This is a genomic window from Nocardiopsis alba DSM 43377 (genome assembly GCF_000341225.1).
In the GTDB taxonomy this organism is placed as follows: domain Bacteria; phylum Actinomycetota; class Actinomycetes; order Streptosporangiales; family Streptosporangiaceae; genus Nocardiopsis; species Nocardiopsis alba.
Genome location: NZ_ANAC01000010.1, coordinates 1 through 57,671, shown reverse-complemented (window position 1 = coordinate 57,671; position 57,671 = coordinate 1). Strand labels below are relative to the sequence as shown.

Sequence of the window (57,671 nt, the reverse complement as noted above, 5' to 3'; positions counted from 1 at the left end):
ACCGACCCTGACGGTGTCCGACCCCGAACGCGCCCTGCTCGGCGAGGCCGTGGCCACCGCGTTGGAACACGCCCACCTGCTCGTACTGCGTCCCCGTGAGGCCGGACCGGACGACCTGCGCGCCCTGGCCGCCGCCGGATGGACCACCACCGACATCGTCACCCTCTCCCAGCTCGTCTCCTTCCTGGCCTTCCAGATCCGGCTGGTCCACGGGCTGGAGGCCCTCTCCACGCGAACGGAGGACGCCCGATCGTGAACGCCGTACCCGAGAACACCGTCGCGACCGCTCCCGACCTCGTCACCGAGCACCCCGACTCCCGTCGGCCCGAGCACTTCACCCGCTCGACCGTGGGCTGGCTGCCCTGGCTCGCGCCCCTGACCGAGGACGAACTGACCCCGCGCCACCGAGAGGCCCTGGTCGAGGAATCCAGGGCCCGGATGCCCTACTTCGCGCTGCTGGTCCGCGACCCGGACGCCCTGGAGGCGCGGACCCGCACCGACTTCGACATCTTCCACAACACCGAGGGCGGACTGCCCCGGGCCGAACGCGAGCTCGCCGCGGCCGCGGTGTCCCGGTTCAACGGCTGCGTGTTCTGCGCCTCCGTGCACGCGCGCCTGGCCGCCCGCTTCTCCTCCCGGGGCGAGGACGTCGACCGCCTGCTGGCCGAGGGCGTGGACACCGACACCGGCGACCGGCTCTGGAACGCCGTGGTCCGCGCGGCGGTCGCCCTGTCCCGGACCCCCGTGGAGTTCGGCCCCGAGCACGTGGACGAGCTGCGGGCCCACGGGCTGTCCGACATCGAGATCGGCGACGTGATCAACAGCGCGTCCTTCTTCAACTGGGCCAACCGGCTCATGCTCTCCTTGGGGGAGCCCGTACATCCGCACGACCGGCCCGGCCGTACGGCCTCGGGCCGTGCGACCCCGGAGGGAGACCGATGAGCATCCCCGCCACCCTCGACCACCTGGTCTACGCCGTCCCGGACCTGGAGACCGCCCTACCGGCCTTCGCGGACCTCTCGGGGGTCGCTCCGGTCCGGGGCGGAAGCCACCCGGTCGGTTCGGCCAACGCCCTGATCGCCCTCACCGTGGACGGACGGCGGGTGCCCCACTACCTGGAGATCGTCGGCCCCGACCCGGAGCGGGCCGACCCCGGTCCGGTGCCGGTGTTCGGCCTGGCCACGCTGGACCACCCCCACCTGGCCACGTTCGCGGTCCGGGTCGAAGGCGACCTGGAGGCCGCGGTGGAACGCGCCCGAGCGGTCGGGCACGACCCGGGAGACGTCGAACCATGGTCCCGGACCACCCCCGAAGGGTCGGTCCTGCGCTGGCTGCTGGCCAAACGGGAGGCCGACCACTACCCGGCCCCGGTCCCCTTCCTCATCGACTGGGGCGACACCCCGCAGCCGGGGCTGGGGGACCTGCCCGCCCTGGAGTTGGTGTCCCTGCGCGCCGAGCATCCCGACCCCGACTCCCTGTCCCCGGTCCTGTCCGCCCTCGGAGTGGACCTGGAGGTCGTCCGAGGGGACGCCCCTTCGCTGGAGGCGGTCCTGCGCGGCCCCGAAGGAGAGTTCGTCCTGCGCTGATCCGGGCCCGGTGGGGGTTCGAGGGACCCGGGCCGTCCCAAGGCGAAGGCCCGGGTTCTCCATCTCTTCCCAGACACGGTTTTCTCCCACGGAGCACCGGGTAACTGTGTCCCCACATCCCCCACCGACGCACTCGACCCGAACAGGGGAGTACATGGGACGGACCCATCGACGCGCACGCGCCGCAGGGGAGCACCGATGCGAGGTCTGAGGACGACCCTGACCCTGGCCGGAGCCCGGTGGTTGTGGAGACGCCACCGCCGCTCACGGGAGTCGACACCGGTGTCCGCGGGTCGGAGCGGGGCGGAGCTCCTCGCCTGGGGAGCGGCCGCGGCCGCCCTCGGGGCCGGTGCCTCCGCCCTGTCCGAACGCCGTCGCGCCCGACGGATGAACGGCCGGGTCGTGCTCGTCACCGGAGGGTCGCGCGGCCTCGGTCTCCAGCTGGCCCGGGAGTTCGGGGCCGGTGGGGCCTCGGTGGTGATCTGCGCCCGAGGACGGGAGGATCTGGACCGGGCGGTCGCCGAGCTCACCGGCCGCGGTGTGGAGGCCCTCGGCGTGGTCTGCGACGTCACCGACCCGGAGGCGGTCGACTCCCTGCTCGACGACGCGGTCGAGCGTTTCGGCCGGTTGGACGTGGTGGTCAACAGCGCCGGGATCATGCGGGTCGGCCCCCAGAGGACCCTGCCCGACGACGCCTTCGTCCAGGCCATGGACGTCATGTTCTGGGGCCCCTTCCACCTGTCCCGCGCCGCGATGGAGAGGATGCGCGGACGAGGCGGCACCATCGTCAACATCACCTCCATCGGCGCCTACCTGTCGGTGCCGCACCTGCTGCCGTACTCGGCCGCCAAGCACGCCTGGGCGGCGCTGTCCGAGGGCATGGCCGCCGAGTCCGGGGGGAGCGGGGTCCGTGTGGTCACCGTCGTTCCGGGGCTGATGCGCACCGGTTCGCACCGCGGGGTGGTCTTCAGTGGAAACCCCGAACGCGAGTACGCGTGGTTCGCGCTGGCCGCTGGCGCCCCGCTGCTCAGTGTGAGCGCCGAACGCGCCGCCCGGCGCATCGTGGCCGCCGCCGCGAGCGGACGCGGCTTCCTGGTGATCTCGCCGATCGCCAGGATCGGCCTGGCCGTCCACGGAGTGGCCCCGGGCCTCACCCAGGCGGGTATGCGTCTTGTAGGGCGACTGTTGCCGGGCGCCCCCGAACGCGTGGAGGAACGTTCCGGATCCGAGGCCGCCGACAGCCGGATCGGACGTCTGGTCGGTGTCGTCGCCGCGCTCAACGAGAGGGCCGGCAGGCGGATGAACCAGAGCTCGCGGGCGGAGGAACGTCGGCGGGACGTCGACAGTGGAAAGGACGGGTGATGGCGCGAGGCCCGATACGAGGGGCGAGAGTACGCGCGACGACCGGTATCGAGAGGAGGTGATCCGCATGAGCGCCCTCCATCCGGATCTGAGACAGCCCGATCCCATGCCTCCGGATCCGTTCCCGCCGGCTCCGATGCCGCCGGGGCCGGTCCCTCCGGAGCCGAGTCCGCTGCCGGACCCCGAGCCAGGCCCTCCAGGCCCGGTCCCCGACCCTCCGGGGCCCGAACCCGAGCCGGAGCCCGCCTGACCGGACGGGGCCGATGAGGGGCACGCGCCTTCCCGGGCGGGCCCCGGGAGGGCGCGTGCCCGGTATGATCACGTTGGGTCACGCCTCTTGACGTTTGTGCTACCAAGTCGTAACTTCTACGGGAAACACTCCTTCCGGATCCCCCCGCCCCCTGCGCGCGGCCGGCCCGCGCTCCCGTTGGAGGTCACCCTTGGCGCGTCTTCGCACGACCACCCCCGCCCGCCACCCGTACCGGACCCTCTCCCTCACAGCGGTGGGAGCGCTCCTGCTCGGCGCGGCCGCGTTCTTCCCGGCCTCCGGCCAGGAACTCGAACCGGTCTCGTCCACCTCCCCGGACACCACCGCCATCGACGGACACGGACGGCTCTCCGTCTGCGGCATCAAGCTCTGCGACGAGAACGGTGAACAGGTCCAGCTCACCGGGATGAGCACCCACGGCATCCAGTGGTACGACCACTGCCTCACCGACGGTTCCCTGGACGCCCTGGCCGACGACTGGAGGGCCGACGTCCTTCGGGTGTCCATGTACATCCAGGAGGGCGGCTACGAGACCGACCCCCGGGGCTTCACCGACCGCGTCCACGAGCTCATCGAGGAGGGTACCGAGCGCGGCCTCTACGTGATCGTCGACTGGCACATGCTCACGCCGGGCGACCCGAACCACAACACCGGGCGGGCCAAGGAGTTCTTCCAGGAGATCGCCTCGGTCCACGCGGACAAGGACAACCTGCTCTACGAGATCGCCAACGAGCCCAACGGGGTCTCCTGGAACTCGATCAAGGGCTACGCCGAGGAGGTCATCCCGGTCATCCGGGCCGAGGACCCCGACTCCCTCGTGCTGGTCGGCACCCGTGCCTGGTCCTCGCTGGGGGTGTCGGAGGGCTCCGACCACTCCGAGATCGTCGCCGACCCGGTGGACGCGGACAACATCATGTACGTGTACCACTTCTACGCGGCCTCCCACGACACGGTGCACTACGACACCTTCGAGCGGGCCGTGCGGGAGCTTCCGCTGTTCGTCACCGAGTTCGGCACCCAGGAGCACACCGGTGACGGGCCTGACGACTTCTCCTCCGCTCAGCGTTACCTCGACCTGATGGAGCGGGAGAAGATCAGCTGGGTGAACTGGAACTTCTCGGACGACTTCCGCTCCGGCGCGGTCTTCGAGACGGGCACCTGTAACGCGGGCGGCCCCTGGGCCGGTACCGACTCCCTCAAGCCCGCGGGGGAGTGGATCCGTGAGCGGATCCGGACCAGCGGCCTCTCCGGCTGACCTCGGACACACGAAGACGGGCCCCGGACGCGTGCGTCCGGGGCCCGTCCACATCCGTCACTCGGTCGAGATGACCAGCTCGCCGGCGTCGTCCACGTCGACCACGACCCGGTCGCCCGAGGCGATCTGCCGATCCAGCACCATCCTGGACAGCCGATTGCCCACGTTGCGCTGGATGGTACGCGCCAGCGGACGGGCGCCGAACTCGGGCTGGTAACCGCGGCGGGAGATCCAGCGGACCGCCTCGTCGGTGAAACGGATCGATATGTCCTGGGCCGCCATCCGCTCCTCGGTCCGCTCCAGCATGAGGCGGGCGATCTGGTCGATCTGCTCCTCGCCGAGCTGCTGGAAGACGATGACCTCGTCGATCCGGTTGATGAACTCGGGGCGGAACTCCTCCCTGAGCCGGCGCATCACCCGTCGTTCGGTGTCGGCGTCCATCTGCCCGTCGGCGGTGAAGCCCATCGGACCGCCCCCGGTGATCGCCTCCGAACCCAGGTTGCTCGTCATGATCACCACGGTGTTGCGGAAGTCGACCGTGCGACCCTGGCCGTCGGTCAGACGTCCGTCGTCCAACAGCTGCAACAGCAGGTTGAACACGTCCGGGTGGGCCTTCTCGATCTCGTCCAGGAGCAGCACCGAGTACGGGTGGCGACGGACCGCCTCGGTGAGCTGACCGGCCTCCTCGTATCCCACGAACCCGGGCGGCGCGCCGGTCAGCCGGCTGGCGGTGTGCCGCTCCTGGAACTCGCTCATGTCGAGCCGGACCATGGAGTCCTCCGAACCGAACAGCGCCTCGGCCAGGGCCCGCGCCGACTCGGTCTTGCCCACGCCGGTCGGGCCCAGGAACAGGAAGCTGCCCACGGGGCGGTCCGGGTCGCCGAGCCCGGCCCGGTTGCGGCGGATCGCCTCCGAGACGGCTGTGACCGCCTCGTCCTGGCCGATGACCCGGTCGTGCAGCACCTCCTCCAGGTTGACGAGCCGGTCGCGTTCGGCCTGGGTCAGCTGCGATACCGGGATGCCGGTGCCGCGAGAGACGACCTCGGCGATGTCATCGGGACCGACCTCCGGGACGGCCGAGCCGGTCCCGCGCGCCTGGTGGACACTGCTCCTGGTCTCGTTGATCTCGTCGCGCAGTCGAGAGGCCTTCTCGTAGTCCTCGTCCTGGACCGCGCGGTCCTTCTCGCCCTCCAGGTCCTTGAGCCGCTTCTCCATCTCGCGCAGGGTGGAGCTGGAGGTCTTCAAACGGAGGCGGACGCGGGCTCCGGCCTGGTCCACGAGGTCGATGGCCTTGTCCGGCAGGAATCGGTCGGTGATGTAGCGGTCGGACATCTCGGCGGCGGCCACGAGGCTCTCGTCCCCGAACCGCACCTGGTGGTGCGCCTCGTAACGGTCGCGCAGCCCGCGCAGGATGTCGACGGTGTCCTCCACCGACGGTTCGGGCACCTGGACCGGTTGGAACCGGCGCTCCAGGGCGGCGTCCTTCTCGATGTTCTTGCGGTACTCGTCCACGGTGGTGGCGCCGATGATGTGCAGCTCGCCCCGGGCCAGGGCGGGCTTGAGCATGTTGCCCGCGCTGGTCGATCCCTCCGAGGCTCCGGCGCCGACGATGGTGTGGATCTCGTCGATGAAGATGAGCAGGTTCTCGGACTGGGCGCGGATCTCCTCGACGATCTTGTTCAGCCGTTCCTCGAAGTCGCCCCGGTAGCGGGTGCCCGCCACGATCCCGGAGACGTCGAGCTGGACCAGCCGCCGTCCACGCAGGGTCTCGGGAACGTCGTCGTCGAAGATGCGTTGGGCGATGCCCTCCACGATCGCGGTCTTGCCCACGCCCGGGTCGCCGATGAGCACCGGGTTGTTTTTGCGCCGGCGGGCCAGGACCTCGATGCACTGTTCGACCTCGTCGTCGCGGCCGACCACCGGGTCCAGCCGACCCTCCCGGGCCAGGGCGGTCATGTCGGTCCCGAATTCGTCCAGGGAGGGTGTCTGCGAGGGTTCTCCCTCGACCTGACCTCCTCCGGAGGCGGGACCGGTCGCCTTCTGCAACGACTCGGGGGTGATCCCCTGATCGCGCAGCAGTTGGCCGACCGGGTGGTCGGGGTTGATCGCGAGCGCGAACAGGATGTGCTCGGGCATGATGCCGGAGCTGCCGGTGGCGCGGGCGATCTGGAGGGAATCGAGAAGGGCCCGTTTGGCCGAGGGGGTCAACCGGGCGGAGCCGCGCACCGCCCGCGGCGCCTGGGCGACCGCCTGGTCGATGACGTCCTCCAAGGGCTTGGCGTCGGCGTCGGTGCGTTCCACCAGTTCGCGGACGGGCGGGTAGCGCAGGAGCGCCCAGAGCAGATGGACCGAGTCGATGTCGGCCCCACCGCTCTGGAGCGCGCGTCGCGCCGCGGCGTCCGCGATCTGTCGGGCCTCGGGGCTCATCAGCTTGGACAGGTCGACGCGGCGGACGGGTCCGCGGGCGCCGAGGAACCGGGCCAGGAACTCGTCGAAGGAACCCGGGTCGCCGCCCGGCCCCTCGGGGTGGTCGTTCGTCATCTCGATTCGTCCCCCGTGCGTGTGTTGACAGTCCTTTGTAGTGGCTCGATAACCCTACGTGAGAAAGTGCATATCGGTCGGTAGCGACCATGGGTGCGGGCTCGAGTGGAGTCCGTGCCCCCCACACTCCCCGGCGGCGCCGTCGTTCACACGTGGCGGGGGCTCGCTCGTGTGCGTCGTCGATCGAGGACTTCGAGACGGGGGCTCCAGGGGGCGGGGGTGAGGGGGCTCATGGTGCGAGAGGCGCTGCGGTTTCGGGGATCCGCTGGCCCTTCTCCGGGGGTGGTGCTAGCCTCGTGGTGATTCCCTACTTTTTTGGTCTGTTTTATCGGTAGGAGTACGTCTTGAGCACCGACATCACCAACGAGGACTCCTGGTCCTTCGAGACCCGGCAGATCCACTCCGGGGCCGCGCCCGACCCCGCCACCAACGCGCGGGCCACCCCCATCTACCAGACGACCTCCTACGTCTTCCGGGACACCCAGCACGGCGCGGACCTCTTCGGTCTCGCCGAGCCCGGCAACATCTATACCCGGATCATGAACCCGACTCAAGACGTCCTCGAACAGCGTCTCGCCGCGCTCGAGGGCGGCGTCGCCGCGGTCGCCTTCGCCTCGGGCTCGGCCGCCATCACCGCCGCGATCCTCAACCTGGTCGGGGCCGGCGACCACCTCGTGTCGAGCCCACTGCTCTACGGCGGCACCTACAACCTCTTCCACCACACCCTGCCCAAGCTGGGCATCGAGGTCTCCTTCGTCGAGGACCAGAACGACCCGGAGGCGTGGCGCGCCGCGTCCCGCCCCGAGACCAGGCTGTTCTTCGGTGAGACCCTCGCCAACCCCGGTGGCAACGTGCTGGACGTACGCGCGATCGCGGACACCGCGCACGAGGTCGGGGTCCCGCTCGTGGTCGACAACACCGTCCCCACCCCCTACCTCCTCCGGCCCATCGAGTACGGGGCCGACATCGTCGTGCACTCGGCCACCAAGTACCTCGGCGGCCACGGCACCACCGTCGCCGGCGCGGTCGTGGACGCCGGGACCTTCGACTTCGGAGCCCACGGGGACCGCTTCCCCGGCTTCGTCGAGCCCGACCCCAGCTACCACGGCCTCAAGTACTGGGAGGCCCTCGGCCCCGGCGCCTACGCCGCCAAGCTCCGCGTCCAACTGCTGCGCGACACCGGCGCCGCCATCGCCCCGCTCAACTCCTTCCTCATCCTGCAAGGCGTCGAGACGCTCTCCCTGCGGATCGAACGTCACGTCGACAACACCCAGGCCCTCGCCGAGTGGCTGGAGTCCCGGGACGAGGTGGAACGCGTCCACTACGCCGGGCTGCCCTCCAGCCCCCACCACGAGCTGGCCCGCTCCTACCTGCCGCGCGGCGCCGGAGCCGTGCTCTCCTTCGAACTGCACGGCGGAGTGGAGGCCGGACGCGCCTTCGTCGACGGCACAGAACTGTTCAGCCAGCTCGTCAACATCGGCGACGTGCGCAGTCTGATCGTCCACCCGGCCAGCACCACCCACAGCCAGCTCACCCCGGAGGAGCAGGTCACGGCCGGGGTCGCTCCGGGGCTGGTCCGCCTGTCGGTCGGCCTCGAACACATCGACGACCTCAAGGCCGACCTCGAACTCGGCTTCCGCGCGGCCAAGGCGTACCAATGACCCAGGGCTCCGCCCCTCCCACCGACCGGCTTCCGTACGGGGGCTGGCGGGAGGGAGACCCCGTGGCCGCGCGCCGCTGGGTCGCCCTCGAACACCCCCTGGAGCTGGAGTCGGGGCGGCACCTTCCGGGTGTCCGCCTGGCCTACCAGACCTGGGGTCGCCTCGATCGGGAGGGCTCCAACGCCGTCCTGGTCCTGCACGCCCTCACCGGGGACGCCCACCTGACCGGACCGGCCGCCCCCGGGCAGGCCGGACCCGGCTGGTGGGAGGGGGTCGTCGGCCCCGGCCTCGCTCTGGACACCGACCGGTACTTCGTGGTGGCGCCCAACGTGCTCGGCGGCTGCCAGGGAAGCACCGGTCCCTCCTCGAAGGGGCCCGACGGCAGTCCCTGGGGAAGCCGATTCCCACGCCTCACCCTGAGGGACACGGTCCGGGCCGAGACGACCCTGGCCGACGCCCTCGGAGTGCGCTCCTGGGCCGCGGTCATCGGCGGATCCATGGGAGGGATGCGCGCCCTGGAATGGTCGCTCATCCACCCCGATCGGGTCCGCCGGGCCCTGGTCATGGCCTGCCCGGCGGCCACGAGCGCCTGGCAGATCGCCTGGGCCGCACCGCAGTTGCACGCGATCCGCTCCGACCCGCACTGGCTCGACGGCGATTACCACGACACCGGCCGCGTGCCCTCCGAAGGGCTGGGCGTGGCCCGCCGGATCGCCCACATCACCTATCGGGGCTCACGGGAACTGGACGAACGCTTCGGTCGCCTGCCCCAGGAAGGGGAGGACCTCGATGACCGGGGGCGGTACGCGGTGGAGTCCTACCTCGACCATCAGGCCGGCAAGCTCGTCCGCCGGTTCGACGCCGCCAGCTATGTCCTGCTCACCGAGGCGATGAACGCCCATGACGTGGGCCGTGGTCGCGGCGGCGTGGCGGCGGCGCTCAAGGCCATGCCGGAACGGACGATCGTCGCCGGGGTGGACACCGATCACCTCTACCCGCTCCACCAGCAGGAGGAGATCGCCCGCCACCTGCCGGTCCCCGGGCGGGTCCGGGTGATCGAGTCGGCCCAGGGCCACGACGGCTTCCTCACCGCCACGGATCAGGTGTCCGCGCTGGTGGAGGAGCTGCTGGCCCGCTGAACCGGGTGCGGCCCCGAACGGAGCCGCACCCGGCCCGGCCGGTGATCGGGAGGAGGCCGCCGTGAGACGGTCGGTCTCCTCCCGGGTCGACCTCGTCTCGGTCGGGGCCGCCGGCGCTCGGAACCGCTCCGGGTTCCGGGTGCCGGAGAGCACCGAGGTCACCCCCGGACGCTCCACCGGCCAGGCCGGCGCCACCGTCGCCGGTTCCACCGGCCGCTCGGCGGGCCAACGGCCGATTCGGCCGTATCGACGACGTCGCCGCCGAACCGGCGACGTCGGATCTCGTTCCTCTCGGCGCCCTCTCCGAGCGGTGATCGTTCCGTCCCCCGAACCGGACGGGGTCGTCCGTCGTGCATCGGGCAGGGCGGATCAGACGCCGTGGAGGGCCCGCCGGTACTCGGCGTAGCGTTCGCGCAGTCCGTTCCCGGCCTCGGGAGAGTGGGCGGCCTCCTCGGCGGGGGCGCCCAGAGTCCACTCGGGGGGCAGCGGGTCGCCGGACAGGGCCCAGGCGGCCTGGCGGGCGGCGCCCAGCGCGACGTATTCGGCGGCGGGCGGGGTCGCGACCGGCATGCCCAGGACGAGGGGGGCGATGGCGCGGACCGCGGCGGAACGGGCGCCGCCGCCGACCAGGAGGACGCGCTCGGCCCGCACACCCTGCGCGGTCAGGGCGACCAGTCCGTCGGCGAGACCGCACAGCATGCCCTCCACCGCGGCTCGGGCGATGTTGCCCGGGGTCATGTTGTCCCGGCGGAGCCCGTGCAGGGAGCCACTGGCCTCGGGAAGGACGGGGGTGCGCTCTCCGTCGAGGTAGGGGAGCAGGACCACGCCCTCCGCGCCTGGACGCGCTCCCAGGGCGAGGTGGTCGAGGCCGGCCAGGTCCGTGCCCAGCATCGACGCGGCCGAACCGAGGACACGGGCCGCGTTGAGGGTGCACACCAGGGGCAGATGGCCGCCGGTGGCGTCGGCGTATCCGCACACCGCTCCGGTGGCGTCGTGGGTGGGCCGGTCGTGGGCGGCGAACACGGTGCCGCTGGTGCCGAGCGAGACCACCACGTCGCCGGTGCGCAGGCCCAGCCCGAGGGCGGCGCCCATGTTGTCCCCGGTGCCGGGTGCGATCAGGGCCCCTTCGGGGGTGTGCCCGACCGCCTCGGAGGGGGCGGCGACCCGGGGCACCTCCAGCTCTCGCCCGAAGGCGTGGACCAGCAGGTCGGTGCGGTAGGCGTTCTCGGAGGGCGACCAGTAGCCGGTGCCGGAGGCGTCGCCCCGGTCGGTGGTCGGAGCCTGGCGCGCTCCTCCCAGACGCCAGGTGAGCCAGTCGTGGGGGAGCATGACGCCGCGCGCCCTGGAGGCGAGTTCGGGTTCGTGCTCGGAGAACCAGCGCAGTTTGGTGATCGTGAAGCCGGCCACGGGTACGTTGCCGATGGCGTCGGCCCAGACCCCGGGGCCGCCGAGCTCCTCGACCAGGTCGTCGGCGGCTCGGGCCGAACGTCCGTCGTTCCAGAGCAGGGCGGGGCGGACGACCTCTCCCTCGTCGTCGATCACGACCATGCCGTGCTGCTGTCCCGCGACGGAGACGGCCGCCACGTCGTCGAGTAGTCCGGAGGAGGCCTGGGACAGGGCCGTCCACCAGTGGCGGGGGTCGGTCTCGGTGCCGTCGGGGTGTGGGGCGCGGCCCTCGCGCACCACCTCTCCGGTCGCGCTGTCGCAGACCACGACCTTGCAGGACTGTGTCGAACTGTCGATTCCGGCGACGAGTGCCATGTTCGCTCCGTAGGGGTGAGAAAGGGGACGGGCCGTGGGGCGGCCGGGTCATTCTCGCACCCCGCGGGGCTCGATCACCCCATGGGGGTGAGCGGGAATCGTCTTGCCCTCGCGTCATGCCTTCAATAAACTTGAGCCACTGAAGCTCAAGTCGAGAGGGGTGGTCCGATGCGTGTCACGGACGTGTTCGAGGGGATCGACGAGACCCTGACCGGCGGGCTCTCCGTCGGCCCCGTGACCAGGGTCGACAGCGGGCGTCGCGGCGGTCTCCTGGAGGTCCGGGTGGAGCTGGCCCCGGGGGTGGACCCGGGCGGGATCCTCGTCCTGGTGGACGGCGACTCCCTGGCCCTGGTGAGGTCCGGTGACCGCGCGGTCCTGCGTCGCATCCCCTTGGAGGTCCCTGTCGGGCGTCCCGTGCTCGGCCGTGTCCCGGGCGGACTGTCGATCTCCGCCCCTTTGGCCTCTCCCGTCCCGGTACCGATCATCCCCGGGCTGCGCCGACCCTCTCGGGCGGGCAGGGCACGAGCAGCCCTGGCCCGTTTCGGAGCACGGCTGCGGGCCCTCTTCGGTGGGCAGAGCCGATCCCCGAGACCTTCGTGACGCTCGGCCGTCGGAGGTGATGAGGGCGCCCCCGGACCAGGGGCGCCCCCCTCCCGGGCGAAGGGAGGTTCGTGCCGCCGGTTCAGGCCGACGAGGTCACCGAGCCGAAGGTCCCCCGGTGGTGGACCAGCGGGGGAGCCGTCTCCGACACGACCCCGGCGTGGGTCACGCGCCCCACGACCAGAACGTGGTCGCCGATCGCGCGGGTCTCGTACCACTCGCACACCAGGTGGGCCGTGGCGCCCTCCAACAGCGGGACCCCGGCCGGGCCGGGACGCCACGAGGTGGGGGCGGTGAAGCGGTCCACCCCCTTGGCGGCGAACCGGGCGGCCGTCCCCGCCTGATCGGCGGCGAGCAGGTGCACCCCGAACACGGGGGCGCGGCGCAGGTCCGGCCAGGTGGTCGACGACTCGGCGATGTAGAAGGACACCAACGGCGGGTCCAGACTCACGCTGGTGAACGAGGTGGCGGTCAACCCCACCGGGCGTCCCTCGACGTCCGCGGTGATGACGACGACGCCCGCCGGATGGTTGCGCATGACGGCCCTCAGGCGATCGGCCTCGAAGGTCGCGCCGGTACGGGTGGTGGTCTCCGCGACGCTCAACGGATTCTCCCTGAGGGATCGGGCAGTGGTGGGACGGTGGTGGAGCGCGGGTTCAGGGCCGCGCGCAGCGCGGGAGCGGACCTCTCGGCCCAGGGGCGGAGGACCTCCTCCAGCCCGGGGGAGTCCGTTCCCTCGGTGGTCACGGTGTCCTGGAGCAGGGCCAGGCCGGAGGTGGGGACCGAGGCGCCCAGCTCCAAGAGCAGCGGCCTCAGATGCACGTCCACGGCGAGGGTGTGCGCGGGCGACCCCATGACCAGGACCGGGACGGCGGTCACCCCTCCCAGGCCCCCGGAGGGCAGAAGGTCGAGGAAGACCTTCAACAGACCGGTGTAGGTGGCCTTGTAGGTGGGGCTGGCCACGACCAACAGTTCGGAGGCGCGGATCCGCTCCAGAGCCGCCTGCACGTCCAGGGGCGGTCCAGGCGTGAGCAGCAGGGGTTGCAGGTCGGACAGTTCCAGGAGGTCGCCTCGCCCCGGTTCCGTGGACAGTCCGGCGGCACGGGCCGCGTGGCGGGCCGTGGCCAGGGCGGCGGTGGCGGTCCGGGAGTTCGGTCGGGGGTTACCGACCAGAACGGTGGTGGTCATGGTGACGGACTCCGATTCTCAGGACGGGGCGCCGGCGGCGGCGAAGGGGACGGCGGGGTACGAGGGCGCGGCCGGTCCGTCGGGGTGACGCCACAGTCCCCGCTCGGCCAGGATCGGGAGGACGCCCTCACCGAACCAGTACGCCTCCTCCAGATGCGGGTAGCCCGACAGCACGAACTCGTCGATCCCGACCCGGTGGTATCGCTCGATCAGGTCGGCCACCTGGGTGTGACTGCCGACCAAGGCGGTGCCCGCGCCGCCGCGCACCAGGCCCACACCGGCCCACAGGTTCGGATGGATCTCCAGGTCGGCGGGGTCTCCGCCGTGCAGGTCCAGCATGCGGCGCTGCCCTTCGGACTCGCTGCGGCGCAGGTTCCTCTGGACCTCGGCGATGGTCTCGGGCGAGATTCCGTCGAGGAGCCGCCGTGCCTGGTCCCAGGCCTCCTTCTCGGTGTCGCGGCTGATCACGTGCAGCCGGATCCCGTAGCCCGGGTTCCGGCCGTGGGCGGTGGCCGCCGAGCGGACCCGTTCGATCTTGTCGGCCACCGCGGCCGGGGGCTCTCCCCAGGTCAGGTAGGTGTCGACCCGGGCGGCCGCCACCTCCAGGGCGATGGGGGAGGACCCGCCGAAGTACACGGGTGGTCGCGGGTGGGGCGGACGGTGCAGGGTCGCCCCCTCCACGGTGACGTGCTCTCCGGCGAAGTCCACGGTCCCGCCCTCCCACAGAGCGTCGACCACGCGCAGGAACTCGTCGGTGCGCCGGTAGCGGGCCTCCTTGTCCAGGAAGTCGCCGTGCGCCCGCTGTTCGGCCGACTCGCCTCCGGTCACCACGTTGAGCAGCAGCCGGCCGCCGCTCAACCTCTGGTAGGTGCCCGCCATCTGCGCGGCCAGGGTCGGTGTGATCAGCCCGGGGCGGAAGGCGACCAGGAACTTGAGGCGACGCGTGTGCGCGACCAGCATGGCGGTGGTCAGCCAGGCGTCCTCGCACCAGGCCCCGGTCGGGGTGAGCACCCCTTCGAAGCCCAGGTTCTCGGCGGCCCGGGCGATCTGGGCCAGGTATTCGACGGACGGTTCGCGCGTGCGCCGGGCGGCGGCGGAGACGACGTCCGCGCCGTGTCCGCCGCCGATGACGCCTCGGCCGTCCCCCTGGGTGGGGAGGAACCAGTGGAAGGTCAGGGGCATGGGTGTGCTCGGCCCTTCGGTTCAGATCTGGCCGTGCCGCGGTGGGCGGCGACGGTTGAGGGAGTACTCGCCGATGTGCTGGACCTTCCAGCGCACCGGGTCGTGGACGGTGTGGGTACGGGTGTCGCGCCAGTGGCGGTGGAGGCCGGCGGCGTCGGCCGTGGCCCGGGTGCCCGCCACCTCGAACAGGGCGGAGGAGACGTCGACCGCGGCCCGGCCGCCGACGACCTTGGCGGCCGCCACGGCGATCGAGGCCTCGGCGGTGGCGGTCTCGGCCGCTCGGGGGTCCTCGTCCACCGGTGTCGTGTCGGCGACGTCCACTCGGGCGGCCGCCGTCTCCAGCAGGGCCTCGGCCGAGCGGACCAGTACCTCCAGCTCACCGAAGCGGTGCACCAGGAGCGGGTCCTCGGTCGCGTGGTCCACCCCGCTCTCGAACCAGGGGCGGCTCTTGGTACGGACGAACTCCGCGGCCTCCTCCAGGGCTCCGCGCGCCGCGCCGACGTCGATGGCGGTGTGCAGGAGTTGGGCGTGGGCCCCGTAGGTGGTGGGTCCTTCGAAGGTCCGGTAGTGCTCCAGGACGAACTCCGGCGCGACCCGGACCCCGGACAGGTGGACGGTGCCGCTGGCGGTGGTGCGTTGGCCCATGCCGGCCCAGTCGTCCTCGATCCGGACCCGGGGGTCGTCGGCGCGCACGAACGCGATGTGCGGTCGGGGGCCCTCGGGGGTGGGCGCCGGGGCGACCACCGCCAGCCAGTCGGCGAACAGGGAGCCGGTGGCGTAGTACTTGGTGCCGTCGACGATGTGGTGGTCGCCGTCGGGTTCGATCCGGGTGGTGTGGGTGTGCGCGGTCCTGCCCGAACGCTCGGCCTGGGCGTTGGAGACCAGGGAACCGGCGAGGACGTCGCCGTACACGCGCTCGCGGGCCGGTCGTCCTCCGCGCAGACGCAGCGCGTTCAGGAAGGAGAAGTGCGGTTGCAGGATCTGGGCCAGGCTCAGGTCGACCGTGCCGAACAGGCGCAGGACCTCGGCGACGACGCTCGCGGGCGCCTCGAGGCCGCCCAGTTCCCTGGGGACGGTGATGCCGAGCAGCCCGGAGCGGGAGATCTCACGGACGGGCCCATGGGGCAGGACACGGTCCCGGTCGCGTTCGGCGGCCCCCTCGGAGAGGGAGGGCAGCAGGGAGCGTGCGACATCGAGCACCTCGCCGATGGAGGCGATGGTCCGCGGGGGGACGGTGTCGGTGGTCGGGGCGGGCGCCGGTCCGGGGAGCGTCTCGGACAAGGAAGGAACCTCCTGAACTGGTGCGCGGCCGCCCTGGGGCGCCGATCCTGAATTCCTACTGGAATTGCATGAAATCAGAGCGGGGGTCGGTCGTGCGGATCGTCCACGACGACCATCGGTGCGGCGAGGCCGAGTGGATCGGGTGGTCTCACCCGACAGGGCGTACCTGCCCGTCCCGTGTCCTTCGTACGCCACCGATTCGTGTGCTCGTGCCGGTGAGATGGGAGGTGAGAGAGGTTTTCCCGTGTTCTGTGCCGATCGGTGGTGCCGGAATCGAGCCCGCCGTCCGAGCGTGGCGACCGGCCGGGTGACGTGTTCCGGGCATCGGATGCGGCCTTTCTTGGGTGATGCCGAGGATGGTCGTCCGGGCCGAGGTCCTGAGCTGCTCCGCGCATGGCAGCGGCCTCGACCCGGAACGGGATCCGCCTCGCCCGTCCCGTCCGGTGAGGAGGTTCGGACGGGGTGTGCGAGAGCGGTCCGGGCCGACCGGCTCCGCGATTCCGGTCGGCGTGACTCCACTGTGCGTCCTGTAATCATAGTTTGTCAACCAATAAAGTAGGGAATCTTTGCCGTGGGCGTCTCGCTCCAGGTGGGGAGGTGGCGCGCCGCGCCGAACAACTACCAACTAAACCTGTAGGAAATGTGGTTTACTGCTGCGCATGGCAGGCAGCGCGATACCACGTCTCCGGTTCCGGAGCAGGTCGCTCACCTTCGACGAGCACTGTCGGTGGCCGCACGAGGATCCATCGACACCACCGGCAAGGCGAGAAGGAACATGACCGTCAACGACATCGACACCTCCCCTCTCTCGGAAACGGCACCGGCCGCACCGACCCCGCTCACCCTGGACCGCCTGGCCGGGTTGACCGCCGAGATCGCGGAGGAGGTCCGGCAGGGGCTTCACGAGATCCACTTCGACGCGGAGGAACGCTGGTCGGTCCGGCTGCGCGCGGACGACTACACCGACGTCTGGCTCATCTCCTGGACCCCCGACCAGTCCACCCGCCTGCACGATCACGCGGGTTCGCTCGGAGCTCTCACCGTCGTCACGGGCGAGCTGGTCGAACACCACTGGGACGGCGGACTCCGCGAACGCACCCTGGCCGAGGGCGAGGGAGGGCGCTTCCCTCTGGGGCACGTGCACGATGTCGTCAACACCTCGACCGCGCCGGCCGTGAGCGTGCACGCCTACTCGCCCCCGCTGACCGCCATGCACTACTACGAGGTCACCGACGGGGGCACGCTCCGTCGCACCGGGAGCATCCTCACCACCGACCCCGAGCCCGACGTCCCCACGCTGGAGGCCGCCCCCACAGCCCCGGCGGAGTCGGAGGAGGGAGGTCGATGAGCGCGATCGACCGACTCCTGGCCCGCGAACGATCCGCTCTGCGGCGCCTGGAACCGAAGGAGGCACGGCGCGCCGTGGACCGGGGAGCCCTTCTGGTCGACATCCGCCCGGTGACCGACCGCGAGGCCGAGGGCGAGATCCCCGGCGCCCTGGTCATCGACCGCAACGTCCTGGAATGGCGGCTGGATCCCACCGGCCCCGACCGGATCCCCGAGGCGGACTCGACCGATCGGCACATCGTGCTCTTCTGCAACGAGGGCTACGCCTCCAGCCTGGCCGCCGTCGGCCTCCACCGTCTGGGGCTGCCCCGGGCCACCGACCTGGTCGGCGGCTTCCGGGCGTGGAAGGCCGACGGCCTTCCGGTCACCCCACCGCACTCCCGACCATCCCCCCGAGCCGGGCGTTCTCGCGCCCGGAGAACGAGAAGGACATGAGCGAGACACCCTCCACCCCAACGCCCGAGTCCCCACCCGCACGTCGAGGCTTCCGGATCGGTGAGGACTGGGCGGCCACCCTCACCGGCCTCGTCCTACTCGGACTGGCCTTGGCCGGAGTCATCCCGGCGGGGCTGATCCCATGAGCGTCGAACGTCCCTCCGTCGAGAGCGTCGACGCCTCCGATTCCACACCCTCCTCCCCGCCCGAGCGGCGGAACCCCCTCGCCCTCTGGTCATGGACGGCGGTGGGCCTGGCGGTCGTCCTGGGGCTCGCCGCCACCACCCGTTTCCTGGAGTCCCGCGTCCCCGAACTGGCGGAGGGCACCGCCCTGGCCGGGTTCGCCGACGCGGTCGAGTACCCCGTGTACGCGATCGTCCTGGGGCTGCTCGGCAACCTGATCCTGTCCCTGCTCGGGCTGCGCGATCGGTTGGCGCCGGCGTTCCGGACCGAGTTCCTCATCAAGACCGGTCTGGTCCTGCTCGGCTCGACCGTCCTGTTCGACGTGATCGTCCGCGCCGCGGGTCCGGCGGTCCTTCAGGCGCTGGCCCTGGTCACCTCGGTGTTCCTGTTCACCTGGTGGCTCGGGGGCAGGGTCGGTCTGGACGACCGGCTCCGGGCGCTCCTGGCCTCCTCGGTGTCGATCTGCGGGGTCAGTGCCGCGATCGCCGCGGCCGGGGCGGTGCAGGCCAGGCGGGAGCAGCTCGCCTACACCGCCGGTCTGGTCATCCTGTTCGCGGTCCCCTCGATCTTCCTGCTGCCCTGGCTGGTCGAGGTGTTCGGGCTCAGTGGGGCCCAGGCCGGGGCCTGGATCGGCGGCAACATCGACACCACGGCGGCGGTGGCCGCCTCCGGGGCGATCGTGGGGGAGGAGGCGCTCCAGATCGCCTCCATCGTCAAGTCCACCCAGAACGTCCTGATGGGGGTGGTGGCCGTGCTGCTCACCGCCTACTTCGCCGTCAAGGTCGCTCCGGAAGGGCGGGCGAACCGTCCCGGGGTCCGTGCCCTGTGGGACCGTTTCCCCAAGTTCGTGCTGGGCTTCCTGATCGCCTCGGTGGTGGCCACCCTGTGGGCCGACAACGCCCCCGGGGACGCCCAGGCGGGGCTGGACACCGCCAAGGCGCTGCGCGACTGGTTCCTCATCGCCGCCTTCACCAGCATCGGCCTGGAGTTCAAGGCCGGTTCGTTGCGCGAGGCGGGCTGGAGGCCGATCGGCGTCTTCGCGGCCGCGACGGTCTTCAACCTGGTGGTGGGCCTGCTGCTGGCGGTCGTGCTCTTCCGGGGAGTGACGCTCTGAGACGGGGTCGGGGCCCGCGCTCGGATCGACGCGGGCCCTCGCACGGCCGACGAGAAGGGGCCGGCCGCCACGGGCGCTCGTGGCGGCCGGCCCCGGTCAGTTCTCTCGGGGCGGGTTCGGTGGTTGCGGCCCGCGGTAGATGTAGCCCACCTTCCGGACCGTGACGATGTGCTCTCCGGCGGCCCCGAGTTTGCGCCGCAGTCGGTGGATGTGCACGTCGATGGTGCGCGAATGGAGATCACGGCCCGAGCCCCAGATCCGCTCCAGGAGTTCGGCGCGGGTGACCGCCCGTCCGGGGGAGGCGGTCAGGCGGTCCAGGAGCTCGTACTCCTGGTAGGTCAGTTCGACCTCGGCGCCCCGGGCCCAGACCCTCCGGGCGCCCCGGTCCAGGAACAGGGGGCAGGCCTCCACCTCGGGCGGGACCGGGCGGTCGCGGGGGTGGGGTTCGTCCACGATGACCCCGTAGACCAGCATGTAGCGCCCGCTCTCGGGGAGGGGCAGGACGCCGAGGAGGGAGTGCTCCGACTCGTGAGGGCCGTCACCGGAGGCGGGGGCGACGGTCAGAGGTGCTCGCGGTGCGGCGGGACGACGGTCGGCTCCGGGGGAGGCGGTGTGTGCGCTGAGCATGGTCCCATGATGCGCCGGATTGTATGTAATATCTACCGGATTAGTTGGTAATCTGTTCTCTGTGGGGAACGCCACGCTCAAGACGGTCGAAAGGGAAATTTCCTACCAATAAGGTCGGCTAGTCTCTGAGCAGCGCTTCAGCGTTCCCCGCGGCACGCGGGTGCGTCGCGGCCGGCCACCGTCGGCCTCGGGCGCCGTCCGCGATCCTCCGTCCCACGATCACCAAGGAGTGCCCATGCGCACGACCTCCACCCTCATCGGTGCGGCCGCCCTCGTCTTCGCCGTCGCCGCCTGCGGTGCCCCCAGTGAGCAGGCCTCCGAGGCCTCCGAGGACGGTCAGGGTCCGCTTCGCGTCGGCGTCAGCCCGGTCCCGCACGGCGACATCCTCGCCTTCATCGACGAGAACCTCGCCGAGGAGGCCGGCCTGGAGCTGGACATCGTGGAGATCGCCGACTACAACACGCCCAACGCCCAGTTGGTCGACGGCGACCTCGACGCCAACTACTTCCAGCACCGCTCGTTCCTGAACGAGTGGGTCGAGAACGGCCCCGACGCCGACCTCGAGTACCTCACCGACGTGCACATCGAGCGTCTGGGTCTGTACTCCGAGCAGGTCGACGACGTCGCCGAACTGCCCGACGGCGCCGAGATCGCGGTCCCCAACGACCCCGCCAACCTGAACCGCGCGCTGGGCATCCTGGAGGCCGAGGGTCTGATCACCGTCGACCCCGACGCCGGTGAGACCGCCACCGAGAAGGACATCACCGACAACCCGCGCGACCTGGAGATCCGACCCCTGGAGGCGGCCCAGATCCCGCGTTCGATCGCCGACACCGACGCCGCGATCGTCAACGGCAACTACGCCATCGAGGCGGGGCTGACCGACGAGGCCGAGGTCCTGGCCTGGGAGCCCGAGGGCGACGACTACGTCGAGAAGTACGCCAACGGCCTCGTGGTCCTGGCGGAGAACAGCGACGACGAGCGCATCCGGATCCTGGCCGACCTGCTCCACGACGAGCGGGTCCTGGACTACATCCAGGAGACCTGGCAGGGAGTCGTCCTGGCCGTCGACGCCGATGGCGAGCCCATCGAGTGATCCTCGGGCGTCGTGGTCCCGTCCACGACGTCCTTCGAAAGGGGCGGCGGGGTCCTCGACCCCGCCGCCCCTTCGCGTGCCCGGGCCAGGTGGTCCGGGCCTTCGTGTTTTCGGAGGGGGCATGGGAGTGGCGCAGGTCACGGTGGGTGGGTTCATCCGATCTTCCACAAAACCTACTCATTAAGTAGAGTTTTCCTGTCAGGCTCCGACCTTCGAAGGACCCCCATGCGTATGCGTACCCCTGTGCTCTCGTCCGTCGCCGCCGCGGCGGCCATCGGTCTGCTCGCCTCCGGATGCGGAGGGGCCGACGACGGCGGAGGGGTGGGCGGGGTCGACACCCTCACCCTCGGCTACTTCCCGAACATCACCCACGCGCCGGCCCTGGTCGGGGTGGAGGAGGGCTATCTCGCGGACGCCCTCGGCGACGTGGAGCTGTCCACCCAGACCTTCAACGCCGGTCCGGACGCCATCAACGCGCTCTTCTCCGGGGAGATCGACGCGACCTTCATCGGCCCCAACCCGGCCGTCAACGGCTGGTCCCAATCGGGGGGCACGGCCCTGCGGGTCATCGCCGGCTCCACCTCGGGCGGGGCCGGTCTGGTCGTGCGCGAGGGGATCGACGGGATCGAGGACCTGCCGGGCGCCACCCTGTCCACGCCCCAGCTCGGCAACACCCAGGACGTGGCGTTGCGCTGGTTCGCCGAGGAGCAGGGGTGGGAGGTCGACACCGAGGGCGGCGGCGATCTGTCGATCGTCCCCCAGGGCAACGCCGAGATCGTCGACGCCTTCGTCCTCGGTGAGATCGATGGGGCCTGGGTCCCCGAACCGCACCTGAGCCGTCTGGTCGACGAGGCCGGCGGAAAGGTCCTCGTGGACGAGGCCGACCTGTGGCCCGAGACCGACGGTGCCTTCGTGACCACCCACCTGATCGTCAACGCGGACTTCCTGGAGGACAACCCGGAGATCGTGGAGGATCTGCTGCGCGGTCACATCGAGACGGTCGACCGCGTCAACGAGGACCCTGAGGAGGCTCAGAGGGCGACCATCGCCCACCTGGGGGCGCTCACCGGTAGCGAGCCCGACCCCGAGGTGGTCGCCTCGGCCTTCGACAACGTCACCTTCACCGTCGACCCGATCGCCGCCTCCCTGCGGGGCGGGGCCGAGCACGCCGAGGCGGTCGGCCTGCTCGACCCGGTCGACCTGGAGGGGATCTACGCGCTCGACCCGCTCAACGGTCTCCTCTCCGAGGCCGGTCGGGACGAGGTCGAGGGGTTCTAGGGGGCGGGGGTCCGGTCGGGCGGGGTGTATCCCCCCTTATCGGACCTTTTCAGTGGGGAATTGTCGTGGCGGTGCTTCCACAAAACCTACTTCTTAAGTAGAGTTTTCCCGTCCCACCACAGACACCCCCGATAAGGACCCCTGACATGCGTGTCTCCCCACCCCCGCCGAGAACCCTCGTGGCCGCCGCCCTGGCTCTGAGCCTGGCCGCCACCGGCTGCGCGGGAGAGGGGAACGGGGTGGACGCCGACGGCTCCTCCCTCACCCTCGGCTACTTCCCGAACATCACCCACGCGCCGGCGCTGATCGGTGTCGAGGACGGCCTCTACGAAGAGGCCCTCGGAGACGTCGACTTCGATACCAGGACCTTCCACAACGGTCCCGACGCGGTCAACGCGCTCTTCTCCGGGGAGATCGACGCGGCCTTCCTCGGTCCCAACCCGGCCGTCAACGGCTGGTCCCAGTCCGGAGGGGAGGCCCTGCACATCATCGCCGGTGCCGCCGCCCAGGGGAGCGGACTCGTGGTCCGGGACGACATCGAGACCATCGACGATCTGCCCGGCCACACCTTCTCCACCCCGATGCTCGGAGGCACCCAGGACGTGGCGTTGCGCTGGTTCGCCCGGGAACAGGGGTGGGAGGTCGACACCGCCGGTGGGGGCGACCTGTCGATCATCCCCCAGGACAACCCCGACACCGTCGACGCCTTCGAACTCGGCGAGATCGACGGGGCCTGGATCCCCGAACCGCACCTGAGCCGGATCCTCGCCCAGGACGACGCCCACCTGCTCATCGACGAGCCCGACCTGTGGGAGGAGACGGACGGCATGTACGTCACCACCCTCCTCGTGGTCAACGCCGACTACCTGGAGAACAACCCCGAGACCGTGGCGGACCTGCTGCGCGGCCATGTCGAATCCGTCGACCGCATCGACGACGCTCCGGAGGGGGCGGCCGAGACCACCCGTCTCCACCTGGAGGACCTCACCGGCGGCACGCTCGACCCCGAGATCACCGCCACGGCCTTCGACAACGTCGCGTTCACCGTCGACCCCATCGTCCCCTCACTGCTCACCCAGGCCGAGCAGGCGGAGGCGATCGGTCTTCTGGACCCCGTCGACCTCACCGGAATCTACGCACTCGACCCGCTCAACGACGTCCTGGCCGAGGCCGGACGCGAGCCGGTCGTCGGGTTGGAAGGGTAAGGGCACCATGAGCACCATCACCGAGAGCCCCACCGGCACCAACGCCGTGCGGATCGACGACATCACCAAGGTGTTCGGACGCGGCGCGGGTGCCGTCACCGCCATCGACGGCATGTCCATCGAGATCCGCACCGGCGAGTTCCTCGCCATCCTGGGCGCCTCCGGATGCGGCAAGAGCACCCTCCTCTCGCTCGTGGCCGGGCTGGAACAGCCCACCGGCGGCAGCGTGGAGGTCGGCGACCACCGGGTCGCCATGATGTTCCAGGAGGCCGCGCTCTTCCCCTGGCTCACCGTGGGGGCCAACATCGAGGTCCCCATGAAGGTCAACAAGGTGCCCAGGGCCGAACGCGCGCGTCGTGTGGCCGAACTCCTGGACCTGGTGCGCCTGACCGGTTTCGAACGCAAGCGCCCCCACGAGCTCTCCGGCGGCATGCGTCAGCGGGTCGCCCTGGCCCGGGCCTTGGCCCAGGACGCCGACGTCCTGCTCATGGACGAGCCCTTCGGCGCCCTGGACGCCATGACCCGCGACATCCTCCACGACGAGCTGGAGCGGATCTGGCGGGAGCGGTCGCTGACCGTCATGTTCGTCACCCACAACGTGCGCGAGGCGGTGCGTCTGGGCGACCGGGTGGTCCTGCTGTCCAGTCGACCCGGCCGGGTCATCGCCGAGTTCGAGGTGGAGGGCGAGCGTCCGCGCCGTATCGACTCGGTCCAGATCGCCGAGCAGGCCGCCACCATCACCGACCGACTCCGCGAGGAGGTCTCCCGTCATGCCTGAGACGTCGACGAAGGACAGCGCCGTCCAAGGCCTGGACGCCCTCGAACTCCAGCCCCGGCGCGGTACCGCCGAGCGCGGCCCGGCCGAGGTGGCGCGGGGGATCTGGGCGGCCACCTGGCCCAAGCTCGCGGCCGTGGCCCTGGTGCTCCTGGCCTGGCAGGCCGTGGTGTGGAGCGGCTGGCGCTCCGAATGGGTCTTCCCCGGGCCGGACCGGGTCCTGCCCACGCTCTTCCACGAGATCACCACCCCCGAGTTCTGGGAGGCCGTGCGGGTCACCATGCGGCGGGCCTTCATCGGCTTCGCCCTGGCCCTGGCGGTGGGCGTGGTCATCGGGTTGGCGGTCTCGCAGTTCAAACCGCTGCGGGTGGCCATCGGGTCGTTGATCACCGGCCTACAGACCATGCCGTCGATCGTGTGGTTCCCGTTCGCGATGCTGCTGTACGGCATCAGCGAGTCGGCCATCATGTTCGTGATCGTCCTGGGCGCGGCCCCCTCGATCGCGGGCGGTCTGACCTCGGGGATCGACTACGTCTCCCCGTCGCTGTTGCGGGCCGGCCAGGTGATGGGGCTGCGCGGAGTGCAGCGCTACCGCCTGCTGATCATCCCGGCGGCGCTGCCGATGTTCGTCACCGGACTCAAACAGGGCTGGGCGTTCGCCTGGCGTTCCCTGATGGCCGGTGAGCTGCTGGTCATCATCAATCAGCAGAACTCGATCGGTTGGGCGTTGAGCCAGGCGCGCCAGCTCAACGACGCCGAGCGGCTTCTCAGCTACATCATCATCGTGTTGGCGATCGGCATCGTGATCGACGTGTTCTTCAACTGGGCCGACCGCTCCCTGCGCCGCAGGTGGGGCATCACCCGCTAGAAGAGGGGTGACGGGGTCGTGGCGCAGGGGCCCACGACCCCGTTCCCCTGTCCGGCCGAGGCCGTCGCTGCCGGTGGGCCGCCCCTGAGGACACGAGGCCCTCCACCGACACGGACGCGTCGGTGGAGGGCCTCGCGGTGTCCGACCTAGCCGTAGACGACCTGGTACAGACGCACGATCTCCTCGGCGGTGGGCACCCGGGGGTTGTTCCCCGGAGAGCCCGAGGCCAAGGCCTGTTCCGCCATCGTCGGGGCCGCCTCCCACCATTCGTCGGCGTCGATCCCGTACCCGTACGGGGTGGGCACGTCCAACTCCTCGTTGAGCAGTCGCAGTTCCCACACCAGGGCCCTGGTGGCCTCGCCGACACCACTGTCGTGAGCCGCCATCCCCATCGCCCGGGCGCAGTCGGCGTAGCGCTCGGGGGCGGAGGGCACCGAGAACTCGGTGACCGCCGGCAGGAGCATGGCGTTGGACAGCCCGTGCGCCACCTTGAACCGGGCGCCGATCGGCCTGCTCATCCCGTGGACCAGGGCGACGCTGGAGTTGGAGAAGGCCAACCCCGCCTGGGTGGCGCCGGCCATGACGGCCTCCCTGGCCACCCGGTCGTCCGGGTCGGCGTAGGCCGATCGCAGGTGGGCGAAGAGGAGGCGCATCGCCTCGCGGGCCAGGCCGTCCGAGATCGGGTTGGCCCGCCTGCTCACGTACGCCTCGATCGCGTGGGTGAGGGCGTCGATCCCCGTATCGGCGGTCAACCTGGGCGGCATGCCCAGGGTGAGTTCGAAGTCCACCAACGCCGCGCGCGGGAGCAGGGCGGCGCCCGCGCACAGCATCTTCTCGTCCGTCTCCGTGTCGATGATGATGCTGTAGCGGGTCGACTCCGACCCGCTACCGGCCGTGGTCGGAACCGCCACCACCGGTAGAGCCGGGGTGTCGGTGACCACGGGGGCCTTGTAGTCGCGCATCCGGCCTCCGTGCGCTCCCACCAGGGCGATGGCCTTGGCGGTGTCGATGGGGCTGCCTCCGCCCACACCCACCAGACAGTCGAAGTCGCCCTCCCGCAATACGCGCACCCCGTGCTCCACCACCTCCGTGGTGGGGTCGGGCACGGTCTCGGAGAAGACTCCGGGGGAGAGCCCCGAATCGCGTAGCTCTCGCAGGATGCCGTGGAAGAAGGGCTGCTCGGCGACGAAGGGGTCGGTCACGACGAGGGGGCGGGACAGGTCGAAGGACTTCAGGACCTCGGCCAGTTCGGCCGAGGCCCCGGCACCCACGCGCATCACGCGGGGCAGAGCGATGGAAGCGGTCACGTCGATACCTCCGGGGGTCGGGAGTTCGGTACCGGTCCCCGTCCGGGACGTTCGGAGGGGCGGCCGCCGGGACCGGGGACCTCGAACGGCACGCTCGGTGATCGTCTACGTACCCCCTCGTCGGCCCTGACACCTCCGGATCCTGTCCGGTTCCGGACCGTGATGGAGGTGGACGGCCGAGGGGCCGGCCGCCCCACGGCGACCGGCCCCTCGACGGGTTCGATTCAGCTGCGCACCAGCGGCGTGTCCACCAGGTGCTCGGCCACGAACCAGGCCTCCAGCTCGTTGGTCCGGATCACGTCCGAGACCAGGACGTCGTTGGTGCCGTCGTCGCCCATCTCCTGGACGCGGGCCGCGGCGTCGTGGCTGTCCTCCAGGATGGTCTCGTGCGCCTCCAGCAGACGGGAGAGCATGGCCGGGACCTCCTCGACACCGTTGGGCGGCCTCGGGATGGCGGTGATCTCCGCGACGTGTCTGGGGTCGCCCACCGCGACACCGCCCAGCGTCTGGACGCGTTCGGCGATCGTGTCGATGAGGGCGAGCTGCTCGTCGGCGTGCTTGTCCATGAGCAGATGCAGCTGGTAGAAGGTCTGGCCGCGCATCAGCCAGTGGTGCTTCTTGTAGAGGTCGTGCAGGATACGGGTGTCGCACAGCACCTGGTTGAGCCGCTGACACGAGTACATCCGCGCGTCGTAGGACAGACCGATCGGGAACTGGCGTACCGTCCCGAACTGCTGGATCTCCTCACCCCTCTGGTGGAGCCACGGCTGGCTGCTGCGGGGCTTCGGAGTCTGCTTCGCGCGCTGATCGGCGGTCGTCACGGCTGGATTCCCCCTCTGAAATCGGCGTGGAGCGGGCGCCAAGGTGCTCCGCCTGTCAGTCTCGAACACCGACCGTTGTCGCAAGAGAAAACCCACCCCATACCGGGGCAAGGCTTTGCCCTGGAGGCGGAACGCGGGGCGAGGGCCGCACTCGAAGGAAGGGTGTTCGCCCAGAGCGAACAGAGGTGCGTGAGGGGTGGGGGAGAGCCCTTCCCGCCGGAGCGCGGGGAGGCCGAGGGCGATGGTCGATGAGGGTCAACAGGGTGAAAAGCCCGCACAACAGCGGCGCAGCCTCAAGTCCGGACCCGCTCCGACATGGCAGTATGCGCACAGCGGTCACCAAGGCCGCACCAGGGGGAAGACGAGACGAAAGCGACGGGCCGGTCGGGTCCGGCGGGGGAAGAGGACGATGACGGTTCCCGACATCACACTGAACAACGGGCTCCGGATGCCGCAACTGGGCTTCGGCGTGTGGAAGGTGCCCGAGGAGTCCGTGACCGAGGTCGTCCTGGAGGCGTTCGCCGCCGGCTACCGCAGCATCGACACCGCGGCCGCCTACGGCAACGAGAAGGGGGTGGGCGAGGCCCTGCGCCGTTCGGGGCTGGAACGCGGCGACATGTTCGTCACCACCAAGCTCGCCAACCCCGATCAGGGTTACGACTCGACCCTGCGCGCCTTCGACGCCTCACTGGAACGGCTCGGTCTGGAGGTCATCGACCTCTACCTCGTGCACTGGCCGCTGCCCCGGCGCGATCTGTACGTCTCCACCTGGAAGGCGCTGGAACGCCTGTACGCCGAAGGACGCGCACGCGCCATCGGTGTCTGCAACTTCCAGCCCACGCATCTGGAGCGGGTCATGGAGGAGGGCGGGATCGCCCCCATGGTCAACCAGATCGAGATGCATCCCCGACTCGCGCAGAAGGACATGCGCGAGTTCGACGCCGCGCACAACATCGTGACCGAGGCGTGGAGCCCCTTGGGGCAGGGGCGACTCCTGGACGAGGACGTGATCGTCGAGATCGCCGAGGAGCACGAGAAGACCCCGGCACAGGTCATACTGCGCTGGCACATGCAGCTCGGCAACGTGGCCATCCCCAAGTCGGTGACCCCGGAGCGCATCCGGACCAACTTCGAGATCTTCGACTTCGAGCTCTCGGACGAGGAGATGGGCCGGATCGACGGACTCGACGAGGGGCACCGCTTCGGGCCCGATCCCGACACCTTCGACGAGTGAGCCGGGACGGCACGGAGGCCAGAGGCTAGCGGAGCTCGCGGAACCTGCGGGCGCCGGTGAGCATGGCCTCGGTGCCGTTGCGGCGGGTACGGGCGACGTACACCGCGCCGCCGATGAAGATCGAGAGGAAGATCCCGACCACGACGGTCAGGGCCAGGACGGACAGCACGAAAGAGAACATGCGCTCATCGTAGCCGCACACCTGATGATCCCCCTCCAGGGGCACCGAGGTGAGCGCCCATCGACAGGGAAGGGCCGCTGATGGACCGCACTCCGCATGAGATCGTCAATCCGCTCAGTCTCTCCGACCCCATCGGTTACTCGCACGCGCTCGTGGTCACCCCCGGGCGCACGGTGTACATAGGAGGCCAGACCTCGCGCCGTATGGACGGTGTGCTCACCGGTGACTCCTTGGTCCAACAGTTCGACCAGGCACTGGCCAACATGGTGGAGGCGCTGCGGGCGGCCAAGGCCGAACCGACGCACGTGGTGAGCATGCGCGTGTACACGACCTCCATCGGCGTCTACCGGATCAACCTCAACACCCTGGGGTCGATCTACCGGCGCCATATGGGCCGCTACTACCCGCCGATGTCGGTCGTGGGGGTCACCGAACTGCTGACCTCGGGCGCCCAGGTCGAGCTGGAATGCCTCGCCGTCGTCCCGGACGTCTACATCGAAGAGGCGCCGGAGGAGGCGTCACGAGAGTCGGTGGAGGAGGTCGAGGCCACCTTCACCGGAGAGGTCTCCGATCGGGATCGGGACTGAGAGGCTCCGCCGAGGTTCCTTCGTCACGCGGCCGCCGGGACTCCCCGGCGGCCGCGTCGCGTGTGCGACCGGGGTGACCCGAGCGGACCAGCCACACCGCGGCCAGGCACACGCCCGACCCCGCCAGGGTGCCCGCGCTCACCGGATCGCCGAACATCAGCCAGGTCCACAGCATCGTGGTGGGAGGGGTGAGATAGAGCAGCGCCGACACGCGGGCGACGCCGCTGCGCGCCAGGTTGATCCAGTACAGCCCGTAGCCGCCCAGGGTCGACAGCACCACCACCCAGGCCACCGCGCCCCAGAAGCCCGGATCCGCCGGAGGGGCGAGGGTGCCGGTGACCGTCGCCAGGCCGACGAACAGCACCGCGCTCACCGAGCACTGCACCGCCAAGGCCTCGATCAGACCACCGCCGGGCCGGGTCCGCCGTTCCGTCAGGGTGGCGGCGACCAGGGAGAGCATCGCCCCCAGCGGCAACAGGTACGCCCACCAGGGGGCCGCGCCCGCGCCGACCAGGTCGGACCCCACCACCAGGGCCACCCCGCCCAGGCCCACGACCAGCCCCACGGCCTGACGTCGTCGGACCGCTTCGCCCAAGAGGGGCACGGCCAGGGCGGTGGCCACCATCGGTTGCAGGGCCGCGACCAGGGCACTGGTCCCGGCGGAGACCCCGTGCTCGGCGGCGGCCACCACGCCGTACAGGTAGCCGGCCTGGGCGAGTAGCCCCACCGTCCCGTGCAGGGCCAGGTCACGGCGGTCCATTCGAACACCCCGCCACAGGCACCAGGCGACGAGGAGCGCGGCCACGACGAGGAAGCGCCAGGCCAGCAGCGTGGTCGTGGGGGCGTGCCGGGTTCCGAGCTCGGCGCCGACGAAACCCGAGCTCCACATCACCACCAATCCCACGGCCAGAAGAGGGGCGAGCGGGTCGCGGAGGCGGCGCGGAACGCGGCGCGCGGTGTCGATGGGTTCCATGCCGCCGAGGTAAACACACCGGTCGGTATACTCACAATGTAGTCGTCCGTTCCAACGAGGGAGTCGATATGCGCACCACCGAACGGAACCCGCTCACCCCCGCCGCCCGCAGGGTCCTGGCGGTGGCTTCGGAGCTCTTCTACACCCGGGGCATCAACACGGTCGGTATGGAACTGGTGGCCGAGGAGGCCGGGGTCACCAAGAAGACCATCTACGACCGCTTCGGCTCCAAACAGCGTCTCGTGGTGGCCTACCTGCGCGGCCGCGACGAACGCTGGAACGATTTCCTCACCTCACGGGTGGAGGCGCACGAGGACCCCGTGGCCCGGATCCTCGCCACCTTCGACGCGTTGGGGGAGTGGATGGACCGGGAGAACGAACGCGGCTGCGCCATGGTCAACGCCTACGCCGAACTCTCCGACCCCGAGCACCCCGGCCGGACCGTGGCCGAGGAACAGAAGGTCCGTCTCCGCGAGCTGTACCGGGAGCTGGCGGCGGAGACCGGGGCCACCGACCCCGGGGCCCTGGGCGACACCCTCGCCATGCTCCACGAGGGGGCCGTGGTCGGTCGCAACGTCACCGGGATCGCCGACGCCGCGGCCACCGCTCGGAACGCGGCCGGAGCCCTGCTCCGCGCGCACGGCGTGGACGCCTAGGTTCCCGACCTACCGGTACCCCAGGCGGGAGAGTTCGTTACGGGCCACCTCGTGCACGTCGCCGTGGTCGCTCCGGGACAGCCGCTCCCGCCAGGAGCCCACACCCCAGGCCCGTTCGGTCAGCAGCTCGCTGGCCGAGACCCGGGCCCCGGTGAACCTGCGCAGCTCGCCGGCGGCCTTCACCTCTCCGCCGTGCACGTCCTCGTACCGCAGGGTCAGCAGCTGCTCGGGGCCCAGCTCCCGACGCAACCGCGCCGACATGCGCACCGCGCCCCGCCAGCGCATCGCGCACTTGGTCGCGGTCGAGCCGTCCGTGAAGCGCTCCAGGTCGGCCTCCTCGTCCAGGCCGAAGAAGTGGTTGGGGAACTCGTGCTCCAGCTTCATGAAGCTGGGCTTGAGCCAGGCCAGCGATCGCTCGTCCTCCATCATGTCCGCGACGACGTCCCGGCCGTCCCGGATGACCTGGACGAACAGGGCGTCGGGGAAGGCCGCGTGCAGCGCGCTCGCGGAGTAGAGGAGGTCGGGGCTGGCGTCGCCGTAGCGGACCGCCTCGGCGCTGTGCTCGCACGGCTCGGCGGAGGCGTTGGCCGGGATCCGGGCCCCCGGGCCCGGACACCTCGGACAGGTCAGGGGGGTCAGATGCCAGGTCTCGGCGTAGGCCTCGCGGAACAGACTCGCCGTTCCGGCGACCTTCTCCGAGGCCAGTGAGGGGCGCCTGGCCACGGCGTAGACGGTGTTGAGCACCCCCGGGGAACCCGCGCCCAGATGGAAACCTGGCGCGCGGGACAGGGCGCGGGCGATCACCGGGACCCCGGAGTGGGGAGCGCCCAGAACGAAGACGGGGCGCTGCACCTTGGTCCCGTTGACCACGAGGATGTAGGACGGCTGCTGCTTCATGATTCCGTCGATTTTCGCACCCTTCGCACCACTCGCGTGCATTGGCCGGTCGTTGTGGTGCCATGCCCCACACGTTCCCCGAGGTTACGGGTATCCGGGAGCATCCGGTTCGCAGCTCGCGGGCGGGCCGTGAGAAGCGGTCCCGACGTCGCTGTAACAATGAGGTATGGCCTCGAAGACCGACGACACCGTGCCCTTCACCGACCCCGAGGGGTTCGAGCACGCCGCCGAACTGTTGGCGTCCGCGCGGCGCATCACCGTCCTGACCGGCGCGGGCGTGTCCACCGACTCCGGTATCCCCGACTACCGAGGGCCCCAGGGGCTGTGGACCACCGACCCGGGCGCGCAGGCGATGTCGGACATCGACAGTTACATGGGCGACATCGACGTCCGTCGCGAGGTCTGGCTGGCCCGCCGCGCCCACCGGGTCTGGGAGGCCGAACCCAACGCCGCCCACCGCGCCCTGGCCGAACTGGCCGGCTCGGGCCGCCTGCACGCCCTCATCACCCAGAACATCGACGGTCTGCACCAGCGGGCCGGGGTCCCCGAGGACGAGGTCATCGAGGTCCACGGCACCATGCTGCGGGTCATGTGCATGTCGTGCGGGCTGCGCACCCCCAGCGCCGTCGTGCTCGACCGACTCGACGACGAGTCCGACCCCCGCTGCGTGTCCTGCGGGGGCATTCAGAAGTCGGACACCATCTCCTTCGGCCAGCGCCTGGACCCCGAGGTCATCGAACGCGCAGCCCGGGCCGCCCGCGAGTGCGACGTCTTCGTCGCCATCGGCACCTCCCTGACCGTCCACCCCGTGGCCGGGCTGTGCGACGTCGCCATGATGGCGCGGGCCCCGCTGGTCATCGTCAACGCCGAGCCCACGCCCTACGACGACTACGCCGGGGCGGTCCTGCACGACCCCATCGGCGAGGTCGTGCCCGCCCTGGTCGCCCGGATCCTCGACCGCTGACCCGGGCGGACCCCTCAGGGACCGGCCGACCCGAACGGCGATTCCGGAAGAGACGGGTAGCGGAACGGCACGGAGGGGTCGGAGTCCGGAGGAGAGAGCTCGGGGTCGTCGGAGTCCTCGCCGAGGAAGGCGAGGATCTCGTGACGCAGCCGGGCGAAGGACTCGGCGATCTCGGGTGAGGGGAACGAGGTCCTCGACAAGGTGCGCACCGTCCGTTGCGTCAGGGAGGCCAGCTCGCTCCTGTACCTCATGTCCGCGTGGGAGGGCCAGGACCGCAGATCCTCGTAGGCCTGCCGTAGAACGGTGAGGGTGGCGTTGTCCGCCACGCGCCGTTTCTCGACACTCGGGTCCAGTACGACCTGTTCCCGAACCTTTTCCCTGAGCAGGCGCCGATAACAGGAGAGCCGTTCGTCGACCTGCTGCACCGTGAGGGTGTCGAGGGGCTCCAACCGGAGTCTGAGGATGTCGTGGGCCAGGATCCAGGACCTCTCCCCGTCCTCGTCCCGGTCCACGTACCAGGTGCCCAGATCGTCGGAGACGTGCCTCAGGTACGGGGAGAGGATCAGGGCCAGCCGGGAGGCGGTGCCGTTGGCGCGCAGCGCGGTCGACCGCAACAGCCGCGCCGCCACCGTGCCGGTGGGGATCTCGACCTCGTAGGGGTTCTCGATCCCGGGGGCGGCGTCGACGTCGCCGCGGAGCTCGAAGCCGGTGCACTCGCCCAGGTTGACCGGCCCGCCCCGCTCCCGGTCGAGCACCGTCACGGGGTTCTCGTTCTCCCAGAAGCCCAGATGGCGTACGCGCGCCGTGTCCAGGATGCCGAACCATTGCGAGGTGGGCAGCGAACGCCAGAGCGACACGGTCCTCCGCCAGGCGTGCCAGGGGTCGGTGGATTCGGGATAGAGCTCCCGGAACGGGATCGGTTCCTCCGCGAGCAGGATCGCCAGGGTGAGCAGATTGGCCGTGTAGCAGGCCTCCCTCGTGGACAGGGACAGCCGTTGGGGTTCGTAGTCGAGGAAGGATCGGTTGGGCGCGGGGAAAGGTGCCTCACGGAAGAGGTCCAAGAGCAGCTCGCGCAGGTCGTGGCCGAGTTCGGGGTCCTCGGACACACGAAGCTCCAGCCGCTCCTCCAGGAAGGAGACCACCTTGTCCCGCCCCGCGAAGGCGGCGAAGGAGGACAGGGCGTAGAGCTCGCCGTCGTCCAGCGGGGCGGACCTGCCCCGGCGGCGTGAGGCGTGCCGACGGTCCTCGGCCAGCTCCTCCAGAGCGGTGATGACCATGCGCGCCACCAGGTACTCGCCGAAGGTGGCGTGCAGGAACTCGAAGGCGCTGCTCGTCCCGTCCGCGGTGCGGGCACGGTCTTCGTGCACGAAGAAGAAGCGGCCCAGCACCCGGTGGGCGGGGGCGATCTCCCCGTGCAGGTCGGTGTGGTCGGGACGTTCGACCGCCTCGGGCATCAGTACGGCCAGGTCGCGGTCCAGTTCCTCGGCGTGCACGCTCTGCCGGCCCCGGGCGAACATCGCCATCGAGACGACCTCCAGCCGGCGCAGCTCGTCCTCCACGGCCTGCTCACGGGCCCGACCGCCGAGCCGTGAGTGGTGCTTGGTCACCTCGCGGGAGGCGAACATCCGCAGCAGGCGTTCGTACAGCTCCCCGTGCGAGAGGTGTTCCGAGGCCCGGCGCAACGCGTTGTCGTGGGCGTCGTAGATCAACAGCATCAGCAGGAGCAGCGGCTGTTCGGCCAGATCGCGGTAGCGCAGCACCGTATCGGCTTCGAGGGGGAGCAGACCGCGTTCGGTGAAGGCCGCCTCGTTGGTCCGGTTCCACAGGTCGAGCATCCGCTCGATCTGGACCTCGTCGAAGGGCTCCAACCGGATCACCTGGGTGCCGAGGGGGAACCGGGTCCGGTCGGCCACCAGGGTGCGGCTGGTGACGATGACGACCACCGGCCGGCCGAGGGCCTCCTGACGCTGCTGGAACTCCTGCACCCGCTCCAGGTAGTCGGAGCGGTCCACCCCGGAGGCCTGGAGGAGCTCGTCGAACCCGTCCAGGATGATCACCGGCAGCGCCCCCTCGGTGTCGTCGGCCAGCTCCCGCCAGGAGACGGAGGTGTGCAGATCGGCGCGCAGCCCCTCCTCGATCTGGATGTGCAGCGGCGCGTTGGGGCCGACCGAGCGCAACTCCACCCGGATCGGCAGGAAGTCCTCCGACGGGAGCTGCGCGGCGAGCATCTCGGTGAACTTGGACTTGCCCGCCCCCGGGTGTCCCAGGATGACCAGGGGAACCTCGGTGGAACGAGGATGGGTGATGAGAGCGGCCACCAGGGACTGGAGGTCGCCTTGGACCGGTCGATGTCGCCACTGGTCATCGTGGGTGAAAGAGCTTTTCCCCGTGGCCGTGGCGAGCCGCCCCTGGGGCGGAATATAGGCCTCCCGGAGCGAGGGGAGACGTAACCCGTGCGGTATCTCGGCCGATCTCAGGACGGGACGATCGAGGACGGCTCGGTAGGAGACGGAGAGTTCCCGACGTCGACGGGGGACTGCACGCCCCGAACCGACCCGGGCCAGTTGTGCGTGCAGATCGGACAGGCCGGTACCGATCTCCCGGCGGGTCCGTGCGTGCTCGTCCCTGGACAGCCACATCCCGAACTCGGGGATCTCGGCGCCCAACCGGAGCAGGTTCTCCTCGAAACGGGGGGACACCAGACGCTTCAGCGATCTGCGCAGGTCGTCCATCAGCGCATGTTCCGCGGTGATTCCATGACGTTCGGCGACTTCGAGACCGCAGACGAAGGCGACGAAGGCCTCCGGGAAACCGGTTTGCAGGAAAGGCCAGGGGATACTCGTCCGCCGGTTCGGACACGTATCGGCGAACAACGGGACAGAGCCGTAGGCCGAGATCAGGCGTTGGTCCAGCAGTGTGTACTGCTCCTCGGCGGTGATCTTCAGGTCGTCCAGGCCGAAGGGCATCCCGACTTCCTCGAAGGCCTCCGCCGCGGCCTCGAAGAAGGAGATGATCACCAGGACCTGGTAGGCCGCTTCGATCTTCTCGGTGCGGGAGAGCCGACTCTCCCCCTTGAGCTTGCCGCGCATCCCCTCCAACGCCTTGCGGCCCTTGCCGACCAGGGCACCGCGGAGCCCGAACAGGTCGGGCACGCCCACCAGGCCCAGGCCTCCGTCGGCGACCTTCTCGGCCAGGTCCAGGACCTCGGAGTCGTTCTCTCCGAGGATGCGCAGCGCGTCTTCGTAACGGAGTGGCTTGGCCATGACGGGGCCTTTCCGGGTTCGGGGGGTGGAACGCGGCGGACCCGGTACCGGGGGAGGTACCGAGTCCGTGGGCTGGTCGGGGTTCGAGGGTGGGGCCGAGGAAGGCCCCTTGAGGATGAGAGTGCCTAGGGGAGCTGCCAGTTCACCGGTTCGGCGCCCTGTTCGACCAACAGCTCGTTGGTCCTGCTGAACGGCCGGGAGCCGAAGAAGCCGTTACGGGCCGAGAGCGGGCTCGGGTGGGCCGACTCCACGCACGGGACACCGGGCATCATCGGACGCAGGTTGCGGGCGTCGCGTCCCCACAGGATCGCCACGAGCGGCCCGCCGCGCTCGGCCAACGCCCGGATGGCCTGCTCGGTGATGGCCTCCCAGCCCTTGCCCCGGTGCGAACCGGCCTTGCCGGGGGCGACGGTCAGGACCCTGTTGAGCAGCAGCACGCCCTGCTCGGTCCAGGGGGTGAGGTCGCCGTTGGAGGGCATCGTGGTGCCCAGGTCCTCGCCCATCTCCTTGTAGATGTTGCGCAGGCTCGCGGGCAGACGCACGTCCGGGGCCACCGAGAAGCTCAGCCCGACCGCGTTGCCGGGGGTGGGGTAGGGGTCCTGCCCCATGATGAGCACGCGCACCTGGTCGAAGGGCTGCTGGAAGGCGCGCAGGACGTTGTCGCCCGCGGGCAGATAGGTGCGTCCTTCGGCGACCTCCTGGCGGAGGAAGTCGCCCATAGCGGCGATCTGTGGGGCGACCGGCTCCAACGCCTTCGCCCAGCCGCTGTCCATGATCTCAGTGAGGTCCCGTGTTGCCATGGCCAGAACATTAGTACCAGGCGACGACAACGGCGTCCCCTTCGGACGATCGGGGATCCCCGTGGGGAGGCCGTTTCCGGCGGTGCGTCCCCGTCGGAAGGGTCTGGCTACCGGCCGCGGACCGCCCTCACCTGGGCGGACGCGGACGGTCGGGGTCAGGGGTCCATGTGCGAGCGCCAGCGTTCCAGATGGGAACGGATGCCCTGTGTGCTGGACGCCTCCTCGCCGTGCAGCCTGATGTGATCGGCGAGCAGCGCCTCGTAGTGCCGGACGGCCTCCTGCGGGCGCCCACTGTGGCCCAGGTAGGCGGCCTGGTAGTGCCGGGCCCGCAGGGTGACCGCGGCGTCCGCCCCGCGCAGCCGGGTCAGATCGGGGACCAGTGCGGACAGCAGCTCCACGGCGCGGGCCGGATCCCCGGACTCGCCGACCTCGAATCCCAGGTACAGGCGGGTGGTCAGCACCTTGGTGGAATCGGGGCCGCCGACGACGATCAGGTCCGGCACGAGTTCCCCGTGGGTGCGCGCCGCCAGAGCGTGGTCGCCGGCGCGGCCCGCGTTGGTCGCCAGGTAGTAGCGGGCGGCCAGGGTCTCGGGATGGCGCGGTCCGTACACCCGGTTCAGGTCGGTCAACAGGGTGCTGAAACCGGCGACCGCGCGCGAGTGGTCGCCGCTCTTGCCCGTCGCGTAGGCCTCGCGACGCCGGGCGCGCAGAGTGTCCGGATGATCGGGCCCGAAGGAGGCGCGCAACAGCGGCAACAACGTACGCAGCTCCTCCGCGGCGGCCCGGTACTCGCCCGCGTCGGCGCGTTCCCGTGCGGCCTCCACCAGCTCCATGAGCCGGATCGGGTGGGCGTCGGTGTTCCGATCCTTGGCGTCCTCCTGGGTGTAGGGGAGCGTCGGCGTCAGCCGGGGCACCGGGGCGGTCGGCGTGGGCCGGTGCGGAAGATAGGGGGACAAGCGGTCGCGGACCTCCTCGGCACTGGAGGGGCGGTCCTCGGGCCGTTTGGCCAACATCTGCGCGACCAGCTCGGACAGCGAGGTCGGGATCTCCGGACGCAGCGCCGCCGCCGGCCTCGGAACGTCGTGCAGGTGCATGCGCAGCACCTTCAACGGCCGATCTCCCCGGAACGGGGGTTCGCCGGTCAACAGCTGGTACAGGATGGCGCCCAGGGAGTACAGGTCGCCGGCGTGGTCGACCCGGCCGCCCCGGACCTGCTCAGGGGACATGTACAGCGGAGTGCCGATCACCTGGCCGGTCCGGGTGATGCGGTCGTTCTGGTTGGCCGCGGTGAGGGCGGCGATCCCGAAGTCCAGGATCTTCAGGGTGTCCTCGCCGAGCTCCTCCTCCACCACCATGAGGTTCCCCGGCTTGACGTCCCTGTGCACGATCCCCGAGGCGTGCGCGGCGCCCAGGCCGGAGGCGGCCTGGGAGACCAGGGCGGCGGCCCGGCCCAGGGGCAGCGGTCCGTTCTCCTTGATCACCGCCGAGAGCGGCCGACCCTGGACCAGCTCCATCACGGCGAACACCACGTCCCCGCCGTCGGGGTCGTGGCCGAAGTCGTGCAGGATCACCACGTTGGGATGGCCGGCCAGGCGGGCGGTCAGCCTGGCCTCGCGCCGGAACCGGGCCGTGATCTCGGTCGATCCCACCCGCGCCGGTCGGATCAGTTTGACCGCCACGGGACGGTCCAACAGTTCGTCCACCGCGCGCCAGACCTGGCCCATGCCGCCCGCGCCGAGCTTGGACAGCAGGCGGTAGCGACCGCCCAGGACCCTTTCCTCCGGCACGCGTGCCCCCTGTGGTCGGACCAGCCCCGACCGTTATCGGGGCCGGGGAGTACGGGGCGTAAGCGTACAGCGGCCGGCGTTAGTGTGTTCTCTGCGCCCGTCGGCGCCCGTGACCCCGCAAACCCCCTTGTGGAATCGAGTGTCAGAGTCGTGAGCCCGAGTCTCTACGTTGGCCCGGATACCCAACCGGACAAGTACCGCCTGGTCAGGTCGGTGGGACGTGGTGGTGAGGCCACGCTCTACCTGGCCGAGGTCACGCTGGCCGGGCAGACCGAACCCGTGGTGGTGAAGGCGCTCCACCCCGACCTCACCGCGGACGACGAGAAGTTCGCCGACCTCAGCGCCCGCTGGGCCGAACAGGCCGAACTGCTGCGCTTCATCAACCGCCTGGGCGTGGTCGGGGTACGGGAGCACTTCGAAGGAGCGCCCGAGCACCCGGCCGACGGCGCGGCCGAGCTGAACGACCGGGCCCTGTACCTGGTGATGAACTACGTCGAGGGCCTGGACCTGCGGGACTGGCGGGCGGAGAACCCGGTCGAGGGGGTCGCCGGGCAGCGTCGGGTCCTGCGGTTCCTGGAGCAGGTCGCCCAGGTCCTGGACCTGCTGCACTCGGGACGGGCCACCCCGTCCAAGCGGGTGGTGGTCCACGGCGACCTGTCGCCGGGCAACATCATGGTCAGCGAGGAGGGCCAGGCCACCCTGGTGGACTTCGGCCTGAGCCGGATCGCGGCCCGGCACATGACCGCGCGCCCCTGGTTCACCCCGGGCTACGCCGCTCCGGAGATCTTCACCGGCGAGTACTCCGCCGCCACCGACCGCTACGCCTTCGGCGCGATCGCCTACTTCGCCCTGACGGGTGAGGATCCGCCGCCCGCCCCCGAACAGTTGCGTGAACGGTTCGGTGCCCTGCCGCTGCTCGCTGAGGCGGAGGAGGGGCAGCGGGAACTCGTCATGAGCATGTTCTCCATCGAGCCCTCGGAACGTCCCGAATCCTCGGCGTGGGTCAGGATCCTGCGCTCCCTGGCCACCTCGGCGCCTTGGACGGGTCCGGTCGCCGAGCCGGGCGCCGCTCCGGAGCCCGGGGAGGACGGTCTCGACGACGCCCTTCCCGAGCCGGGAGAGGCCCTCGCGGCGGCCGCGGTGTTCCCGGGCGGGAGCACATCCGTCGACACCCCCGAGGGGGCGCCGCCCAGGGGACCGCGCTTCTCCGGCCCCGCGCCGACCGACACCGGCGCCCAGGACGTGGCCGCGGCCGGACCGGAGGTGGACGACGCACCGGGTGGGGCCGCTCCCGGGACGGGCGAGGACGCCTCCGACGCGGAGGAGCCGATGTCCAAACGCCCGGTCGGCGGGATGCGCGGCAGGCCCGTGCAGGAGCCTCGGCCCCCGGCTCCGCGCCCCCTCCCCGAACCCGGCCCCTCCTCGGAGGCCCCGGTGCCGACCCCCGCCACCCCGCCCATGGGCGTCTCCTCGGCCTCCAGGCAGGGGCCGCCGCCCTCCCGTCCGCCGAGGTCGGGGCCGCCCGCAGGAGCGAGGGCGGGGTACGGGCCCCCGTCGGGGCCGCAGAACCCCCCGCCCGGCGGTCCGGTCCCGGGTCCTTCCGGTCCCTGGTCGAGGGCGACGGGCCCCGGCTCCTACCGGAACACCCCGGCTCACGGCGCCCCCGGTCACAGCGCTCCGGTCCACAGCGGACCCGTCCAGGGCGGTGCTCCCCAGGGGTACAACGGTTCCGGCCCGGTGCCGCCCCGGCCCGAGCCGGCGGCGGAGAAGCCCAAGCGCAGGTCGCGCAAGCCCATGATGATCGGTCTGGCGATCTTCGCCGTCGTGTTCATGATCGTCGGAGGCGGTGGCACCTACCTGTTCATCGACCGCGTCCTGCCCCTGTTCTCCGACGAAGGCGGACGGACGGTCGAGGCGGACGCGCGGGAGGAGCCCTCGGAGAGCCCCGAGAACGAGGCGCAGGCGCAGGCCGATCCCTCCGAGAAGCCCGAGAAGGAACCCTCGGACGAGCCCGAGGGCGGGCCCTCCGGGGCTCCGAGCGGCGGCGAGACCCTGCTCACCCAGATGGAGGCCGTCGACCAGTCGAACAACGACTACTGGCGGCCCGAGACCGGACGCGCCGACATCGACGGTCAGGCCTACAACCGTGCTCTGATCTCCGGGTTCTGCAAGACCTACGACTCCCGGTGCTCGGGGTGGATGGACTACAACCTCGGCCGGGACTGGAACACCTTCACCGCCACCATCGGCGTGGAGGACAGCTCCAGCTCCTCGGCGACGACCACGTTCCTCGTGCTCGTCGACGGAGAGCAGAAGGTCACCGAGACGCTGCGCCTGGGCGAGGTGAAGGAGATCGAGGTCTCCGTCGAGAACGCCCTGCGCCTGCGGGTCGAGGTCGAGAGCGACGGCACGGGGGTCTACCCGGTCTGGGCCGACCCCGTCCTCACCAAGGACTGATCGGAGCCCCTCCGAGGAGCGGCGACGGGCCCGCCCGGACCCGTGACGTCCGGGCGGGCCCGCTCCGTTCTCGCGGCGCCGCTACTCGGCGCGCCAGCCGCCCTGCCGGTCGGCCAGGTTGAGGGCCGTGGTCACCAGGGGCACGTGGCTGAAGGCCTGGGGGAAGTTGCCGACCTGGCGGCCGTCGCGCGGGTCCCACTCCTCGGCGAGCAGCCCCACGTCGTTGCGCAGGGAGAGCAGCCGGTCGAACAGCTCCCGTGCCTCCTCCTGACGACCGATGGACAGCAGCGCGTTGGCCATCCAGAAACTGCACGCCAGGAAGGCGCCCTCGTCGCCGGGCAGCTGGTCGGCGGAGTGCTCCAGGTCGGTGCGGTAGCGCAGCACGAAACCGTCCACCATCAGGTCCTTGCGCACCGCCTCGATGGTGCCGATGACGCGAGGGTCGTCGTAGGGCAGGAAACCGACCTCGGGGATGAGCAGCAGGGCGGCGTCCAGTTCCTTGCTGCCGTAGTACTGGGTGAAGGTGTTGCGCTGCGGATCGTAGCCGTATTCGCACACCTCGGCGTGGATGGTGTCGCGCAGGGCCCGCCACCGTTCGACGGGGCCCTCCTTGCCGAATTCCTCGATGCTGCGGACGGCGCGGTCGGCGGCGACCCAGGCCATCACCTTGGAGTGCACGAAGTGCTGCCGGGGGCCGCGGACCTCCCACAGACCCTCGTCGGGTTCGTCCCAGCACCACTCCAGGTAGTTCACGAGGGAACGTTGCAGTCCCCACAGGTAGTCGCCGCCCCGGATGCCCGAGCGTCGGGCCAGGTGCAGGACGTCCATGACCTCGCCGTACACGTCCAGTTGGTACTGGCCCACGGCGGCGTTGCCGATGCGGACGGGGGAGGAGCCCTCGTATCCGGGCAGCCAGTCGGCCTCCCATTCGGTGAGCCTGCGCTCTCCCCGGATCCCGTACATGATCTGCATCAGTTGGGGTTCACCGGCCACCGCGCGGACCAGCCACTCGCGCCAGGCCTGGGCCTCCTCCTGGTAGCCGGAGCGGATCAGCGCCTCCAGGGTGATGGTGGCGTCGCGCAGCCAGCAGTAGCGGTAGTCCCAGTTGCGGACACCGCCGATCTCCTCGGGCAGGGAGGTCGTGGGCGCGGCGACGATCCCGCCGGTGGGCTGGTAGGTGAGGGCCTTGAGGGTGATGAGGGAACGCACGACCGCCTCACGGTAGGGGCCGTCGTAGGTGCACTGGTCGACCCAGCGTTCCCAGAAGCGTTCGGTGCGGGAGAGCGCCTTCTCCGCGTCCAGGTGGTCGGACTCCTCCACTTGGGAGGGGTGCCAGGTCATTACGAAGGGGACGCGCTGCCCCTCGGTCACGGTGAAGGTGGTGTCGTGGGTGAGGTTGTGGCCCTGGAGGTGGACGGGGCTGCTCAACCAGATGGAGTCGGGGCCGGCGATGGCGACCAGTTCGCTCCCGGAGCGGTGCACCCACGGGACCACGTGCCCGTAGTCGAAACGGATGCGCAGGGTGGTGTTCATCCGCACCGTGCCGCGCAGCCCCTCCACGATCCGCACCACGTGCGGCATGCTGCCGCGGGGCGGCATGAAGTCGATGACCCGCACCGAGCCGGTGTCGGTGTCCCACTCCTGCTCCAGGACCAGGGTCTGACCTCGGTAGCGACGTCTGTCGGCGGGGGCGTCGGTGCCGTCCGGGCGCAGGGTCCAGCAGCCGTTCTGCTCATCGCCGAGCAGGGCCGCGAAGCAGGCGGCGGAGTCGAAGTCGGGCAGGCAGGCCCAGTCGATGGAACCGTCACGGCCGACCAGCGCCGCCGTCTGCATGTCGCCGATCATTGCGTAGTCTTCGATTCGGCCGGGCACGCGGCTCACCCCCATCGCGTCGTCATCCTCGTGCGGTGGGCGTGTTCACACGGGCGGGACAGGGGGTCCGCTTCTTCGCGGACCAACGCGCGCACGCCCGCACACGCCCCATCGGGGTGTCGTCACCCGACCCACGACCGGGTCGGGGCGCCGTTCGGGTCACCACGTCCCCCCGGACCGTCCGTCGGTCGCCTTCATCCGGTTATGTGCCCAGATGGAGGCCACCGTAAAGAACGGTCTCCGGAGAGTGCCCGGTATGCCCCTCGCCGTCGACCGCGGTCCCATCTTCCACAATCGGTGCGGACATGGCCACCCTTGCGTGCACGTGCATCTGAAAGCTCGTAGGGGTATGGGATGAAATGGTGGGCTTTGGTCGGGGAGAATTCGTGCAGCGATGGCGGAGAGGGCCGGGATCGTGTCCGATTCCGGCCCTTCCATGTCAGGCCTTCGAGTCCGTCTGGGTCGGCGGAACCCTCGGGGTCGCCTCGGCCATACGCATCATCGGGAGGAAGATCTGGGCCAGCGGGCCGATGGCGATCATGAACACGAGGGTCCCCAGGCCCACCGTGCCGCCCATCAGGAAGCCCAACAGCGCGACGGTCACCTCGATGATGGTCCGGGCCAGCCGGATGGAGAGTCCGAGCGAGGCCAGACCGGTCATCAGCCCGTCACGCGGACCCGGGCCGAGCCCCACCCCGATGTAGCAGCCGGTGGCGATCGCGCACACCAGGACGCCCGAGATCAGCAACAGGATCTGCAACGGCAGGAAGTCCGTGGTGGGGATCAGCCACAGGGACAGGTCCACCGACACGCCGATCACGATCACGTTGCTCAACGTGCCCAGGCCGGGCTTCTGTCGCAGCGGGATCCACAGCAGCATGATCAGCGCACCGATGATCACGCTCCAGGTGCCGATCGACAGGCCGGTCTGGTTGGACAGGCCCTGGCTCAGCACGTCCCAGGGCATCGCGCCCAGGTCGGATCGGATCAGCAGTGCACCACTGAGGCCGTACAGGTACAGACCGAGGTAGAGCTGGGCCAGTCGACGCAGACGGGGCCGTGGCAGGACCGGTGTGATCATGACCCTGTCGACCAGGGCACGGACCGAAGACCGGGACGGTGCGGACACTGCCGTCCTCTCTTTCCGTTCTCTCGTGAAAGGCGGGGTTCGTGTGCGGCAGGATTCATCGGGTCATTGGGCGATGATCCATTGGGGGAGCCACATCGGTATCGTGGCCGAGTTGGCGCCGTGATTGAAGAGCCAATCCGGTCAACTGGCACTAGGTCGTGTTTTTTGGATCATTCCTCCCACGCCGTTGCCCGCCACCACCCTCAACGGTCGCGCTGGCGCGCGCGGTGTTTGACACGGTGCCGGGCTTCCTCTCGCGGCGCCGCCCATTCGAAGCAAACACCGACGAGGACAGCCGAACCCGGGCGGGCCCCCGCTGTGCGACACTGCGGAGCCCGCGTAGCAGGGCACAGTAGGGGCGGCTTCGCTCGTCGTCCGGCGAGAGATCGCCCGGCGGCCGCTCGCCACGGATCGGCTCCGCCGATGCCGGGCGAAAGCATCCAAAGAACACTCCCCAACCCGACCTTCTGAAGTGGATCTTCATGGTGAGGCAGCGCAGTGACGGCCCCGGAACCGGTGGCGGGACCCGGCGGATCAACGGGCGTCTGCTCGCCCGTCTCATCGGCGAGGCGCCGGTGGAACGCCCGTACTACCTGGCGATCGCCCGCGCGGTCAGCGGTCTGGTCCTGGACGGCCGGGTGCCGACGCACACCCGGCTGCCGGCCGAACGCGACCTGGCCGCGGCGCTGGGGGTGAGCAGGAACACCGTCACGGCGGCCTACGCCTGGCTGCGGGACAACAGCTTCCTGGACAGCCGGCAGGGGGCGGGCAGCTGGACGGTCCTGCCCGACACCAGTACCCCGGACCCCGCTCCGTTCGCGCTGGCCGCGGAACAGATCGACCTGGGGTTGGCCGCCCCGCCCGCGATCGACGGACTGCGCGAGGCCTCCTTCCACGCCTCCGAACAGCTCGCCGCGCACGTGGGGGGCCTGGGCTACTACCCCTACGGACTGCCCGAACTACGGCACGCCATCGCCCGACGCTACGTCGAACGCGGGCTGCCCACGACCCCGGAACAGATCCTCGTCACCAACGGCGCCCAACAGGGCATCAGCCTGGTCATGGAACTGCTGCTCCAGCCGGGCGACGAGGTGCTCGTGGAATCCCCCACCTACCCCAACGCCCCGGACGCGGCCCGCCGCAGGGGAGGACGGATCCGCACCACCGGGGTCACCCCCCAGGGCTGGGACATGGAGTACATGGTGGACTCCTTCCGCCAATGGAAACCCCAACTGGCGTACGTGGTCGCCGACTTCCACAACCCCACCGGCGCGCTCATGGACGACGACGAGCGCCGTGTTCTGGTCCGTGAGGCCCGCCGGGCCGGTGCGCACCTGGTGGTCGACGAGTCGGTGGCGGAGCTGGCGATCGACTCGGGCGACCTGCCCGCCCCGGTGGCGGCCCACGACACCGACGGTCGGGTGCTGACCGTCGGGTCGGTGGCCAAACTACTGTGGGGCGGTCTCCGGGTCGGCTGGGTGCGCGCCACACCGCCGATGGTCACCCGGCTCATGCAGGTACGCCAGCGCATGGACCTGTCCGGTTCGGTGCACGACCAGCTCACCGCCACCCACCTGTTGGCGGACATGCTGCGGATCCGGGCCGAACGCAGCCGCCAGCTACGACGGAACCGCGACGCGCTCTTGGCCGCCCTGCGCGAGCGTCTGCCCGACTGGCGCCCCAGTGTCCCCGGGGGAGGGCTGGTGCTGTGGGCGGCCCTGCCCCAGCCGGTGGCGACCTCCCTGTCGGCGACCGCGGTCCGGCACGGGGTCCATCCGGCGGCCGGGCCGGTGTTCGGGGTGGACGGGACCCTGGAGCGTTACCTGCGCCTGGCCTACACCCGTCCACCGGACGTCCTGGAGGACGCCGTGGAACGGCTGGCCGTGGCCTACTCCGAGACCCTGTCCCACCCGACCCAGCCGCGCGGTCACCTGTACGTGTGACCCGGGCCGGTACCGGACCTCGACACGGACGACCTCGGTGAGGGTCTCCCTTCCCGAGGGTCGGGCCGACGGGTCATCGGCGCCGATCACCCTCCAGGTCGGACCGTGCGCGATCCAGGTCTCGCGGTGTGTCCACGTCGAACCCCCGGCCTCTTGTGGAGAACGCCACGTGGGCGGGGGCGAGGGGGTCGAGCAGTCCGTACAGCGAACGCCCCGAATAGACGCTCAGGGCCGCCGCCAGGGGGCCGGTACGCCAGACGCCGGTGAGCCACTGTTCCCGTCCGGCCTCGTCCACCAGGACGGCGCCCGCGCTCTTCGGGGAGCCATCGAGCGCCTCGTCCAAGGCGACGAGATGGTCCAGGGCCAGATAGGGCAGATCCGCCGCGAGCAGGACCACGCGGGGGGCCTCGACCCGGGCGAACCCGGCGCGTAGAGCGGGCACCGGTCCCGTCCCGGGAGGGTCCTCGCGGACGTAGCGTGCGCGTGGCCGTTCCCGTTCGGGACCGACCACGACCACGCCGGCCGTCGGGGCGTGGGCGCGCACGGTGGACACGACGTGTTCCAGCAGGGAGCGCCCGGCGACGGTCAGCCCGGGTTTGTCCACCCCGCCCATACGGCTCGCCGCTCCGCCGGCCAGGACCACCGCGTCACATCGTTCGTTCACGCCCCCAGGATGCCGGACGTCCCCGGGCTCCGGAACGACCCTCGTCGGCGACGCCCCCTCACACGGCGAAGCGGTGGGCGAAACGGGTCACCTCGGCCAGCACCTCGTTCCGGTTCGTCTCGTTGAACACCTCGTGCCGAGCGCCGGGGAAGATCCGCGCGGTGAGGTCCTCTCCGGCGACGGCCTCGATGCCCGTCTTGGTGTCGGCGATCGGGACCAGCGCGTCCGCGTGTCCGTGCACCCACAGCAGGGGCAGGGATCCCAGGGAGCCCGCGGCGTTACCGCGCTCCAGTTCGGTGAGCATGGCCCGGACCGTGGTCCGCTTGAAGGGGCCGTGCCAGACGAGCGGATCGTCGACGTAGGCCCGACCCACCTCGGGGTCGCGGGAGAGCGTGGTGGTGTCGATGGGGGCGTCGGGGATCTCCTCGGCCGCAGCGAGCTCCTCCAGGGTGCTCCAACGGCCCAGGACCGGGCCGGACAGGACCAGGGCGTGCACCTGATCGGGGTGGGTCTGCGCGTAGCGGGTGGCGATCAGGCCTCCCATCGAATGGCCGATCATCACCAGGGGCAGGGTCCTGTAGGCGGTGCGTGCCTGGGTGACCACGCGGTGCACGTCCTCGACCACACCGGCGTAGTCGTCGATCAGCACCCGCTCGCCGGAGGAACGCCCGTGGCCGCGGTGATCGGCCCCGTACACCACGGCGCCCGCCGCGCACAGGTCCTCGGCCACCCGCTCGTAACGACCGAGGTGCTCGCCGTAGCCGTGGACCAGGACCGCCATCCATGTGGGCTCGCCCCCGGACGGGGCCCACGCCCGTGCCGCCAGCCGCCCCGAACCGTCCGGACCGCCCGCCAGGGCCCACTCACGTGCGCTGATCACCGTGTCCCGCCTCCTCATCGCCATGTCCGTCTGCGACGATCGGATGATCGTCACCGCTCCTAGAGCATGGGGGACGGTGCGGCGATGTGTCATCTTTCGAGGGGCGAGGGCGGGGCCGTTACGGTGCGTGTCCGGAATCGCCCATGACACAACGTTCGGGCAACGATCCGAGGCGTGTTCTTGGGGCGAAGGTCCAGAGGCGGGCGCGATTCCTCGTGGTCACCGACGAAATGGTGCAAAAGGTGTGATCTAGGCTACTCATAGTGAAAGTGCATCTTTTACGCTTACGAGTGGGTATCCCTCGAGCGGGTGCAATTTTGGCGTAACACCCGCTCGGCAATTCAGACTGGAGAGGGGTGACGCCCGTGCTGTCCGACTCCTACGGACGCGTGGCGACGGACCTGCGGGTCTCGCTCACCGACCGCTGCAACCTCAGGTGCACCTACTGCATGCCGCCGGAGGGGCTGGAGTGGTTGCCCAAACCGGAATTGCTCACCGACGACGAACTCCTGCGCCTGATCCGTGTGGGGGTCACCCGCCTGGGAATCGACGAGGTCCGCTTCACCGGAGGAGAACCGCTGCTCCGGCGCGGACTGCCCGGCATCATCGCCGGGACCACCGCCCTGTCCCCCCGCCCCCGCACCGCTCTGACCACCAACGGCATCGGACTCGCCCGGACCGCCCCCGCCTTGGCCGAGGCCGGGCTGGACCGGGTCAACGTCTCCCTCGACACCCTCGACCCCGTCGTGTTCGAGAAACTCGCCCGACGCCGCCGACTCGACGACGTCCTGGAGGGGCTGTCCGCCGCCTCCGAAGGGGGACTGACCCCGGTCAAGGTCAACGCCGTCCTCATGCGCGACGTCAACGATCACGAGGCCGCCGACCTCCTGCGCTACTGCGTCGAACGCGGCTACGAACTGCGGTTCATCGAACAGATGCCGCTGGACGCCCAGCACGGGTGGCGCCGCGACACGATGATCACCGCCGACGAGATCCTCCGACGGCTGGAGGCCGACTTCGACCTCCGACCGGCCGACGGTGAGGCCCGGGGCAGCGCGCCGGCCGAACTCTTCCACGTCCGAGGACTCACCTTCCCCGACGGCAGGGAGGCCACCGTCGGGGTCATCGGTTCGGTGACCCGCCCCTTCTGCGGGGCCTGTGACCGTGTCCGCCTGACCGCCGACGGCCAGATCCGCAACTGCCTCTTCGCGCGCGAGGAGTCCGACCTGCGCACGCCCCTGCGCGAGGGAGCCACCGACGACGAGATCGCCGAACGCTGGACGGCCGCCGTCGCCGGCAAGCTGCCCGGGCACGGGATCGACGACCCGGGGTTCCTTCAGCCGGCACGCCCGATGTCCGCCATCGGCGGTTGATCCGCGCCGAAAACGGGTTGCCTCCCCTCCACGGGACCTGACTTGATGTTCCCGGGACGCGCACGGCGTCCCGGGGCCCGACAGGAAAGGGAGGTGGCCCCATGCCTCACACCGAAGTTCCCGGAGAGCGCGTACCGATCCGCATGTGGGCCGACCCGGACACGGTCGAGTCCGCCGCCATGGAGCAGCTGCGCAACGTCACCCGCATGCCCTGGACCCACGGGCTCGCGGTGATGCCCGACGTCCACTACGGCAAGGGCGCCACCGTCGGTTCGGTCATCGCGATGCGCGACGCGGTCAGCCCGGCCGCGGTCGGGGTCGACATCGGCTGCGGGATGACGGCGGTGCGCACCGACCTGACCGCCGAACGCCTGCCGGACGATCTGGGGCGCCTGCGGTCCGCCCTGGAGGCGACGATCCCGGTCGGGTTCCACTTCCACGACGAGGCGATCGACCCCGCCACGGTGCCGGGGCTGCGCAGCGGGGACTGGGACGGGTTCTGGCGGGGCTTCGACGACCTCGCCGAGGCCGTCCACCCGCGTCGTGAAAGGGCCCTGCGCCAGATGGGGACCCTGGGCGGAGGCAATCACTTCCTCGAAGTGTGTCTGGACGACGACGGCATGGTCTGGCTCGTCCTGCACTCGGGATCGCGCAACATCGGCAAGGAGCTGGCCGAGCACCACATCGGGCGGGCCCGCGACCTGCCGCACAACCGGGATCTGCCCGACCGCGACCTGGCGGTGTTCCTGTCCGGGACCCCGGAGATGGACGCCTACCGGCGTGATCTGTTCTGGGCCCAGGACTACGCCCGCCGTAACCGCGACGTCATGATGGGGCTGGCCTGCCGGACCCTGGAGCGGGAGGTGCCGGGGACCGGCTTCGGGCAGTGGATCTCCTGCCACCACAACTACGTCGCGGAGGAGCGTTACGACGGGGTGGACGTGCTCGTCACCCGTAAGGGCGCCATCCGCGCGGGAAGCGGCGAGTACGGCATCATCCCCGGGAGCATGGCGACGGGAACGTACGTGGTCAAGGGCCTGGGCAACCCGGAGTCGTTCAACTCCGCCTCCCACGGGGCCGGACGCCGTATGAGCCGGAACAAGGCCCGCAAGACCTTCACCCGGGAGGACCTGGTCGAACAGACCAGGGGAGTGGAGTGCCGCAAGGACCTGGGCGTCGTGGACGAGATCCCCGCCGCCTACAAGGACCTGGAATCGGTCATCGAGGCCCAGACCGACCTCGTCCAGGTGGTCGCCCACCTGCGGCAGGTCGTCTGCGTCAAGGGCTGAGGAACGGTCGGAACCGGACCGACGAGGGGCTCGGTCGGTGATGAGGTGATCACGGGCGTGGGCTTCCACCCGGGGCCTCGCGACGGACTCAGCCCTCGAAGCGGTCCATCGGCACGGTCTCACGGAGGAAGCCGCGCATCTCCAGGAAGCCGGCGAGGTAGGCGCGGTGCTCGTCGCAGGCCACCCAGACCTTGCGTCGGTCCGGGGTGTGCAGGCGGGGGTTGTTCCACACCAATGCCCAGGTGGCGGCCTCGCGGCAGCCCTTACGAGAACAGTGCGCGTCCGGTGCGGTATTACCCAAAGTCGATCCCCGGATGACGAAGTGGATTTCGTGGTCAAACCACGACCACGGGCGGGTATTCGCTCCGACCGGGTGTGGACAAAAGACGACGCCGGGTGGTTACGGGGGCAAACCACCCGGCGTCGCGCACGATGTTCCGACGGGGGCTCGAAACATCGTCTCGCGCTTCGACGGGGGACCGAAGCGCTAGGTCCCAATGTACACCGGAGCCCCCCGGGGTACGTCAAGAGTCAGTTACGACGTTGTCTCGGGACAGTCCCATCGGGTGGGTCCTAAGTCCCAGGTCAGGACTTATCCGACAGGTCTCGGCGCCTTTCACGGTGCCTGTCGGGCATGAAGAGTGGGCCTCGTGGTCAATCACGTCCCAACCGGGGCCAAAGTCCTCAGAAATTCTCGGCAAAGGGCTTCGACCCGTTCCGAGGAAAGGCGCTTCCGATAAATCGGCGTCGCTGTGGGGGCACGTGTGGCGAACGGGGTTTGAGGGGACGGAGGGGAACGGGGGGACCGTGCTCGCGCGGTCCGTACGAGCGACTACGCAGGGGGCGTCCATGAGCGACCACACCTATCGCGTCACGGAGATCGTCGGCACCTCGCCCGACGGTGTCGACCAGGCCGTTCGCAACGGCATCCAACGGGCCTCGGCCACGTTGCGCGGACTCGACTGGTTCGAGGTCACCCAGATCCGCGGCCACATCGAGAACGACGGGGTCGCCCATTTCCAGGTGGGGCTCAAGGTCGGCTTCCGCCTGGAGGACTGAGTCGACGGGCGTTCCTCGGTCGAGGCCACGCCGACCACGAACGACCCCGGAACGACGCGGGGCCCGGACCGTTCGGTCCGGGCCCCGCGCGCTTGCGGGAGGACGGGGGCTCAACCCTCTTCGGGGTCGGGGCCGCGCAGCACGTCCGCGTGCACGTGGTCCAGATGACGCAGGATCTCGTTGTCCGGGTCCGCGTCGTAGTGGCGCCACCCCATGGACGGGTAGCGGGTGCTCCAGATCTTGTCGTCGAAGATGATCACGTCGATCTGGTAGTTCGGCGCGTGCGCGATCAGCCAGTGGGCCAGCAGCCACCCCTCCCGGCGGTTCTCCTCGTTCACGGGACGGTAGAAGATGTCGAGCGCGCGCCCCTCGTAGTGCGCCGATTTCTCCCCGTGCCCGGTGTCGTAGCCGCCGGCGACGTAGCCGCCGATGCTGCTGTCGGCGAAGACCTCCTCGATACCCTCCTTGAGGGTGGTGGCGCGCGGGGTCAGCCCGGAGGGCTCCTCCTCCTCGAACTCCACCTCCTCGCCGGGGTAGCGGCAGGTCATGGAGGGTCCCGCGTCGTCCTTCGGCCCTTCGACCAGGGCCGTCATGACCTCGTCGGGGATGTCCTCGATGTCGGGGGCCTCGATGGGCGCGGCGTCCCCCTGAGCGATCACGGCCGCCGCGGTGCTCGCCCGTCGTGCCTGGTCGCGGTCGAGGGGGACCCGTTCTCCGTCGACCCAGACCGAACAACTCGGTCCCCACGGTCGGGAGAAGGAGGTCCGCCCCTCGTTCTCCCGCCACCACTGGAAGGCCAGGACCGCGATCACGGCCAGCACGAGCAGGAACGCGGCGGACATGATCGCCCTGCGTCTTCGAAGGTCCTCGGGGGGTACGGCGGCTCTGTGCGTCATGGACTCCTGCCCTCTCACGCCGGACGGACGGCCTTCTTCGCCGTCGGGGTCCCGGGCGCACGTGACTTGCGTTTCTCGAGAGATACTTCGCTTATGGGACGCAAGAGGTCGTTCGCTCATTCCCGACAGTGACCGGGATCAAATCCAGGGGTGGTGTCGCCCGCAGTCGCCCGGAGGGGTTCACAGCACCGACCACAGGACGAACGCCCCGCCCAGAAGCAGGGTCAGCGCCCAGATCCGGTCCATCGTCACGCCCTTCCAGCGCAGGGCGTGCACGCCCAGGAAGTCGTAGGCGATCAGGGCGGCCACGGCGGCCGCCGCGAACATCGCCAGCGTGTGCACCCCGGTCGCCGCCAGACCGAGCAGCGTGGCGTCCCACAGGCTCCACACGCCTTCGACCGGTTCCGTGGCCGCGGCGGGCTCCACCGCGGTCTCCGCGGTGGGGGAGGGGGCGCCATGCCCGGCGTGTCCACCCTCCACGTGCGAATGCGAGAGCCGGCCGGCCAGCACCGGCATCAGCATCAGACCGGCGCCGTGGGCCGAGGCCATGAGGAAGGACCAGGCGCAGAGCTGCCACAACGGAAGCCGGAGGGCGCTCTTGTGGACGTGCCGTCGCGACAGCAGCATCACCAACCCCACCAGAACGATCAGTGACCCGCCGATCACGGGGAAGAGCACCGACGCGGTCGCCGAACCGGTCACGGTGATCGCGACCGCGGCCACCGCGACGCTGCCGGCGTGCCCCAGGGCGATCGCGGGCAGCGCGCGCAGAACCTGGGCACGCCCGCCCTCCTGGAGACCGCGTCCGACGGCCAGAAGCCAACCCATCCCTGGATGGAGTCCGTGAAAGGCACCGAGAGCGATGAGGGTCCACAACTGCGCGGAGGTCACCGCGCCAGGGTCACACGAGGGCGGGCCGGAGACAACGGTCGGTGATCGAATGGCCGCTTTCGGTCAGGCCGCGGTTCCGGGGCGGTGTGATCCCGGGGCGAACCGGCCCCGGGACCGTGCCCACGTCAGGGGCAGAGCATGTCCAGGTCGGTGGCCTCGGAGCCGACCTGACGGCCCGGATCGGCGGGGGAGGGCTCGTCCAGGCCGGTGTAGTCCTGCCACTCGGTCCGGTCGCTCTCGGTCGTCTCCTCGGCGCCGGCCTCGGCGGTGGTGTCCTCCACCAGATCGGACTCACCGGTGGGAGAGTCCGAGGGCTCGCCCGAGGGGGCGTCGACGGGAGCGCGTCCCGTGATGGCCTCCTGCACCAGCGCCTTCACCTCGTCCCAGTCGGGGTTGGCGGTGTTGACCTGGGGCGGGGAGAGCTGGAGGGCGCTCATCCGGCCCTCATCGGTGACCAGGTCGGCCAGCTCGATGAAGGCGGGTACCTTGGTCTGCGGAATGTCGGTGCTCAGCGTCCTCTTGGTGGCGCCCGCGAGCCGTCGATAGCCGGTGAGGATGGTGGTCGGCTCCACCTGCTCGGCGACGTACTTGATCAGGCACCCCTGACGGCCCATCCGCCCGTAGTCGTCGGTGCCGATCCGGGAACGTCCGTACCAGAGGGCCTCGTGACCGTCCAGGCGACGCAGGCCCGGCTCCAGCACCCCGCCGTGCACCCCGTACGGGATGGGCTCGGTGATCCGCACCTGGATCCCGCCGACCGCGTCGATGAGATCGCGGAACCCCATCATGTCGACCATCGCGTAGTACTCGATGTCCAGACCGAGGTTGTACCCGATCACCTTCTTCAGGGTGTCGGCGGACGGGTCCGGGACACGGGGATCGATCGCCAGTTCCTCGGGCTCCTCCGCGACCGTCTGATAGACGTCGTTGAGCAGCAGATCGAACCCGTAGGGCTCGGGGTAGCGCTCGGCGAGGGTACTGCCCTCGGGGAAACGGGCGTTCTCCAGGTTGCGCGGCAGCCCCACCAGCAGTGTGTCACCGGAGGCGGTGTCCACGCTCGCGACCATCATCGAGTCGGTGCGCACGCCGTAGCGATTGTCGCCCGAATCGGCGCCGAGCAGGAGGACGTTGACCCGCTCCGCCCCGTTCCACGGGTCGGCCGCGTCGTGCGGCAGGCCGTCCTCCCCGAAGCCGCCGAACACAGCGCCCAGGGTCTCGTAGGCGGTGTAGCCGGCGTGCAGGGCCCAGGCGGAGGGCGCGGCGATGGTCAGACACAACAGGAGAACGGTGACGCCGCCGAGCAGGCGGTGACCGATGCCGGGCCCCTCGGGCCGTGTGATGGACCACGAGTGCACGATGATGCTCAGCCACAGGATCGCGACCACGAAGACCGCGATCATCGCGCCCAGCAGCCAACGGTCCTGCACGGCCAACGCGGCCACCACGGTCACGGCGTCGGATCCGTGTGTGCTGAGCCAGACCACCGCGGCGATCAAGGCGACGATCCCGAGAAGGTAGGCGCCCAGGATCAGGCCCCCCGCCCTCCGGCGCCCCATGCGCAGGTGGGCCGATCCGGGGAAGGGGACCGAAAGGGCGGTCCACAGCAGAGCCCGCCCCGTGCCGAGACGTTCGTTCGGGCGCTTCGGCGCCTCCTCGTCCCGCTGCTCGTCCTCCGCTGCCACCAGCGTTTCCTCTCACGCAGTGAGACGGCCCGACCGAGCCGTCCCGTCCTGGTCCTGTCCCCTTACAACGATCCCCGGCGGTGTCCAACATTCGGGGCACGCCACACCCGGGTTACGCGTCAGTGAACGATCCCATGCTCGCCGATCACATGTGCCGGGCGGTGGGGACGTCCGAGGACCATGGTCCCGGAGGCCCCGGGGGCCGTCGCCCGGGTGGGTGAGTTCAGTGTGTCGCTTTGCCGGGGTTGTGTGTGCGGCGGCCACCTCATAAGGGATGTTCTATACAAGTCTGTTATGTGGTCGAGAGGTGCTCGTTGAGGCATTGGATGGCGCTATCGGGCCGCTCAAAGGGGTGAATCAGCCGATTTCTTTCGCGATCGGTAGTGAAACGAGCTCCACAACTGCGATGATCTGCCCGGAGGAGGGGGCGCCGTCCGGGGGAATGGACGGCGACATGGGAACGAAAGGCAGGCATCGTGCTCGATGCGGTTGACGCGGCGCTCATGCGCGCGTTGCAGGGGGACGGCAGGGCGACCTTCCAGGCCTTGGCGGACGGGGTCGGTCTGTCCAGGACCGCGGTGCGCGCCAGAGTGCGCCAACTCGTGCAGTCGGGGGCGATCAGGATCGTCGGCGTACTGCACGCCGGGGTCGTGGGCATGGAGGTCCTCGGCCACGTGTCCTTCAGGGTCGGCGGACCGGTCGAACCGGTCCTGGAGGTCCTGGGGGAACGGGAGGCCGTGACCTTCGCGGCCCAGGCGGCCGGGCGCTTCCCGGCCGTGGCCCAGGTACGGGTGGCCGACGACGCGGCGCTGACCAAGGAACTGGCCCACCTGCGCTCGCTACCGGGGGTGGAGGGCGCGGAGGTCTTCCGGGCCAACGCCGTCTACAAGGACGCCCACAGCAGTGTGCGCGAACTGGGCGACATCGAATTGGACGCGCTGGACTGGCGCCTGGTCCGCAGATTGCTCAAGGACGGACGGGCCTCCTACGCCGACCTGGCACGCCAGGTCGGGTTGTCACAGGCCGCCGCCCGTTCGAGGGTGGTGCGCCTGCTCGACTCGGGGGTGGTGCACGTGACCGCCCTGGTGGAGCCCTCCGCGGTGGGGGCCAACGAACAGCTCGGCTTCGGGCTGTGCTGCCGGGGGGACGCCGACGCGCTCGGCGCCGCCCTGGCCAACATGTCCAGGGTGTCCTTCCTGGCCAGCGGGTTCGGACGCTACGACGTGATCGGTTCGATCACCGCCCCCGACCGTTGCCGACTGGTCGAGGCCCTGGAGGCCGTGCGCGGCACCGTCGGGGTCGGGAACGTGGAGACCTGGGAGTACCTGCGGGTGCGCAAGGAACGACGGGGAGGGGATCGACCGGAGGGGTGGGGGCCGCTGTGAGGCGGGTCCCACCCCCGGGGCCGGGGCCGGGGGCGGTGGTCGCCGACCCCGGCGTGCCCCATGATGGGCCCATGGTGACAGGCGGCCCGGCTGTGCCGGACAGGACAGGGACACTGCGACTGCGCGGGCGGACGTTCGCGGGACATCGGTACGCGGTGATGGGCGTGATCAACAGGACCCCCGACTCCTTCTACGACCGGGGCGCCACCTACGCCCTGGACGCCGCCCTGGCCTCCGCCGACCACGCCGTGGCCGCCGGCGTCGACATCATCGACGTCGGCGGGGTCAAGGCGGGCTACGGCTCCTACGTGGGGGTGGACGAGGAGATCCGCCGCACGGTGCCGTTCGTGCGCGAGTTGCGGGACCGCCACCCCGAGGTGGTGATCTCCGTCGACACCTGGCGGGCCGAGGTCGGTCGTGCCTGCGCTGAGGCCGGCGCCGACATGATCAACGACACCTGGGCCGGCGCCGATCCGGATCTGGCCCGGGTGGCCGCCGAGTACGGCACCGGTCTGGTGTGCAGTCACAGCGGAGGCCTGGCCCCGCGCACCGACCCCCACCGGGTCCGCTACGACGACGTGGTCGCCGACGTGGTGGCGGGCGTGTGCGCCCTGGCCGAACGGGCGATCTCGCTGGGGGTGCGTCCGGACGGGGTGATGATCGACCCCACCCACGACTTCGGCAAGAACACCTACCACTCGCTGGAGCTCACCCGACGGCTGAGGGAGCTGGCGGACACGGGGCTGCCGGTGTTGGTGGCGGTCTCCAACAAGGACTTCGTGGGGGAGACCCTCGGCGCGGGGCTGACCGAACGCGGCGACGGCACGCTCGCCACCCTCGTGGTCTCGGCGCGTGAGGGGGCCCGTGTCTTCCGGGTCCACGACGTGGTGGCGGCGCGCACCGCGTTGGACGTGGTCGCGGCGGTCGGCTGAGGTCGTTCCCGGACCCTCGTGGTCATGGCGGGGAGGGCGAGAGCGGGCACGGTGGAGCATCGGGCACGCGGATCGCCCGTCTCCAGGGCCAATGTGTAACCGGGGGTAGCATTTTTACGTGTTTCGGGCTCGCACCGCTTGCGTCACGCTTAAGTTACCCATGAGTATGGAGGGGGTCGGTCCGAATCGACCGCACCGGGCGCGGGTGTAATGGAGGCTGACGTGGCGCTTGCGAAGACGTTGACGGCTGTGGGAACCGTGGCCCTGGCCCGATGCGGCGGCCGTCCCTTCGGGACCCACCTCTTCTCCGTCTGGCCGGGCGCCGCCTTCGCCGCGACCGCCTTCCCGGTCCGCTGCGCACCGGGGGACAACCTCGCCCTCCACGTGGCGGTGGCCCAGGCGCCCCCGGGATCCGCCCTGGTCGTGGACGTGGCGGGGGAGGCCGAGTACGGCTACGTCGACGAGATCCTCGCCGTGGCCGCGCGCACCCGAGGGGTCGCCGGGATCGTCCTGGACGGATGTGTCCGCGACGTCACCGCCATCGCCCACTGCGGCCTTCCCGTCTTCGGAGCCGGTGTCTCGGTCCGTGAGGTCGGACACGACGCGGGCGGGGCCATCGGACGACAGATCAGCATGAACGCCACCGGGCCCGCGCCCCTCCCGGTCAGACGGGGCGATTGGATCGTGGCCGACGACGACGGGGTGGTCTGTCTTCCCCGCGGTCAGGTGAGCACGATCATCGCCGAGACGATGAGCAGCATCACCCGGGAACGGGAGATCATCGACGCGGTCTGCGCGGGGGAGAGCACCCTCGACCTGCTCGGACTCGACCCCTCCCGGGTCACCGGCTGGGAGGGCGGCGAGCACACGAACGATCCCGCCCCCAGGGGACGGCCCCGGCAGTTGAATCCGCGTCGGGGCGACCGCGGCGGTGAGGGCCATCCCTCGACCCGGTCGCGTCGAGGATCGTGTTCGACGGTGACCGACGTCTACGGCG

Annotated in this window: 52 protein-coding genes (1 of these 52 running past the window's edge); 29 read left to right on the top strand and 23 right to left on the bottom strand. The window is 70.5% G+C overall.

Features of this window, described 5'->3' with window-relative positions:
* The 5 genes from D451_RS0107515 to D451_RS0107495 all read left to right on the top strand — a co-directional run.
* Positions 1–256, top strand: the final stretch of a protein-coding gene (locus tag D451_RS0107515; protein ID WP_017533963.1) for a CMD domain protein. Its footprint begins 350 nt before the window's first position; the window shows 256 of its 606 coding nt (coding positions 351–606); its start codon lies beyond the left edge, outside the window; its stop codon occupies positions 254–256.
* On the top strand, positions 253–942 hold the full coding sequence (locus tag D451_RS0107510) for an alkylhydroperoxidase domain protein (protein ID WP_017533962.1): 690 nt from the start codon (positions 253–255) through the stop codon (positions 940–942). The genes D451_RS0107515 and D451_RS0107510 overlap by 4 nt, the downstream gene beginning before the upstream one ends.
* Positions 939–1,586 (top strand): VOC family protein, encoded by a 648-nt coding sequence (locus D451_RS0107505; protein WP_017533961.1) that lies wholly within the window; start codon positions 939–941, stop codon positions 1,584–1,586. The genes D451_RS0107510 and D451_RS0107505 overlap by 4 nt, the downstream gene beginning before the upstream one ends.
* A 198-nt stretch (positions 1,587–1,784) precedes the next feature.
* Entirely contained in the window at positions 1,785–2,948 is a 1,164-nt protein-coding gene (locus D451_RS0107500) for an SDR family NAD(P)-dependent oxidoreductase (RefSeq protein WP_017533960.1), read from the top strand.
* A 440-nt stretch (positions 2,949–3,388) separates the two neighbouring features.
* Positions 3,389–4,471: a glycoside hydrolase family 5 protein gene (locus tag D451_RS0107495; RefSeq protein ID WP_017533959.1), complete on the top strand. Its 1,083-nt coding sequence runs from the start codon at positions 3,389–3,391 to the stop codon at positions 4,469–4,471.
* 57 nt (positions 4,472–4,528) lie between these two features.
* Here D451_RS0107495 and D451_RS0107490 read toward each other — a convergent pair whose 3' ends face one another.
* A complete protein-coding gene (locus D451_RS0107490) occupies positions 4,529–7,012 on the bottom strand; it encodes an ATP-dependent Clp protease ATP-binding subunit (RefSeq protein WP_017533958.1) in 2,484 nt (827 codons plus the stop codon).
* Positions 7,013–7,356: 344 nt separating this feature from the next.
* Between D451_RS0107490 and D451_RS0107485 the strand changes: the two genes are divergently transcribed.
* Complete coding sequence (locus tag D451_RS0107485; RefSeq protein ID WP_017533957.1) at positions 7,357–8,673, top strand: bifunctional o-acetylhomoserine/o-acetylserine sulfhydrylase; 1,317 nt, start codon at positions 7,357–7,359, stop codon at positions 8,671–8,673.
* Positions 8,670–9,812 (top strand): homoserine O-acetyltransferase MetX, encoded by a 1,143-nt coding sequence (metX, locus tag D451_RS0107480; protein WP_017533956.1) that lies wholly within the window; start codon positions 8,670–8,672, stop codon positions 9,810–9,812. Before D451_RS0107485 ends, metX begins: the two co-directional genes overlap by 4 nt.
* Before the next feature lie 369 nt (positions 9,813–10,181).
* On the opposite strand, the gene xylB is transcribed toward metX, so the two are convergent.
* Positions 10,182–11,573, bottom strand: coding sequence for a xylulokinase (gene xylB, locus D451_RS0107470; protein WP_017533954.1), 1,392 nt, complete (start codon positions 11,571–11,573; stop codon positions 10,182–10,184).
* 168 nt (positions 11,574–11,741) lie between these two features.
* Between xylB and D451_RS0107465 the strand changes: the two genes are divergently transcribed.
* Positions 11,742–12,173, top strand: coding sequence for a hypothetical protein (locus D451_RS0107465; RefSeq protein ID WP_017533953.1), 432 nt, complete (start codon positions 11,742–11,744; stop codon positions 12,171–12,173).
* An 82-nt stretch (positions 12,174–12,255) separates the two neighbouring features.
* On the opposite strand, the gene D451_RS0107460 is transcribed toward D451_RS0107465, so the two are convergent.
* From D451_RS0107460 to D451_RS0107445, 4 genes are read right to left on the bottom strand one after another with little or no spacing between them, the layout of a single operon-like run.
* Positions 12,256–12,777 carry a flavin reductase family protein gene (locus tag D451_RS0107460; protein ID WP_017533952.1) on the bottom strand — a complete coding sequence of 174 codons (522 nt, stop codon included), beginning with the start codon at positions 12,775–12,777 and terminating at the stop codon, positions 12,256–12,258.
* Positions 12,774–13,361, bottom strand: coding sequence for an NADPH-dependent FMN reductase (locus D451_RS0107455; protein ID WP_017533951.1), 588 nt, complete (start codon positions 13,359–13,361; stop codon positions 12,774–12,776). The genes D451_RS0107460 and D451_RS0107455 overlap by 4 nt, the downstream gene beginning before the upstream one ends.
* A gap of 18 nt (positions 13,362–13,379) precedes the next feature.
* Positions 13,380–14,543, bottom strand: a complete 1,164-nt coding sequence (locus D451_RS0107450) for an LLM class flavin-dependent oxidoreductase (RefSeq protein ID WP_017533950.1) — start codon at positions 14,541–14,543, stop codon at positions 13,380–13,382.
* 21 nt (positions 14,544–14,564) lie between these two features.
* On the bottom strand, positions 14,565–15,824 hold the full coding sequence (locus D451_RS0107445; RefSeq protein ID WP_017533949.1) for an SfnB family sulfur acquisition oxidoreductase: 1,260 nt from the start codon (positions 15,822–15,824) through the stop codon (positions 14,565–14,567).
* Between the two features lie 775 nt (positions 15,825–16,599).
* Here D451_RS0107445 and D451_RS0107440 point away from each other — a divergent pair.
* The 4 genes from D451_RS0107440 to D451_RS0107425 are packed head-to-tail and all read left to right on the top strand — an operon-like array spanning position 16,600 to position 18,903.
* Positions 16,600–17,172, top strand: a complete 573-nt coding sequence (locus D451_RS0107440) for a cysteine dioxygenase (RefSeq protein ID WP_193789600.1) — start codon at positions 16,600–16,602, stop codon at positions 17,170–17,172.
* A complete protein-coding gene (locus D451_RS26330; protein WP_017533947.1) occupies positions 17,169–17,606 on the top strand; it encodes a rhodanese-like domain-containing protein in 438 nt (145 codons plus the stop codon). The genes D451_RS0107440 and D451_RS26330 overlap by 4 nt, the downstream gene beginning before the upstream one ends.
* Positions 17,603–17,752, top strand: coding sequence for a hypothetical protein (locus D451_RS28245; RefSeq protein WP_017533946.1), 150 nt, complete (start codon positions 17,603–17,605; stop codon positions 17,750–17,752). The genes D451_RS26330 and D451_RS28245 overlap by 4 nt, the downstream gene beginning before the upstream one ends.
* Positions 17,749–18,903, top strand: a complete 1,155-nt coding sequence (locus D451_RS0107425; RefSeq protein ID WP_017533945.1) for a YeiH family protein — start codon at positions 17,749–17,751, stop codon at positions 18,901–18,903. Before D451_RS28245 ends, D451_RS0107425 begins: the two co-directional genes overlap by 4 nt.
* Positions 18,904–18,999: 96 nt before the next feature.
* Here D451_RS0107425 and D451_RS26325 read toward each other — a convergent pair whose 3' ends face one another.
* On the bottom strand, positions 19,000–19,530 hold the full coding sequence (locus D451_RS26325; protein ID WP_017533944.1) for a winged helix-turn-helix domain-containing protein: 531 nt from the start codon (positions 19,528–19,530) through the stop codon (positions 19,000–19,002).
* A 235-nt stretch (positions 19,531–19,765) separates the two neighbouring features.
* Here D451_RS26325 and D451_RS0107415 point away from each other — a divergent pair, with 235 nt between their 5' ends.
* From D451_RS0107415 to D451_RS0107395, 5 genes are all read left to right on the top strand, one after another.
* Positions 19,766–20,626: a MetQ/NlpA family ABC transporter substrate-binding protein gene (locus tag D451_RS0107415; protein ID WP_017533943.1), complete on the top strand. Its 861-nt coding sequence runs from the start codon at positions 19,766–19,768 to the stop codon at positions 20,624–20,626.
* Positions 20,627–20,851: 225 nt separating this feature from the next.
* Positions 20,852–21,904, top strand: a complete 1,053-nt coding sequence (locus tag D451_RS0107410) for an ABC transporter substrate-binding protein (RefSeq protein ID WP_020379943.1) — start codon at positions 20,852–20,854, stop codon at positions 21,902–21,904.
* Positions 21,905–22,050: 146 nt separating this feature from the next.
* On the top strand, positions 22,051–23,109 hold the full coding sequence (locus tag D451_RS0107405; RefSeq protein ID WP_193789599.1) for an ABC transporter substrate-binding protein: 1,059 nt from the start codon (positions 22,051–22,053) through the stop codon (positions 23,107–23,109).
* A 7-nt stretch (positions 23,110–23,116) separates the two neighbouring features.
* Positions 23,117–23,887, top strand: a complete 771-nt coding sequence (locus tag D451_RS0107400; RefSeq protein ID WP_014913368.1) for an ABC transporter ATP-binding protein — start codon at positions 23,117–23,119, stop codon at positions 23,885–23,887.
* On the top strand, positions 23,880–24,752 hold the full coding sequence (locus D451_RS0107395; protein ID WP_014909126.1) for an ABC transporter permease: 873 nt from the start codon (positions 23,880–23,882) through the stop codon (positions 24,750–24,752). The genes D451_RS0107400 and D451_RS0107395 overlap by 8 nt, the downstream gene beginning before the upstream one ends.
* Positions 24,753–24,898: 146 nt before the next feature.
* On the opposite strand, the gene D451_RS0107390 is transcribed toward D451_RS0107395, so the two are convergent.
* Together D451_RS0107390 and D451_RS0107385 are read right to left on the bottom strand one after the other, a co-directional pair.
* Complete coding sequence (locus tag D451_RS0107390) at positions 24,899–26,059, bottom strand: iron-containing alcohol dehydrogenase (protein WP_014909325.1); 1,161 nt, start codon at positions 26,057–26,059, stop codon at positions 24,899–24,901.
* 224 nt (positions 26,060–26,283) lie between these two features.
* The gene (locus tag D451_RS0107385) at positions 26,284–26,880 is read right to left on the bottom strand and encodes a Dps family protein (protein ID WP_014908543.1); all 597 of its coding nucleotides are present in this window, start codon (positions 26,878–26,880) and stop codon (positions 26,284–26,286) included.
* Between the two features lie 409 nt (positions 26,881–27,289).
* Between D451_RS0107385 and D451_RS0107380 the strand changes: the two genes are divergently transcribed.
* The gene (locus tag D451_RS0107380; protein ID WP_014910795.1) at positions 27,290–28,114 is read left to right on the top strand and encodes an aldo/keto reductase; all 825 of its coding nucleotides are present in this window, start codon (positions 27,290–27,292) and stop codon (positions 28,112–28,114) included.
* 25 nt (positions 28,115–28,139) lie between these two features.
* Here D451_RS0107380 and D451_RS26320 read toward each other — a convergent pair whose 3' ends face one another.
* On the bottom strand, positions 28,140–28,295 hold the full coding sequence (locus D451_RS26320; protein WP_187294478.1) for a hypothetical protein: 156 nt from the start codon (positions 28,293–28,295) through the stop codon (positions 28,140–28,142).
* Between the two features lie 80 nt (positions 28,296–28,375).
* On the opposite strand from D451_RS26320, the gene D451_RS0107370 reads away from it, so the two are divergent.
* Positions 28,376–28,882: a RidA family protein gene (locus tag D451_RS0107370; RefSeq protein WP_017533940.1), complete on the top strand. Its 507-nt coding sequence runs from the start codon at positions 28,376–28,378 to the stop codon at positions 28,880–28,882.
* Here D451_RS0107370 and D451_RS0107365 read toward each other — a convergent pair.
* Positions 28,848–29,855: a DMT family transporter gene (locus D451_RS0107365; protein WP_017533939.1), complete on the bottom strand. Its 1,008-nt coding sequence runs from the start codon at positions 29,853–29,855 to the stop codon at positions 28,848–28,850. The genes D451_RS0107370 and D451_RS0107365 overlap by 35 nt on opposite strands.
* A 68-nt stretch (positions 29,856–29,923) precedes the next feature.
* On the opposite strand from D451_RS0107365, the gene D451_RS0107360 reads away from it, so the two are divergent.
* Positions 29,924–30,511: a TetR/AcrR family transcriptional regulator gene (locus D451_RS0107360; protein WP_017533938.1), complete on the top strand. Its 588-nt coding sequence runs from the start codon at positions 29,924–29,926 to the stop codon at positions 30,509–30,511.
* A 9-nt stretch (positions 30,512–30,520) separates the two neighbouring features.
* Here D451_RS0107360 and D451_RS0107355 read toward each other — a convergent pair whose 3' ends face one another.
* Positions 30,521–31,450, bottom strand: coding sequence for a sulfotransferase family protein (locus tag D451_RS0107355; protein WP_014909998.1), 930 nt, complete (start codon positions 31,448–31,450; stop codon positions 30,521–30,523).
* A 124-nt stretch (positions 31,451–31,574) separates the two neighbouring features.
* Between D451_RS0107355 and D451_RS0107350 the strand changes: the two genes are divergently transcribed.
* Positions 31,575–32,372: an SIR2 family NAD-dependent protein deacylase gene (locus D451_RS0107350; protein ID WP_014912037.1), complete on the top strand. Its 798-nt coding sequence runs from the start codon at positions 31,575–31,577 to the stop codon at positions 32,370–32,372.
* Between the two features lie 14 nt (positions 32,373–32,386).
* On the opposite strand, the gene D451_RS0107345 is transcribed toward D451_RS0107350, so the two are convergent.
* From D451_RS0107345 to D451_RS0107335, 3 genes are all read right to left on the bottom strand, one after another.
* Positions 32,387–35,635 carry an NACHT domain-containing protein gene (locus D451_RS0107345; RefSeq protein WP_017533937.1) on the bottom strand — a complete coding sequence of 1,083 codons (3,249 nt, stop codon included), beginning with the start codon at positions 35,633–35,635 and terminating at the stop codon, positions 32,387–32,389.
* A 125-nt stretch (positions 35,636–35,760) separates the two neighbouring features.
* A complete protein-coding gene (locus tag D451_RS0107340) occupies positions 35,761–36,435 on the bottom strand; it encodes a uracil-DNA glycosylase (protein ID WP_014911780.1) in 675 nt (224 codons plus the stop codon).
* A gap of 155 nt (positions 36,436–36,590) precedes the next feature.
* On the bottom strand, positions 36,591–38,222 hold the full coding sequence (locus D451_RS0107335) for a serine/threonine-protein kinase (protein ID WP_017533936.1): 1,632 nt from the start codon (positions 38,220–38,222) through the stop codon (positions 36,591–36,593).
* 150 nt (positions 38,223–38,372) lie between these two features.
* Between D451_RS0107335 and D451_RS28775 the strand changes: the two genes are divergently transcribed.
* Entirely contained in the window at positions 38,373–40,679 is a 2,307-nt protein-coding gene (locus D451_RS28775; RefSeq protein ID WP_026124894.1) for a protein kinase domain-containing protein, read from the top strand.
* Between the two features lie 81 nt (positions 40,680–40,760).
* Here D451_RS28775 and D451_RS0107325 read toward each other — a convergent pair whose 3' ends face one another.
* Positions 40,761–42,566: a glycoside hydrolase family 15 protein gene (locus D451_RS0107325; protein ID WP_234305713.1), complete on the bottom strand. Its 1,806-nt coding sequence runs from the start codon at positions 42,564–42,566 to the stop codon at positions 40,761–40,763.
* 424 nt (positions 42,567–42,990) lie between these two features.
* Entirely contained in the window at positions 42,991–43,680 is a 690-nt protein-coding gene (yczE, locus tag D451_RS0107320; protein WP_014911029.1) for a membrane protein YczE, read from the bottom strand.
* A 482-nt stretch (positions 43,681–44,162) separates the two neighbouring features.
* On the opposite strand from yczE, the gene yczR reads away from it, so the two are divergent.
* A complete protein-coding gene (gene yczR / locus D451_RS0107315; protein ID WP_014912541.1) occupies positions 44,163–45,623 on the top strand; it encodes a MocR-like transcription factor YczR in 1,461 nt (486 codons plus the stop codon).
* Between the two features lie 73 nt (positions 45,624–45,696).
* Here the strand turns inward: yczR and mobA are convergent, their stop codons facing one another.
* Together mobA and D451_RS0107305 are read right to left on the bottom strand one after the other, a co-directional pair.
* Positions 45,697–46,287, bottom strand: a complete 591-nt coding sequence (mobA, locus tag D451_RS0107310) for a molybdenum cofactor guanylyltransferase (RefSeq protein WP_020379942.1) — start codon at positions 46,285–46,287, stop codon at positions 45,697–45,699.
* A gap of 58 nt (positions 46,288–46,345) precedes the next feature.
* Positions 46,346–47,167 carry an alpha/beta hydrolase gene (locus tag D451_RS0107305; RefSeq protein WP_026124892.1) on the bottom strand — a complete coding sequence of 274 codons (822 nt, stop codon included), beginning with the start codon at positions 47,165–47,167 and terminating at the stop codon, positions 46,346–46,348.
* Between the two features lie 365 nt (positions 47,168–47,532).
* Between D451_RS0107305 and moaA the strand changes: the two genes are divergently transcribed.
* Complete coding sequence (gene moaA / locus D451_RS0107300) at positions 47,533–48,540, top strand: GTP 3',8-cyclase MoaA (protein WP_017533931.1); 1,008 nt, start codon at positions 47,533–47,535, stop codon at positions 48,538–48,540.
* A gap of 101 nt (positions 48,541–48,641) precedes the next feature.
* Positions 48,642–49,829 (top strand): RtcB family protein, encoded by a 1,188-nt coding sequence (locus D451_RS0107295; protein WP_017533930.1) that lies wholly within the window; start codon positions 48,642–48,644, stop codon positions 49,827–49,829.
* Between the two features lie 88 nt (positions 49,830–49,917).
* On the opposite strand, the gene D451_RS28165 is transcribed toward D451_RS0107295, so the two are convergent.
* Positions 49,918–50,130 (bottom strand): hypothetical protein, encoded by a 213-nt coding sequence (locus D451_RS28165; protein ID WP_148281640.1) that lies wholly within the window; start codon positions 50,128–50,130, stop codon positions 49,918–49,920.
* Positions 50,131–50,678: 548 nt separating this feature from the next.
* Here D451_RS28165 and D451_RS0107285 point away from each other — a divergent pair.
* Positions 50,679–50,888, top strand: a complete 210-nt coding sequence (locus tag D451_RS0107285; protein WP_014908924.1) for a dodecin — start codon at positions 50,679–50,681, stop codon at positions 50,886–50,888.
* 110 nt (positions 50,889–50,998) lie between these two features.
* Here D451_RS0107285 and D451_RS0107280 read toward each other — a convergent pair whose 3' ends face one another.
* From D451_RS0107280 to D451_RS0107270, 3 genes are all read right to left on the bottom strand, one after another.
* The gene (locus D451_RS0107280; protein ID WP_017533928.1) at positions 50,999–51,784 is read right to left on the bottom strand and encodes a hypothetical protein; all 786 of its coding nucleotides are present in this window, start codon (positions 51,782–51,784) and stop codon (positions 50,999–51,001) included.
* Positions 51,785–51,964: 180 nt separating this feature from the next.
* A complete protein-coding gene (locus D451_RS0107275) occupies positions 51,965–52,675 on the bottom strand; it encodes a hypothetical protein (RefSeq protein WP_017533927.1) in 711 nt (236 codons plus the stop codon).
* 125 nt (positions 52,676–52,800) lie between these two features.
* Positions 52,801–54,357, bottom strand: coding sequence for an LCP family protein (locus D451_RS0107270; protein WP_026124891.1), 1,557 nt, complete (start codon positions 54,355–54,357; stop codon positions 52,801–52,803).
* 476 nt (positions 54,358–54,833) lie between these two features.
* Between D451_RS0107270 and D451_RS0107265 the strand changes: the two genes are divergently transcribed.
* The 3 genes from D451_RS0107265 to D451_RS0107255 all read left to right on the top strand — a co-directional run.
* Positions 54,834–55,742 (top strand): Lrp/AsnC family transcriptional regulator, encoded by a 909-nt coding sequence (locus D451_RS0107265; RefSeq protein WP_017533926.1) that lies wholly within the window; start codon positions 54,834–54,836, stop codon positions 55,740–55,742.
* A gap of 71 nt (positions 55,743–55,813) precedes the next feature.
* Entirely contained in the window at positions 55,814–56,674 is an 861-nt protein-coding gene (gene folP / locus D451_RS0107260; RefSeq protein WP_193789598.1) for a dihydropteroate synthase, read from the top strand.
* A 249-nt stretch (positions 56,675–56,923) separates the two neighbouring features.
* Positions 56,924–57,671: RraA family protein (locus tag D451_RS0107255; RefSeq protein WP_017533924.1), on the top strand; the 748-nt coding region annotated here is incomplete at its 3' end.

Coding starts and splice junctions, on each gene's coding strand:
- D451_RS0107505 (WP_017533961.1), top strand. CDS start 939: ATGAGCATCCCCGCCACCCTCGACCACCTGGTCTACGCCGTCCCGGAC.
- D451_RS0107500 (WP_017533960.1), top strand. CDS start 1,785: ATGCGAGGTCTGAGGACGACCCTGACCCTGGCCGGAGCCCGGTGGTTG.
- D451_RS0107490 (WP_017533958.1), bottom strand. CDS start 7,012: ATGACGAACGACCACCCCGAGGGGCCGGGCGGCGACCCGGGTTCCTTC.
- metX (WP_017533956.1), top strand. CDS start 8,670: ATGACCCAGGGCTCCGCCCCTCCCACCGACCGGCTTCCGTACGGGGGC.
- xylB (WP_017533954.1), bottom strand. CDS start 11,573: ATGGCACTCGTCGCCGGAATCGACAGTTCGACACAGTCCTGCAAGGTC.
- D451_RS0107465 (WP_017533953.1), top strand. CDS start 11,742: ATGCGTGTCACGGACGTGTTCGAGGGGATCGACGAGACCCTGACCGGC.
- D451_RS0107455 (WP_017533951.1), bottom strand. CDS start 13,361: ATGACCACCACCGTTCTGGTCGGTAACCCCCGACCGAACTCCCGGACC.
- D451_RS0107450 (WP_017533950.1), bottom strand. CDS start 14,543: ATGCCCCTGACCTTCCACTGGTTCCTCCCCACCCAGGGGGACGGCCGA.
- D451_RS0107440 (WP_193789600.1), top strand. CDS start 16,600: ATGACCGTCAACGACATCGACACCTCCCCTCTCTCGGAAACGGCACCG.
- D451_RS26330 (WP_017533947.1), top strand. CDS start 17,169: ATGAGCGCGATCGACCGACTCCTGGCCCGCGAACGATCCGCTCTGCGG.
- D451_RS28245 (WP_017533946.1), top strand. CDS start 17,603: ATGAGCGAGACACCCTCCACCCCAACGCCCGAGTCCCCACCCGCACGT.
- D451_RS0107425 (WP_017533945.1), top strand. CDS start 17,749: ATGAGCGTCGAACGTCCCTCCGTCGAGAGCGTCGACGCCTCCGATTCC.
- D451_RS26325 (WP_017533944.1), bottom strand. CDS start 19,530: ATGCTCAGCGCACACACCGCCTCCCCCGGAGCCGACCGTCGTCCCGCC.
- D451_RS0107415 (WP_017533943.1), top strand. CDS start 19,766: ATGCGCACGACCTCCACCCTCATCGGTGCGGCCGCCCTCGTCTTCGCC.
- D451_RS0107410 (WP_020379943.1), top strand. CDS start 20,852: ATGCGTATGCGTACCCCTGTGCTCTCGTCCGTCGCCGCCGCGGCGGCC.
- D451_RS0107405 (WP_193789599.1), top strand. CDS start 22,051: ATGCGTGTCTCCCCACCCCCGCCGAGAACCCTCGTGGCCGCCGCCCTG.
- D451_RS0107400 (WP_014913368.1), top strand. CDS start 23,117: ATGAGCACCATCACCGAGAGCCCCACCGGCACCAACGCCGTGCGGATC.
- D451_RS0107395 (WP_014909126.1), top strand. CDS start 23,880: ATGCCTGAGACGTCGACGAAGGACAGCGCCGTCCAAGGCCTGGACGCC.
- D451_RS0107380 (WP_014910795.1), top strand. CDS start 27,290: ATGACGGTTCCCGACATCACACTGAACAACGGGCTCCGGATGCCGCAA.
- D451_RS26320 (WP_187294478.1), bottom strand. CDS start 28,295: ATGTTCTCTTTCGTGCTGTCCGTCCTGGCCCTGACCGTCGTGGTCGGG.
- D451_RS0107370 (WP_017533940.1), top strand. CDS start 28,376: ATGGACCGCACTCCGCATGAGATCGTCAATCCGCTCAGTCTCTCCGAC.
- D451_RS0107365 (WP_017533939.1), bottom strand. CDS start 29,855: ATGGAACCCATCGACACCGCGCGCCGCGTTCCGCGCCGCCTCCGCGAC.
- D451_RS0107360 (WP_017533938.1), top strand. CDS start 29,924: ATGCGCACCACCGAACGGAACCCGCTCACCCCCGCCGCCCGCAGGGTC.
- D451_RS0107355 (WP_014909998.1), bottom strand. CDS start 31,450: ATGCACGCGAGTGGTGCGAAGGGTGCGAAAATCGACGGAATCATGAAG.
- D451_RS0107350 (WP_014912037.1), top strand. CDS start 31,575: ATGGCCTCGAAGACCGACGACACCGTGCCCTTCACCGACCCCGAGGGG.
- D451_RS0107345 (WP_017533937.1), bottom strand. CDS start 35,635: ATGGCCAAGCCACTCCGTTACGAAGACGCGCTGCGCATCCTCGGAGAG.
- D451_RS0107340 (WP_014911780.1), bottom strand. CDS start 36,435: ATGGCAACACGGGACCTCACTGAGATCATGGACAGCGGCTGGGCGAAG.
- D451_RS0107325 (WP_234305713.1), bottom strand. CDS start 42,566: ATGGGGGTGAGCCGCGTGCCCGGCCGAATCGAAGACTACGCAATGATC.
- yczR (WP_014912541.1), top strand. CDS start 44,163: ATGGTGAGGCAGCGCAGTGACGGCCCCGGAACCGGTGGCGGGACCCGG.
- D451_RS0107295 (WP_017533930.1), top strand. CDS start 48,642: ATGCCTCACACCGAAGTTCCCGGAGAGCGCGTACCGATCCGCATGTGG.
- D451_RS0107285 (WP_014908924.1), top strand. CDS start 50,679: ATGAGCGACCACACCTATCGCGTCACGGAGATCGTCGGCACCTCGCCC.
- D451_RS0107280 (WP_017533928.1), bottom strand. CDS start 51,784: ATGACGCACAGAGCCGCCGTACCCCCCGAGGACCTTCGAAGACGCAGG.
- folP (WP_193789598.1), top strand. CDS start 55,814: ATGGTGACAGGCGGCCCGGCTGTGCCGGACAGGACAGGGACACTGCGA.